This window comes from Deltaproteobacteria bacterium (assembly GCA_016210045.1).
Classification (GTDB): domain Bacteria; phylum UBA10199; class UBA10199.
The window spans coordinates 1-57,671 of sequence record JACQUX010000029.1 but is presented as its reverse complement, the minus strand read 5'-3'; the positions used below and the strand labels follow the sequence as shown (position 1 = coordinate 57,671).

The following is a 57,671-nucleotide window of genomic DNA, read 5'->3' as shown; positions in this document are numbered from 1 at the left end:
GTGACCGATGCGCCCACGCCGTGCTGGACGTCTCCTTGAATGTCAAATTTTTCCGGCAACGGCTCGGCCGCGCGTGCCCATTGACGTTGCAGCGCAACCAGTCGCGCGCCGGTGCTTGCGTTGCTGCCGTGTTGAGCGGCGACCTCGGCCCAAAGCGTGAGCGGCGACAGCGGTGGCGTGTGGCCTTTCGCCGTGGCCGCGAGTGTCACGTGCATCCGGTTGGCGCCATCTCCATGCACCCGCGTGATCGGGCCATCGTTCGGTCGATGCCCAGACGCACCGCTGCGTGCTGCAGTCGGGTGGTGCAGTACGACGTTCGGTACTCGGCCGAGCGCGACCAGCGGCTCCAACGCGGTGAGGGCCAGCGGATGGAGCCACGGGGCCGGGATGCCGAGCGCCGCGCGTTCCGCCGCAGGCAGTGCGGCGATCGCCTCGTGCAGGCATTCGCTCGCGGTGGTCGCAGGAAGCCCCGGATCGCGGGTCTGTTGCCGTTCGTATGCCGCGTGCAACACCCGCCACCATTGTTCTGCGGCCTTGAGCCACGCGGCGGACCAGGGGCCGGTTGGCAGGGTGCTGGTCGTGTCCAACTGGGCTACGCGGACCGCGCCGGAAAATTCGAGCCGATTGATATTTGCGATCTGCCGTTCCGGCCACTGGTCGAATCCCGCTGCGCCGTCTCCCCGCAATGCGTAGAGGAGCAGTCCGCGTGCCACCAGCAGCAGCAGATGGTGGCGTTCCACCATCCCGGCGAGTTCAATGCCCACGCGCCAATGGATCAAGAGTCGGTCGTTGTTCACGCCGATCCGGTGCGCGGCCAGCAGTGTCGCGCTCAATTCCCCGCGCGGCTGTATGGCGTCGTCGTCGGCGAGTTCGACGTAGAACTCGATCGGTTGTGCGGCAATGCAGCGGCGTACCGTGGCAATGTCCGGTGCCGTGTAGCCTGCGGCCTGCATTACGCTTGGCAGTTCTCGCGGTATCGTGCCTTCCAGCAATGCGGTTTGGAGCTCCGCGAGTGGGGAAGGCCCCGCCAATTCGGTCGTGGTGGACCCCAGCCGACCGCACCGTTGCAGCAATGCGCCGGTCGTATAGCTTGTGCGGCGCGGCGGTCCGGTGAGGTCCGCCAAGCGGACCGCCGTCTCCGGCGACCCCGCCCCGAAGTGGAGCGCGGCCCACAGCAGATACAGCAGATGTCCGGGACGCAACGAACGCCACAACGCCATCGGATGGCCGCGTTTTTCTTCCAGCGGCGGCATTTCCCGCGCGTCTACCGTGATGGCGACCCGCACGGTTCGCGCGCCGGCGTCGATCGCCACGTGCTCGATGCGGAGACTGTGCGTGGTTGTGGACACTGCCCGCGCCGTCAGCTCCACGGCATACGGCGCCGGGCCACTGAAACACGCGCGCAGCGTCTCGAAGTCGCGACGGAAGTGCGCCGTGCCAGGAAAGTCCCGTGACAGGTCAGGCGTGCAGAGCGTAACGGCCTCAGCCAACAGCGGCAGCAGATACGCGCTCACGGCGCGCTCCGCCGCCGGACTCCGGTCGATCACCGCGCTGCGGGCGCGCGGTGTCGCCCGTGGCTGCGGAATGAGGACCGTCTGTGGCGAGTCCCAGAACGGATTCACTTCCCCACTTCTGAACAAGGCGACACTGAATCGCCCTTCCCCACGCCGTTTCCCGGAGGCATACGCCGCCTGCCCCATCCCCCCACGCCCCCAATGGAATGCACTAACGCCCCCTCTCCCTTTGGGGAGAGGGCAGGGTGAGGGGGAGGCAGGCCTGGGCATTCCATTCGTATTGAGTATGGGTGGAATTTTCATACCGTCCCCCTCTTTGGGGACGGATAGATCGCCAGGATCGCTTGCCAGTGAATTACTAACAGCGCGTTCGTGATATCGGGATTTTCTTGCAGCGCCTGAGCCACGTCCGGCCGCGCCGCATCGTGAAATCGACGCATGACCGCGAAGCGTTTTTTCATGACCGTGGCGCGTGAATCGTCCGGTCGCGGCACATTGGCATCGCCCAGCGCCTGTGTGTGGGCTCGGAGCCATTTCAACGCCGCCTCGTACGCCACCCGTTTTGCTGCTGTTGCCTTCAGGTAATGCGGATTTTTCTTCGGATCGAATTCCAGCGCGCCATGGCCGCGGCGTGGTCCCGAGGTCGTCTGCGTGGCCGCAGCGGTCGTGGCCCCGATGTATGTCTCCCACGCCTGCGTCGCGGTCGCCGTGCAATCCCGCGCGGCCTCGACTTGCAACGTGCGGTCGAGCCAAACGCGCACGCCCTGCGCCTCCGGCAGCCGCGACGCGGTCAGCAGCAGCGGCCCGAACAGTTGCGCCATCGCCTCCGGACGCGTCGCCGGATCTGCATAGACCAGGCACAGCAACGTGTCGGGGGCCACCAACAGCGTCGCTTCGGGCGCCACTTCGCCGTGGGCCGGGACGTATTCCACGAAGACGCGGCGATGCGCGCCGATCCAGCTCTGGAAGGTGTTTCCCATTTCCGTGGGACCGGCTTGGTTGCGCTGCAGCATCGCGCGGAGCGCTTGCCCGAGCAGCTGCGCTGCGGGGCGCGCGGTGTCGTCGCCCGGGACGATGTCGATCCTGGCCTGGGCAGCCCCGTTGTTCTGCTCCCACCGATCGAGCAGCCGGAGCAGCGCGCAGGTGCGTGGCCAGAGCGCGGCGTGGCGTCCGAACGCCTCAGCGGGGAACAGCGTCTCGGCGCGCCCGCGTGCGGCGGCCTGCTGCTCCGGGATGAACACATGGGTGTTCACCGGATCGATCCGCGTGGTTGGCGGTTGCCCGGACTGCGGTGCCGCGGATTCCGTCGGTGATTCGATTTCGACACCGGCCGCAGCTGCCGGTGCGTCCTTCGGACGCCGATGCAACAGCACTGCGCTGGTCGTAGTGCCGAGGATCGTGAGTGGTGTGAACAGCGCGCGGGCGTGATTGGTGCGTAGCCCCGGCGGCAGCCAGTCCGGCGCCGCAGCGTTGCTGCCTGGCTCGGCAGCGGCTTGACGCAACCAACACCCGAGTGCCACGAGTCGTTCCAATCCGACGCGCGTCTCCGCGATCCACGCCGCGTCCCAGCTTCCGATCAGCCGTGGCTCGGTCGGCCATCGCTCTTTCATGAACGCCGCGTCGGCGCCCCCATACGGCATCCAAAAGTGGACGATCGCGTCCGGCCCCGACACCGGCAACGCCATGAACACCTCGGGCCAGCTGGATGCGGCGTGCGCTTGCACGCCGAGCGTGGTGAGCAGAATGGCCTTCGCGGTCAGCAGTCCGAGTTGTTCCGGTGTGAGCGCGTCGTAAGTGGAGGCGCGCAGTCGCCACGTGAAGTGCAACGGTGGCTGCGCGGCATATGCGTTCTCGGCGTGCGCCAGCCGCGCCGTGCCGCGTGGGACGGACGCATCGCGTTCCAAGCTCGTGATGACGCCCCGCCGCGTGATCAGGTCACATACCGTGGCGCGATCGGCGGTCGAAAATCCGCACGCGGTCATGGCGGGATCCAGCCAGCCCGGCACGCGGCGCGCGGCGAGGTCCTCGATCAGGGGTTGTCGCGCGGCCCTCGCCTGCGCAGGCGTCAGCCGCGTATCCGCTGTTGAGAGTTTGGAAGAAGGACTACCGATAAACGTGCTACGTGCCCCGTCGCCGGGACCATTTCGTCGGGATGTTGCACACTGAACGCACCCCGCCCCAAGGGACGGGGCATCCACCTCCCTCTCCCTTTGGGGAGAGGGTTGGGTGAGGGGGAGACCACCAGGAGTAGCACGGTCTAGAATCCTCCCCCTCACCCTAGCCCTCTCCCCAAAGGGAGAGGGAATAAAAAAAGCGCGGCGAGCCGTGAAGAATTTTACTTGGGAAGATTCAAGTGGGATGGCCGGAGGATGCCCGAGGTCGTTGCGTACCGGTCCCCGCAGTGCTGGACGTGGGCTCGGGAATTTGCCCGTTATGCCTTGTGTGCCCCCCAGCTTCATAGCGATCTCGCGGCATCGTTGCCCCCCCGGGCAGGTTATTGGCTCGCTTCGGTGCTCTGATCTGCACGCTCACTCGTTAGGGCCGAGGCGGGGAGCTGTCTTGTGGTCATGCCGAACTGTCCACGCCAATAATTTTCGACTCCGTCTGCTTGCCGTTCCAATTGGGTTATTTCCGCGGCGCTGAGCTGCCCAAACTCTGGGGCCATCGGTGGCGGATTTTGTCCCCGTCTCCGCGCCGCTTCAATCCGTTGCGCCTCCGCAGCCCGTCGTTCTGCAACTATCCTATCGAATCGATTGCGCAGATCGACGTGCGCTTCCAGTAACTTCTGCGCGAACGCGCGCTCATCCATCCGACGTTTATTCGCGGCTGAGGTCTGCTGTTGATACCAACCAGCCGGATCGTCTTCCGGTAAAAAGCCGAAGACGGCCATGCCTGCGGCCGGCAATCCCGCGCGCAGGACTAATGTCTGAAAAGAGTCCGTCGGTGTCGGCCCGCTCAGCGGGTACTGCCGCTCGAGTTGCGCGATGCTCGGGAGACTATGGAGTGCCGGAAGGACGTGTGATGCGGTGCTCCCATCGCCCAACGCTTGGGCGGTTCCGGCAAAGATCGCGATTAGATATTCGATCCGCGCCCGGACTTGATCGCAGTAGACCGCAAAGAGTCGTCGTAATGTCTGCGGCGATTGGCCCCCCAAGACCGAATAGACGCGCTGCGTGAGCGCGACCCGTTGCGTTGTCACGAGGTGGACGAAGATGCCCGACTCGTCTTGGAGATCGGCGAAGAATATTTCCAACTTGCCGGCCATCTCCGTGCCGCCCAGTTCCCGCAGCCGCGTAATCGTCCCGTCGACCAGTGCTTGCGCCGTGGCGATCTGTTCTTTGGACACGGCCGGCAGTGGCGGATACGGCACGCCGCGCGAATCGAGTGCGGTCCCTTCGCTGCGTTCCCGCACCCGTTCCAATGCCAGCTGCAAGCTTTGCATGACGGTACTGACTGCATGTCCTTGTTCCCGCAAATACTGCCTTGACATCGCGGGGAAGACCCCCTCCGCGATCGCATTGCGGAGCCAGCGATTCAGGGCTTTTTGTTCATCCAGCGCCCCATGGGCACTCAAAAGCTCCGAGACCTGCTGTTGCAGTCGCCCCAGTCCATCGACCGGTGTACGGGCGAATGCCTCGCCGTCGATCATGACGGTGGCGTACGAGGTCCCGAAAGTTCCAGCCAGTTGCGTATCGCCGGCTAATTCATTCCAGAGATCGGGACGCATCATGCGGGCGGCCCCGAGCTCCTTCCACGCGGTGTCAAGTCGGGTCCAGGCGTCTTCCGCGCTGTCCGCGGTGCCGGTGTACGCACTGACCCGCGTGCCGGGGAGCGCGGGGCGCTCCGGCGTTTCGTCGACGACGCGGAGCGGCACCGCGCGCGGCATTGGCAGCGCGACCTCTTCCGGATCGAGGATCCGGGACTCGATGAAATTGGCGCGCAACACCGCGATGACATATTCGCGGGCGAAGTTGGGGCCTTTGGCGAGCCGCGCCACCAGGCCGGTCCGCAGCGCGCGTGGCACGCCCTGCATCCGTCCGTCGATCGTCTCCGTCAGGATCGCGGCGATCCAGCGGCGCGTGTCGTCGTCCATTTCAAGGTCGATGCGTTCCGGCGCGGTGTCTAATCCCGTGGCTGGAATCGTGAACGTGACGGTCGTGAGTCCGGCCACGGTTGTGGTCATGTTACGGAGCGCCGTGTTCACGTCGCGGGGGAGGAAGGACACCTCTGCTGCGTCGTCTCCTTGCAGCACGAATCCGTGCCCCACCATTCCGGCTCGCGTGCTATTGGCAACGAGCCAATCTTGTGCCGACGCGATCCCCTGCGCGAGCGCGCAGATGATCGCGAATCGATCGGTGGCGGAAATCGCTCCCACGCCTTGGACTCCGCCACTCGCGCCGTTGACGTCCGTGAGCAGCATGTCCACCAACGCACGCAGCGCCGAGATTTCTGCTGGGGCGAGGGGATGCATTTTCCGCGCGCCGAGAAACGTGAGTTGATCGGCCACTCGGTTCCGTGCGGTGGCGCACTCAATCGGCGTCACCGCCTCCGGCGTGGCTAAGCGGCGATAGAGTCGCGTCACGCCTGGTAGTAGCGCTTCTACAGTCACTGCGTCTGTCGGCTTCTCGCCGGCGATCGTGATGTCAAACGGTGGGACTTCCGGCGCGGCCGCTGGCGGTTGGAACGGCACCAGGTCCGTCATTGGGACGCCTTCGATGGAAATATCGAATGAGGCTGGAGGCGGGGAAGGGGTGGCTGGTGACTCGTGACTCGTGACTGGTTCGGAGCCGGCGGCCAGGCCGCCTTGCAATACCGCTTCGCCGGTCACACGGCCTTCGACCTCGAGCGTGGCCGGCGGCAGAAACGCGCGCATCGCGGTCGGCGTGGCGACATGCGGCGCGGTCGTTTCTTCGAGCGCGGCGAGCAGCGCGTCGGTATAGGGCCGGAGCGCTTCGAAAGTGAGTTCTGCCCTTGGTCTCCTGGTGAGCTCGCGATACACGCCGACTAATGCCGTTGCATGGGGGCCATAGGCTTCTTGGACTCGCAATTCGGTATGAAAGGCGTCCAATGCGTCGCGTGCCATCCCCGAACGCCCAAAAACGACTAGGGCGTTTGGACCTTCCTGCTTGAGGTGATGCAGCGCGGCGGCCGGCGATGGTCGTCCCGGAAAAACGCGTCTATTGTGGTTATGCAGCGCCGTTCGACAGTTCGTCATTAGAGGGGTTGCTGCCCCCGGGCGTCTTTGTACTGGTGACATAATCTGCCTGCCTCCCGTCATCCTGCGCGGAGCGACGGATCTAGTTATTACTGCACCACTGGATTCTTCGCCTGCGGCTCAAAATGACAACAATGACCGCCCTCTACGTCAACTCGCCGCGTCCTTCAACCCCGTTACACGCCCAGCGGAAACTGCCGCTCCAACGCCTGTTGGATCGCTACACTGGCCGTTCGCCAGCTGCGCCCTGGTTTCAATTTTTGCCACTCAGCCCAGATCGCCGCCTCGATCGCGGCCTGCTCCGCGCCACGGGGACCGTATGTTTCCAGATATCTTGTGACCTCCTGATCGACTGCCGCTAGGGGTACGTTGAGTCGCTTGAGCAGTGCTTCCCGTTCCGCATCCGTGACCGGTGAGATTGCCTGGTTGGTGACTGTCGCTGGGGGTGCAGCCGGTTCTTGTGGCCGTCCGGCTTGGATCTCGTCCGGCCCGACTTCGAGGGCATCCCCTGTCTCTGCTGCGGCATCGTCATCTGTCCGACGTGTCGCTTCTTCGTCTTCCAGGGTTCTCCGACGTCGCTCCTGTTGCTGCGTCCACCACCAGGCTGCCTCTGTTGCTTGTCTGGCGTCATCCGCCTCATGCGCCACTTCCGGCGCGGCGACAGTGACCGCGGCCGGCGCTTCCGTTTCGCCATCCGCTGTGGCTCCTGTCTCAGCCTCAACCTCCGCCTCTGCCGCCACAACTGCTGTGCTCGGGGCTTCTATTCCCGCAACGGGGACTGGAGCTGGGATCGGTGTTCCCTCAGCCTGCGTAGCGGCCTCCACGAACGCGCGGAGTACTGGTGCAACGTCTAACAAGCCTTGCAGCACGGCCGCCATCGCCGGACTCTCGGAGGCGGCTCGCATCGTCAACACATCGGGGATTACCGCATCGCGCGAAACGCCGCCCACCAAAATCGGTGTTGTCGCCGTCATCGCTTCCAACAATTGTGCCGCTGGACCCAACAGTGCTGCGGCGACCGGATCGAGTGGCGGGCGTGCATCGGCCCGTGCCTCTGCCGCTGCGCGCGCCGCTTCCGCCGCCTCGCGCGCGGCGACTTGCGCGCGCAGCGTTGTTTCCGTGGCATGCAGTTTTTCCGATGTCGTGCGAAACTGCACATAGCCGGCAAATGTGGTCAGCACATATTTCGCATACGTCGTCGCCATGAAGCCGATAATGGACGCGCCGAGTGCGGCGTCGGACGCGGCCGTCACAATTTCCCGCGTCCAAGTGGCGAGTTGACCGCGATCCGCGTCCGTAGCCGTTCCTGCAAAGAGTCGCGCATGCAATGCCGTGTCATTGTGGACGCGGCGCCATAATCCCTCGCCGAGTTCGTCGAGGGCTGTGGCTGAGGCGCGGATCGCTGCATGCTCGTTGCTGTCGACCACGCGGAGTAGAAATGCGCTGAATGCCATGACCTCGGACGGTGTTGCTTCCGGAGCGGTGTGATCAATGGTGGCCGCGCCCGCAGTGCCCAGCCCGCTGGTCCCGCGCGCACTCCCCGCCACGCCGCTGACATCAATATGTCCCGTCCCATCGGCGCCGCTCAGTCGTGCCGGAAGCCCTCGACTGGCGCGCCCTGCGGCCAGCGCGGCGCTGACGTCGGACGGCGTGATCATCGCCCGTCGGCGGACAAGGCCGGTGCCGATCCGCTCGAACGGCCGCGAAGCGGTGGTTGGGGGTATACCGGAGGTTGCTGTTGGAATACCGCGCGGTCGTGTGAGGTGTCTGGGAAGTCCCGGGAGACCGAGAGTGGGGGGGCTGATTGTCATGTCAGTACCTCTGGTGTTGCGGTCGTCCCGAGTGCCGCCTGCAGCCGCGCGGCAATGGCCTCGACATCGTCTTGCGCGAATGCATCGAAGATCGGCGCGTCGTTTGGTGCGCGGAGCGCCACGACCAGCGCCGGAGCATCGGATGGGTCGATCCCCTCCGTGCCCGTCGGAGGGGAAGAGGGGACCCAGACGTACTGCGATCCTCGTCGCTGCCACGCATCCGCGACCAGTTGTTGTCCTCGGCGTCGCGAAAACGCCGGTCGCCCGTCCAGTCCGAGCAGCAGTTCCACGCCGCGCCAGGTTGGGGTGTCAGCTCCGGCTTCGGTCCGCACGCCGCGGACATTGAATGGCACGGCCTGTGTCGCATCGACGATCTGTTCCAGCGCGGCGCCACAGTCGAAACATCCCAGATCGAGCGGCTGATTGAGTCGGCCACAGAGTGCCATCAGGTCCAGCATGCCCACCGTGTCGCCGGCCTCATCCCGATCGACCGGCACTTCAAATTCCACGCCGATCAGTCCCGGCCGTCGCTCCAGCGCTGCGGCCAGCCCGGCGGCGGAGAACGCGGAGCTGCCAGCCGTGGTGGCTGGGAGTCGCTCGATGTCGAGCGCGAATGCGTACCCGCCCGAGGCCGCGACTGCATCCAGCGGAATCACGCCGAGGTAAAAGTCGTTCCATGCACTGTGCTGTAACGCCGCGTCCGGTCCGGCTGCGGTCAATACGGACCGCAAGTACGTGTCGCCGTTGCCGCTCAAGTTGTAACCGTATGCTGCAGGATCCTCGACAAAGCCGACAGCCGCTTCACTGAGGTCGTGGAGGACCTGTCCTTCGTCGTGCCGTCTATTCAGCGTAACGACGCTTGAATCCCGCCCCCCAACTGCTGCGTAGTGTTTCCCCATCCCGAGCTCGGCGAGGACCTGAACGGCCTCCGCGGCGTCGTGCAGTGGGACCAGCCGCTGTACCCGATACGCGCGTACCCCCCGCGGCGCAGCAGCCGATAACAGCGTCCGATGGCCTAATGGTCGAATCATAGTCTGACTCCCTTTGCTTGTTTATCGGCAGCGCTCCGGAAAAGTTGCTTGAGTAGACCTGACTTCCTTAGCTATCCCTCGCCCCGACGGGGAGAGGGTCCCGCCGCAGGCGGGGGGTGAGGGTCCGAGTCGACCTGACTTCGCTTGCTGCGCTCCCCCTCACCCAGCCCTCTCCCCAAAGGGAGAGGGAGACATTTCCCCTCGCCCCGACGGGGAGAGGGTTCCGCCTGAGGCGGAGGGTGAGGGTCCTATCTAAAGGAGGGACCTGGGGCAAGGGGGGAAAGGGGGGCTAGGATCGGACCACGGGCCACCAGCCCCTAGCCACTGCCATCCGGCGGCAGATAGGCGCGGAAGAAGCCTTCGAGTTGAGTCAGAAAGTTATTGTTGATCGAGAAGTTGATCGAATCGGCGAAGACGTTCAGATTGACGACCGCATTCAAGTTCGCGTCCTCCACGACCATCGTCGTGAGCCGCTCGCAGAAGCTCCGATTGACGATCCGCACATCGTCATAGAGTTGCACCAGCCCTTGCAGCCCCCAATCCGGGGTGCCTCCGTGCTGCGCCACTAAGTATTGGGCGAGCAGATAGGTGGAGAGCGCGCGGTACTCCGTCTCGGCGGTGGAGGCGAACGGGAGATGGAATCCGGCCATCGGGCGCAACTTGGCCATCACCGGGCAGCCACTCGTGGCCATATGGAGGCCGACCAGGGAACTGAGCGCCTTTTGCACCGAGACCTTGGCGCGGTATTCCCGCCCCTGACTGACGACCTCGACCGCGACGGTCTCGAACGAAATGACGCGTTGGAAGGCCTCGAACACATCGATTAAGCTCACGGCGGCCGGACAGTGCGGCGTGGTCTCGGGGCGCAATGGGCAGTGTGGACACTGATGGCAGTCGAGTCGGGTCCAGGCCGGGAGTTGCGTACGAGCGGGGAGTTGAACCTGCAAAGTTTGTCGATCGAGCACGACGGGAAATTCGAGCCGACGGCCTTGGTCGAAGTGAAAGCGGTAACGATACGTGATGGTCTCGGACACCCGGTCCCCCAAGTTTCCAATGGCGCGATGAAATTATACGGCATGCAGCCAGACGGAGCAACGGGCTTGCTGCGGAACGCAACTTCAGCCCCTCGCCGCAGCGAATAACTCGGATGGGGCAGGGGCATACGCCGCACCGATCCGCATGTTCGGAATTCGGACGGTGTTCGGACGCTATGGCGACTCCGTCTGACACGCAACTCCTTGAATTGGCGTGCAGGTCGTCGCGGACCGTGCGTGGCACACGCATTGCTTTCTATGCATCACAACGAGGAGGGAGGTGGGCGATGCAGGGGGCACACCAGAGACCATATTCGCGCATATATATAATGATAGGGCTGCTCGGACTGGGAGCGGCCGGCTGCGGGGGCGAGCTGATGTTTGCCTATCAGCCGAATCCGAAATTTCCGCTCGTGGCGGCGAACCAGTCCGCGCCTGCGTCCGAGACCGGGGACGGCGTCAGTCCGGCGCCGGCGATGAACGATCCGGCCACGCCGGTGGTGCCGCCGGTGAGTACCGGCGCCCCGACGTTGTCGGTCGATCCTGCCACAGGGCCGGTCCCAACCGTGACCGATGCGCCGCTGCCGAGCGACACTAGTGCGAGTGATCCGCCGGCCGACAACGATCCAACGGATCCGCCACCGACCGACGACACTGCTGAGCAGCCGCCCCCCCCAACCGGTGACAAACTCCCGCCGCCCGTGGTCGACCTCGATCCGGACGACCCCGACTCCACTGCCGTCTCGCTGGTCGATCAAGGGCCGGTCTCCGTCCCGTCCACACCGCCGAAGGGGATCGTCAAGTTCGGCGAATACGCGGCGCGTTGGCTCACATTGTACGACTTGACCGGCCACGCCCTGCAATCCGCAGCCGGCTACGCGCCTGCGGCGTGGCAACTGAACACCACGGAACAACCCGATGGCGGCGTCACGCTCACCATCGCTTACCAAGCGATCGGGCACGCGACCGGCAATCAGCCAGGCGGCACGTTGCACGTGCAGCAACACGTCGTGCAATACCTCACGGACGACGCCCTGACCTTTGCCGACGACACGCTCACGTACAGTTTCGGCAATTACGCGTACCAACACCCGTGCATGGGGCCGTTGCGGATCACGGGCGTCGTCACGTGCAGCGGCGCGGTCACATTGACGGCCGCGACACAGCAGTGGGACGGGGCCTATGCTTGCCAGACCGGTGTCGGTGGGGTGACCGTGATCGCGGTCGGGAGTCCGCATGCTATCGCGTTCCAACTGACGAAGGAGATCGGCGGCCAAACCGTTGCGCCGCAGGCCTTCACGTTCAGCGGGACCTACAGCGACAACGGCGTCGCGTATCCGTTCCCGAAGGGTGTGCCGGCGAGTTCCGCGTGGTGTGCGGCGAATTGACTCTCCAGGTGAAATTCCTCGCGGCAGGCCGCGTTTCTTTTTTATTCCCTCTCCCTTTGGGGAGAGGGCCAGGGTGAGGGGGAGGCTGCAAGCCAGCGATGGCCGTGGTGCTCTCCCCCTCACCCACCCCTCTCCCCAAAGGGAGAGGGAGGTGGATGCCCCGCCCCTTAGGGCGGGGAACATTCATTGAAATAAAGTGCAGGGGGAGAACGGACCGTTTGTGATACGGCGGAGTCTGTTAGTCAGTGTGCTCTTTCTCATTGTTGCGTTCCATATGTCCGGGCTCAGTGCGGGCCCCGGGGCGGTGCTGACGCCCGAGCTGGCCGAGCAACTGGGACGCACCTATCAACTGGCCGAAGTGCGGCCGTTTCTGACCGCGCTGGCGACGCAATCGGTCGCGGCCAGCCTGGCACGCGGCGCGTCCGACGCGAGTGCGGCGCGGATTGCGGCTGCGCTGTTGCCAGGCCGGGCCGCAAATACGTTGGATCGCGCCGCGACCACTCCGTGGGCCGTGGTACAGACGCGGCTGGAGGTGCGCGGGGGCCTGCTGCGCACCGATCCGCAGCTGCGCGCCGACGTCGAGGCCGCGCTGAAGATGCGCTTGCAGTCGCTGCTGCCCGAATTGTCGCGCCGCTATCTCTACGATCAAATGTTGAATGGGGCATTCGGCGCGGCACAACCGGAAGTCGAGGCGTTGGCCGCTGAGGTGTCGCGCCGCGCCACCACCACACTCAACGCGCAACTCGATGCATTGGCCGCGCAAGGCTACGATGCGCTGCTGGGGCAATTGCGCCACTGCTTCGCGGACGCCGCGGAACCGGCGCTTTGCCCCATTCCCGCCGGACAATTCCTGACCGACCCAAAGGCCGCAATCGAACACCTGTTGCGCGGCGAAACGTTGCGCCGCGTGATCGAACGCCCGTTTGCCGAGGCGTTAGGCGATGGCACCGTTGCCTCGATCCGCGGCCGGATCGAGACGGCGCTGGCTGGCCAATTGCCACCGGAATTGGTGCGCGCGTTGCGCGACGGGCCGGAACAGTTCCGTGCGCTCAGCCAGCGCGTGCGCGCCCATCTCCCCGGCGCCACGCTCGACCGCGCGCTCCACAAGGTCCGCGACTTTCCGGTGCTGACGCTTCCCAACCCCGTCTATGGCGCGATCTTGCTCGCCTCCGCCGGTCGCCATTTCGCGAACGCCTTTTGCGGGCCTACCTGTTTCAATCCATACGAATTCAAACGCGCCACTGAAGTGCTCGACGTGTTGCAATGGCAGCTCAGCAACCGCGAGGCGATCGTCCTCAATCTCACGCAGCTGCTCGATGTGGCCAAACAAGTCGGCGCGTTTGCCGGGCTCCCACCAGTCGCGGAGTGGGGACGTTTCGGACGCGACCTGACGGCCGTACGCGATCGGGTGCGTCACGTGCGCGCCGAGATCCAACGCTTAGAAGGCGTCGTGACCGGCAAGCTGGATATGGTCCAAGGAAAACTGGACGAGGCCGTGCGCGTGGCGGAAGCCGAGCTGCAGGATTTACAACAAACGTTACTGACTCCGGTGCGCGACGCGGTCACGATGACCAACGATGGCATGGCCGACTTAGCACGTCGGGCCACGTCGATCTTTCCGCAAGAAGCGGGGCTCCCGCGCAGTTGGGAAGAGTTCAAACGACGCGCCCAGCTGCGTGGTCAGTGGCTTGGCCGTTGGGGTGACCAAACGCCGCTCGAAGTGTTGGGGTTGGAAGAGGTTCCAGGACAAGTCCGCTCCGAACTCGCCCGCTGGAATGAGGAAATCAGTGGTGGTCTGGCGCACGCAGCGGGCGGCGTGTTGGAGGCCACGGGAGTGTTGCCGCTCACGGCCCAAATCCTTCCGGAGACCCGCATCCCGGCACAACACCCGAGCCTCAGTAACGCCTTCGATCCGGTGCTGCTCCATAACGGCGAATTCCTCCACCGCGTCGTCGATCTGACGATTCCGGCGCGTGGACCCGACCTGCGCTTCGAACGCGTCTACCGCAGCCGCCACGATTTTAGCGGACCACTGGGACGAAACTGGACGCACTCCTATAATGAGCATCTGCTGCCGTCCGCCGATGGCAGCGTCACGTGGTTCGACGCCGCAGGGCGCAAGTGGCGTTTCCTCCGCGCTGCCGACGGCACCTATCAATCCCCGCGCGGCGTATTTTCGCTGCTTTGTCGAGCGGATATCGCCGCTGTATCGGAGTGCAGCGCTGCGCCGTTCACGCTGCGGCATCCGAACGGCGCGCAGACGCACTTCTCAGCGGCCGGCCGTTGGGCGGCCACCCGCGACCGTTTCGGCAATACAGTGCATGCCGTGTATGATGCCGCCGACCGCCTGACCTCCGTGCGCGCCGCCGTCGGACGGTCGTTGCAGTTCGACTACGACCGAGCGGATCGCATCGTCGCAGTGCGCGATTGGACCGGTCGCGTCTGGCGTTACGTGTACGATACGCAGGGTGACTTGATCGCGGTCACGACGCCTGCCGTGCGTGACTTTCCACACGGCAAGACGACGCAATATGCCTACACCGCGCATGAACCCGATCCACCGCTCAATCACAACTTAGTGCAGATCACCGACCCGAACGGACAGGTGTATTTGCGGAACACGTACGGACGTAGTGGCCTGGAGCGCGATCGCGTGATTGCGCAATATTACGGCGACGCGACACGGCCTATTCAAGCGCATTACTTGTTGGCGCGTCCCGGATGGTGGGGCGGTCCCAACGCGGCCGTCGATGAGGTCACGGTGACCGATCGGCGCGGGCTGATGCGTCGCTATCGGCACAATGCGTGGGGCGAATTGCTGCGCGAGGAGACTGTCGGCGCGCGGGCGGCGGACACAGACGTCGTTGCAATCTCCGCATACGACGCCGAGGGACGCCGCACCACAGAGCAATTGTCCGACGGAGGCGCGTGGCATGCTACGTATCCCGATACGGCGCGTGATCGGCGCGAACACGGGAACATATTGCGGCAGGAGCAGCGCGGTCGTGACGGCCGCGTGCGAGCGTGGACGCTGGCGTATCGCCCCACCAGCAGCGATGTGCAACAGGTGCGTGATCCACTCGATCAGCAGGCAATACTCCATTACGATGGAGTGGCCTTGCAGGCGGTCACGTTGCCCGACGGGAGTCGCCGGCAGTGGGAGCGCGATCCGTTCGGCCAACCGATTCGTGCGCGCGACGCCGCCGGCACCGTGACGGCGTACCAATATTCCGCCGCCGGAGATCTCGCCGCCGTCGTGCGCGACGCCGAGCACGCGGCCGGAACAATCCGCTATCGGACTGACGCGGTCGGCAATGTGACGGCCGTGACCGATCCGACCGGTGCCGTCACGCAGTTCCTCGTGAATGCGCGCAATCAAGTCGAACGGGAGATCGGACCGGCGCCGTTCCGCTATGAACGCCGCTACAGCTACGACGCAAACGATAATTTGGTGCGTGTCGCCGTGGACAATCGCCCGCAAGGGTTTGTCGCCGTCGAGATGGCGTATGACTCGCTCGACTATTTGATTCAGCGACGCGAACAAGTGGATGCCGCGCACTGGATCGAGACGCGATTCGAGTACGACGCGAATCACAATTTGGCGCGGATCGTGCGTCCGGAGGGGAATTGGATCGCGTTGGTCTACGATGCGCGTGATCGGGTGGTGGCGCGGCAGGCCGGGGACGATACCGTCGGCGCGCTCGCCGCATGGCAATGGGCGTACGACGCAAGCGGCGCGCTCGCGGCGACGATCGATCCCGTCGGTGCGCGGACGGCGTATCAATATGACGGCTTCGGTCAGTTGCGCGCGGTGCGCGATCCGCTCGGCAACGGGCCGCAGCTGGTGCGTGACGCACTCGGCCGGGTGACGCACGCCGAATGGTTTGACGCTGCTGGCACCCGACTCCAAGCCACTCGCTGGCACTACGACCCGCTCGGGCGCGTCGTCGCCCGCCAACGGGCCCGGTGGCGCAACCCAGCTGACTCGATCGAGTGGGTGACGGAGGCCTGGCAACGCGATTCACGCGGTCAGGTGCGCGCGTTCACCGACGCCTCCGGCGCGCGTTGGGACATAGAGCACGATCGTCTTGGACACCTCGCCGCAGTGCGCGATCCGGTCGGAATCGAACGCCATTACACGTATGACCTGGCGGGGCGATTGGTGCAGGCGGATGTCGGTCCGCCGCTCACCACGACGCAATTCCACTACGATGCGCTCGGACGTCTGATCGCGCAGACCGATCCGGTCGGTGCACAGTGGCGCTACTCGTACGACGCGCGTTCCAATCTGGTCGCGCTCCAGCCGCCGAGTGGCGGCGCGACGCACTTTGCATACGACGCATTGGGACGGTTGCGCGCGCGGCATCGGGACGCGGAGGCCGTCGGCCGCAATCCGTGGAATCCTGACGGCCGACTCACGACGCGCTGGACGTGGGACGCCAACCATCGATTGCGCAGTCTGCACGACGACGCCGACACGCCACTGCAGTACGCCTACGATCCACTCGACCAGCCGATCGGTGTCCAATTCGCCGACGGCACGACCACACGGTATCAGCGCCGTCGCGATGGCCGTGTCGCGGCGCGATGGGACGCGAGCGGACGGGACGTCCAGTACGAGTACGACGCCACCGGCCGTGTCGCGGCGCTGACGGCGAATGACCGCACCGCTGCTGCGGAATCGATCAGCGCCGGCTATCGGTACGATCCGCTCGGCCGCCTGATCGCGGCGCGCGTTGGCACAGAAGTCAGCACATTCGCATACGACGCGCTCTCTCATTTGGTGCAAGAAACTCAAGGCGAATTCAGGATCGACACATCCGTCGATGCACTGGGGCAGGTCGTGGAACGACGGATGCCCGACGGGGAACGCGAAACGCGCCGCTACGACGCCATCGGTCGGTTGATCGGCGCTGTGCACGGCGATGCGCAAGTGGCCATCGAGCACCACGGTTGGCAGCGTGCCGTCCACACGCATTTCGGCGCGCACCTCGAACGGGAACGGGACTACGATTCCGCAGGACGTATCCGTCGTGAGTCGTATCGCCATGACACCGGGGCATCGTGGGCCATCACATACGCGTACGACGCGGCGGGGAACACGCGCGCGGCGACGGAAACGGACGGTCCGCGCTGGACGTATCAATACGATGCGGCGCAGCGCTTAGTCGCTGCGGAGCGCGTTGCCGGCCTCGCGCGCGAGTCCTGGCGGTGGCAATTGGACGGCAACGACAATTGGCGCACGGTCACGACACCGGCCGGGACGTGGCGTTACGCAGTCGACCCGCTGCATCGCGTGACCACGATGAGCGGGCCGGACGCCGTGCCTCGCACCGCACTGCACTACGACGCCGCTGGTCGACTGTTGCATGACGGCCGCGTTGCATATGACTACGATGCGCTCGGCCGACTGCAGCGAGTCGCACGCGGCGGCTGGTGGCAACGTCCGATCCGCTACACCTACGATGCGCTCGCGCGGCGCGTTGGTCGGCAGGAACAACGAATCGTCTACAGCGGTTGGCACGAACTCGGCTGGCAGCAGCGCGACGGCGCTTGGATAACGCTGCTGCGCGGCGGGAGTTGGGATGAATTGCTGGCGCAGCGCCCGGCGAGCGCTGCACCGCGCTACATCGCCCAGGATCGACTCGGTTCGGTGCGCCGTTGGTGGACTGAGCAGGGCGCCGTGAATGCGGCCCGCGAATATACGCCATACGGTGTGGCGCGGGAGCCGGTTGCGGACCGCACCGGACTCGTCTTCGGATTCGCCGGTCGGCCGCAGGAGCCGGACAGCGCGCTGGTGCATTTGCGCTATCGTGACTACGCCCCGGCGTTGGGCCGCTTCCTGACGCGCGATCCGCTGGGCTCCAAATCGCCGCTGCGGAGCGCTACGACAACAGCGGCCGATGGCTCACGCTACCACAGTGTCGATCATCCGGGAATGGGCCCGGGCCGCCATTTCAGCGGTGGGGCGTGGTGGCAAGCGGCGCCGTCGCGTGGCGACTTGTTGACGGAGCCGAACCCGTATACTTACGCCCAGGCCAATCCGCAGCGTTTTCTCGACCCGTTCGGGCTGCGGATCACCGTCACGCCGAATGGTCCTCACGTGACGATCGAGATCACCGCCGAGGTCTTGGAGTCACCGGACCTGCCTCCGAACTTTCCGGCACTGTTCGAGGCCGGCGTCGAGCGGATCTGGAACGGCACCTTCCCGAATCATCACGACGCAGGCGCGCCGCCGTGGGAAGTCGAGACGCATGTCACGATTACTCCGGTGCCGCGTTGGCAGCAGCGCGGGGAACATCGCATCTATTTATGGCAATTGAACGAAAAGGATCGGGTCATGGCCGAAGTGAATCGGCTCGGCGGTCGAGTGATGCGGATCGATCCCGATTTGTTTACCACGCTGACGACTTTTGAGCGGGAGCGGGAAGTCGTGTATGCCCATGAAGTGGGACATTGGCTGAAGCTAGGGCATTTCGAGCCCGGAGATGAGCCGCGCGACTCGGATGCGATTGTGAATTTGATGCGGGGTGATGCCTGGAAAAACGGGCAGCTCAACGAAGAAGGGGTGGACAACATCTGCGATCTTTTGCAATGTCGGGTCGTGCCGAAGGAGGATCTGCCGCCGTCCGAGCGCTCCCACTGGATTCGGCGCCCGGATTATAAAGGATAGCGATGACGATCACGCTCTACACCACGGACTACTGCGGCTACTGTCGCGCGGCGAAGCGGTTGTTGGCCGAACGGGGATTGGCGTTTACCGAGATCGACGTAACAAATAACGCCGCCGAACGCGCCGCCGTGTCCGCCCGCGCCGATGGCTGGCGGACCGTGCCGATGGTCTTCATCGACGAGCGTTTCATCGGCGGCTACCAAGAACTGCTGGCGTTGGACCAAGCGGGACAGTTGTTGCCGGGCCGTGGCTGATTAAAAAGTCAATTGAATGTCCGTGGTCCGTGCCAGGAATTCCAATCCTGCCGCCATGACTCCCACCCGCGAGTGCCCGAGTTCTGGGTCCTCACTGGAGGCCAGCAGTCTCACCTGGAGGTTGGCCCAGTTCCGTGTGATGAAGAGACGTGGATGATCCGGATGCGGTTCTTCAGGCAACAATCGCATCGGGCTGCGCCGCACTGTGGGTTCAGCCCCCAGTGTGACTTCAACTTGTTCATAGATGCCCGGGAGGAGCGCGCGGCCGACCTCGCGAGGGAGGTCGAGATTGGCGCAAAGCCCGGCTGCCGCCAATTCCCACCGCCATGCATCGAGCCGCTCATCATCGCCGTCGAACTGGAGCGTCAGGCCGCCTTGGGTGGCCGCAGGGAGGTGTCGCAATCCGCCCTGGATGGCCGCGGAGCCGGCCATCATCAGCACGTCGGCGGCGGGGGAGATGGTAAGGGCGCGCTCGGCGGATGCGATGTGGGGGTCGATCTCAGCAATGCCCTCACGTCGCAAAGCGCGTAATTCACCCAAGATCGTGCTGTTGGTTACCGTCCCCGGAAAGCGATAGGCCGCAGACGTTTGTACCCCGACCGTTCCCACGGTCAATCTCCTGGCGAGTGGCATCCCTTCGTCGTGAATGCGTCGGACGCCGCTCTCCCTGCGCGCCACGCCACCGATTACCCCTTCAAGGTGCCGCGTAATGCCAGCCGCCGCAGTGCGCAGTCGCCCAGCCTCTCCTGGTGTATATAAACGAATCATATATCGTACCTTTCGACCTTCCTGGACTCCCAATCCCCTACTGATAGTATCGACCGTTTGACAAAAAAGTTGCCCCGGCCCACGGGGTCCATTCCGCCGGTCGAGGGATTGCAATTGTTTTCGGGTAGTTACGCGCGCCTACTTCTCACTAAACTTGTCTGTCGTGCTATGCGCCATCGTGAGGCCTCGGGCTGATCCCGCTCAGTTCCCGAGACGCGTGCCGAACCGGAAACTCGCATGCTTCAATGGTTTCCGAGCGACGTGCGCTATTAGCCACAACCGTGCGCCAGATGCAAGCGCCGCAAAAAATATTCTGCGCCGTTGGTCAGGCTAGAAAAAGATCACATGGAGCAGCGCGTAGAGTGGGAACAAGATGGCGAGGCTGTAGAGGCAGTAGCCGAAGAACGACGGGGTGCGGAAGCCGGCGTGGTCGGCGATCGCCTTGACCATGAAGTTGGGGCCGTTGCCGATGTATGTGTTGGCGCCCATCAGGACTGCGCCGGTGCTGATCGCCGTCAGCAGCGTGGTCGGGACGCCGGCGACTTCGGCCGGGAGGCCGAGCCCTTGGCCGAGCGAGAGGAACGTCAAATAAGTCGGGGCATTGTCGAGGACACCCGAGAGCAATCCGGTGGCCCAGAAGAATTGCCCCGGCGTCGTGACGCCGAACGACGGGCCGTGTTCCCGCAACAGCATCAACGCCGGGACCATCGTGACGAAGATCCCGGCGAAGAGGATCGCGACTTCCAGGATCGGCCCCCAGGTAAAGACGTTCTGTCGCCGCGCGACTTGGGGACTCAGCCGCAGCGACACCAGCGCCATACCGAGCATGATCAGTTCGCGCCACGGCGTCGGGAGGAAGACGGCGCCGACGACTCCCGCCAGCGGCAAGAAATTGATCCCGCCTTGGATGCGGAGCGGACGCACCAGCGCCACATCGCGGGCCAAGTCGCTGCTGGTTTCCCGCCGATACGCCAGTGCATCCCAGACGTAGAAGATCAGCAGCAGCGCGCCGACGATACAGAGCCAATGGGGGAGGAGTTGCAACGTCCAGAAGAACGGGACGCCGCGCAGATAGCCGAGGAAGAGCGGCGGGTCGCCGAGGGGCGTGAGCAGTCCGCCGCAGTTGCTGACGATAAAGATGAAAAAGACCGGGAGATGGTGGACATGGCGGCGTTCGGAATTGGTGCGCAGAAACGCGCGGATCAGGACCATGCTGGCGCCGGTGGTGCCGATGAAGTTCGCTAGCACAGCCCCCACGGCGAGAAATGCGGTGTTGACGCGTGGCGTGGCGCGCAAGTCGCCGGTCACCAGAATATCGCCGGCGATGGTGTAGAGCGAGCCGAGCAGACAGATGAATGAAAAATATTCCAGTGCAGTGTGCTGGAGTGCAAGCGGATCGTGTTGCAGTAGCCAGACCAATGTAGGCGTGGCGAGCGCGGCGGCAATCAGCGCGCGATTCCGATTGCGTTCCCAAAAATGCGGCACGGCCAGCGGCAAGACCGCGATGCAACATAGCAGCGCGGCGAATGGGACGATGGTCCAAAGTGGAATCATCCGCTGGTGTCTGCCGTGGAACGCATATTCGTACAAGCAAAATCAGGGCGTGGCGCGAGACCGGGCGTACGTGATGTACGGGTCCAAAAAGCGCAAGTCGAGCTGTGGGGCGAGCTGCTGTGCTTGGATAAAGTGGTCCGCGGAGGCGCCAAAGTCCCCGTCGATCAATGCGCCGATCCCGAGCTGCTGCGCAATGATCGTATCCGGCGGCGTATGCGGCGCAATCGCACGAATGATCCGGATGGTGTCGGCATTCGATTGGAGCAGCCACAGCGCCGTGGTGCGGAGTGGTGATGCGGTGAGCAATGCGTCGAGGTCGCGCAATACAGCGCTGTGATTGGTCGACGGGACGAGGTGTTCGAGCAGCATCCCTTGCCAGGCAAAATACGGGAGGCTGGCGGTACGGAGTTCCCCAGGCCACAGCGCGGCAATCAACGAGCTGGCGGCGAAACGGTCCCGCGCGCTGTCGGCGTCGGCCCATGGCCGGTACAATGGCAAGATGCTGAAAAACGGTGCGGGCACCGCCGTGATGCGATACGGGAAGTTGTCGGTGAGCGGCGGTGTGGTGGCGGTCCAGGTCGCGAGCTGCGCGGCGTCGGCAATGAACAACGCGCCCAGCTGTTCCGGACGCTCCATCCCGAGCGCGCGCAGTTCAGACGCGACGGCTGGATCGTGCCACTGGGCCGTAAAGTGTTCCGCCGCGACTGGCCCGTGGGCCCCGCGAGTGCCGAACAGCATCCATTCCAAATTGCTCCCGTGCCACAGCGAGCAATCCGCGAACACGTTACAAAATCCGCGGATGATGCTGTGTGACTCCGTCGGGTGGAGCTGCGAGACCGGCAGCCAGTACGTGACCATGCCACCCGCAGCGAGTCGGTCATGCAATAGTTGAAAATATTCCTGGCTGTAGAGGTTCGTGATGCCTGCGTTTTTTGGAGGGGGCGGTTCGGCCGTGATCAGATCGTACCGATTCGTGGTCGTGAGCAGGAACTGGCGCCCGTCTTCGATATGCACGCGGACGCGCGGGTCGTCGAGCGGGAAGCCGCCCGTGGCGTATGGAATTCGGCCTAGATCGAGGATGTCCCGCGAGATGTCGACGACGTCGATGCTGCGTAACGCGCGCGTATCGGTTAGCGCCTTCGCGGTGGAGCCGACGCCGTAACTGATCAGCAAGGCCCGCTCGAGTTGGGGGTGGAGCGCCGCAGGGAGATAGACATAGAGCTTCATATAACGGCGCGCCGCGGGTTCGGTCGAGGACATCGGGTGACTGTTGGTAACTAATTGATAGCGATACGGCACGCCGTATAAATCCTCCCGCAGATACAGCGCCGTTTCCGTCAGCCCTTCGTGCACAGCGGCAACTTGGAACCCCCGCGCAAGGTACCCGCCGATCGGGTAGTGCAGATAATGCTGTTCCATGCGCCCAAACGGAAAGGCGACGAGGACGATCGCGAAGGCACCCAGTGGTGCCCAGCGGCGCCACCCCGCCGACGGAGCAACATCCGCTGCCGACGAACGTGCCGCAGACGGAGAACGTGCCGCAGACGGAGTAATCGCAGACGGAGCAACATCAGACCTTACATCCGACGGAGCAACGTTCGCGACCGTGGTGGGCCGGAGCAATAATAGCAGCGCTACGACGCCGTAACCGCATGCGAGTAGAAAGAGGCCGCGTTCCATGCCAAGCCGTGGGAGGAGGAGGAAGCCGCCGGCCAGCGCCCCGCACATTCCGCCGACCGTGTTGGCGAACGTCAGCAGGCCGACCGGCCGCGCGTCGCCGCGGACCACGTGTTGGAGTGCGGCGCCGATCAGCGTGAATAGCAGGCCGGATCCGAGTGAGGTTGCTAACGCGATCGCGATGGTGAGCGGGAGTGCCGCGAGAAACTGCTGTGGCGCAGTTGCGCTGTACCGGGCTATTCCTAAGTCCAACCAGCGGTAACTGAGGACGATGGCGATGCCACACCCTGCGGCCACGGACGCGGCGTGCCGGAAGGCGGTGGTTTGGTGCCGTAGCCAAGTGCCGCCGAGCAGTCCTCCGAACGCGATGCCACTTAATACGACGCAGAGTATCGCCGCGAACGCGGCATGAGTGCCGTAGACGAATAGCAGCATCAGACGGGTCCAAATGACTTCCGCTGACAACAGCAGTGCGCCACAGAGGAAGGCTGCCGCCAACCACGGCCAGACGGAGCAAAGATTGCGTGCCGATTGACTCCGTCTGGTTGGTGGGTGGTTGGTGGGGATGGGATTGGGGGGCGGTGCCGAGGCCCACGAAACGGTGGCGTGCCTGGTCATTCCCCACGCCAGACCGGCTGCCAGCAAATTTGCTCCGGCTGCGACGACACCGGTCAGACGGACTCCGAGGGCTTGGATGAGCAGCAACTCCGCCGCGGCGACGCCGGCCACTGCACCGAGGGTGTTCCATCCGTAGAGCCGGCCGAGTACACTTCCAAACGCCGGTTCCACGGTGGCGAGCGTTCGGACCAGGAGCGGTAACGTGGCTCCCATCGCGGTCGTGGGGAATAATAGCAATGCGAACGCGAATCCCAGACGGAGTCCATTCAACAGCCATGGCGCCGGTTCGGCCGCGCGGAACAGTGGCACCAAGAGCGACGAAAGATGCGGCAAGCCGACGACGAGCAAGACTCCGGTGACGGCGATTCCCAATTCCAGTCGAACATATAGGCGCAGCGGACGTTGCGTGCGTTCCCCGAGCCGTGCGGCCAGGCCGTTGCCCAGTGCCAGACCGCCCATGAAGCTGGCCAGCACGAGGCTGGCGGCCCAGACGGAGTTGCCAAACACCAGTCCAGCTTGCCGGAACCACAGCGTTTCAAAAATCAACGCGGCGGCGCCGGAGAGAAAAAAGATCAGGCAAATGAAATGGGTCCCCCCCACAAGCGCGGGCGTAGCACAGCGCCATTGAAATGTCTTGTGCCAGCTGTGGGGGATGTGGTGCAGTGCGGTTATGCCAAAGATACAACGAGTGATTGGGGCTCTGCTGGGTGGCTGGATGTTGATGGCCGCTCTCCACCCGCTCCATGCGGAGACGGCGCAATTGGTCTTTTTTGCCGGCGGCAGTATTACCGGTGACGATTATTCCGTCCGCATTGCAGCCGATGGACACGTCCGGTTTCGTCAGGCTGGGCGGGGTGGAAGCCAAGTCGTACGGGAATTCGAGCGAATGCTCACGGTCGCCGAGCAGCGGCAACTCACCGCCACATTGCGGCAGGGGCGCTTGATTCGTCTCCCGTCACAGGACTTTCTGAAGGAACCGCTGTTGCCGGATCAAGGCAGTTATCATATCGAACTCGACTTTCTGGGACTGCATCATGCGGTGAATTGCGGTCTGCCGCGTGGTGATCGCGCGCTCAGCCGCTGCCAGCGTGCCATTGCGCCGCTGCGCAACTTGCTCAATACGCTGCTCGGCGTGCGCATCTATTAGCGTTGCTTGCGTTGCGCACGCTTCTGTGGTTTGCATTCACCGCTCAATCCGTGCGTTTCCGTTCGCAGTGATGGGAGACTCATGCCGCATGTCCTGACCGCCGAGGCCGCTGTTAAAAAAATCCCGAAGGGGTGCCGCATCTTTTTAGGTTCGGGCGCGGCGCACCCGCTCGCGATCTCCGACGCGATGGCGGAACACTATGCTCATTTCTCCGACAACGAACTCATCCATTTAATGACGCTGGGCCACGCGGCCTTCGTCGGTGAAAAATTTCGCGGCCATCTGCGCGATAACAGTTTTTTCATCGGCGATAACGTGCGGACTGCGGTGCAGAGCGGGGAGGCGGATTACACGCCGATTTTTCTCTCCGAGATCCCCGGACTGTTCCGGTCCGGTTCGTTTCCGATCGCCGTCGCCATAATTATGGTGGCGCCTCCGGACCAGCACGGGATGTGTAGTCTCGGTGTGAGTGTGGATGTCGTCCGCGCGGCCGTCGAAGCGGCCGAGTTGGTCATCGCGCAGGTCAATCCGCAGATGCCGCGCACATTCGGCCAAGCGCTGCTGCCGTATGGTGAGATCGACTATGTCGTCGAGGCCGACTTGCCGTTGCCGGAAATCGCGCCTCCGGTGGAAGATGCGGTGATTGCCGCGATCGGAAAAAATGTTGCGAAGTTAATTCCCGACGGCGCAGTGGTGCAAATGGGTATCGGCGGCATCCCGAACGCCGTGCTCGCGAATTTGCGCGACAAAAACGATCTCGGTATCCATACGGAAATGTTTTCGGACGGCGTGATCGATCTGATCCGCGCCGGCAATATCACCAACGCGACGAAAAAAGTGCTCAAGGGTCGCACCGCGACCAGCTTCTGTTTCGGTTCGCGCCGCTTGTACGACTTCGTCCACGAAAATCCGTTGATCGAATTTTATCCTTCCGACTTTATCAACGATCCGTTTTGCATTGCGCAAAACGACGGCATGGTGGCCGTGAATTCGGCGCTGCAGATCGATCTCACCGGGCAGGTCTGTGCCGACTCGATCGGGTACAAGTTTTACAGTGGGATCGGCGGCCAAGTGGATTTTGTCCGCGGCGCCGCGCGTTCAGTTGGTGGAAAACCAATTATTGCGTTGCCCTCGACGGCCAAAGGAGGCGCGGTGTCGCGCATCGTCGGCGAATTGTCGCGCGGCGCAGGCGTGGTCACATCCCGCGGCGATATTCATTATGTCGTGACGGAGTACGGCATCGCGAGCTTGCACGGCAAATCGATTCGGCAACGGGCGACCTCGCTGATCCATATTGCCCATCCTGATTTCCGCGACGAACTGTTGTCGTTCGTGAAGGAGCGGCACTATGTCTACATCGATCAGCGCTGTGAACGGGAAACGACGCGCTTTTCCGGATTTGCAGAGGAACAGCGGGCGTTCGGCGGACACCAGATGCGTGTGCGCTCGCTGAAAATCACCGATGAACGACGCCTCCAAGAGTTTTTCTATTCGCACAGCGAAGACACGATTCGGCAACGCTACTTTCATTTGAAGACCACGATGCCACGTGAGATCGCCGCGCGGTTGGTGCAGCTCGATTACGATCGCAATATGGCGTTGGTCGTGTTGGAGCCGGGGCGTTACGACGACCGGATCGTCGCGATCGCGCGCTATGCCGGGGCGCCGGGTGCGGACACGGTCGAGCTCTCGTTCGTGGTCCATGAGGCGTATCAGCGGCAGGGGATGGGCGGCTATTTGTGCGGCCGCTTAGTCGAATACGCGCGGCGTTGCGGGATTCGCGAACTGCTTGCGAATTGCCTGGCCTCCAACCTCGGGATGCGCGCGATCTTCGACCGCCTCCAACCGCAAGTCTCCGCGTTGACGACGACCACCGAAGGCGACATCCTCCGCTATCGGTTTACATTGTGAAGCCGCTATGAAACGTCGCTATCTCCTTACGGGGCTGTTGTGGGCGAGTGGGGTACTAGTTGGCGTCGGGGCGGTGGGGGCGGCGCGAGAACAGCCTGCGCGCCCGTGCCTGGCGAACTATACTATTACGCGCGAGCGGGGGCCGTTGCCGGCCGGGGTGCTGTCGCCGCGGCCGTTGTTTGCATCGATCACGCCGTGCGGCGTGGCGCGGCAATATCCGGGAGAGCCGCAGGCGTGTGTGGTTGGGGGACTGCGGAGTGCGGCGTTGCGGCGCTACATGCCGCGTCGGATTGTGGAGTCGCTCCTCTATGCCGGCGATATCGAAACGATGTTACATCTGCATGCGACGTTCTGTCTCTCCGAGGAGATGGATTCGGCGGAGCAGTATCGAGCGAATTTTCACGGTTCGCACGCCTATTGTACCAATGAGTGCACGACGGCGCCGCTGGCGTTTACCGTCACGATCGATAAGCGGACTCGCACGGTGACGGTTCAATACTGACCATTGACGATCGCGGGATGCTTCGAGTATCGCACGCCGATGCCGCAACGACCGCGCTTTGGCGAGGGGCTATTCCTCTGGGCGATGGCTCGACCCTGGTGGGTCTTGGCGGTGGCGCTGTTGTTTTCCGTCTTGGCGCTGTTTGGCATTCAGCGTCTGCGCATTGAAGCGAATTTTGCCGATTCGCTCCCCGACGACCAACCGGAAGTGATTGAACTTCGGCATCTGCAACGCGTGGTGGGGGGCGCCAGCTACGTCATTGTCACAATTCGTCCTCCGTCGCCGGAGCTGGTGCCGCCGTTTCTCGATGCGCTGGCTGCGCGGCTCAAAGACCATCCCGATGTGCGGTATGTCGACTATCGGCCACCGAACGATTTCCTGCGCCGTGCCGCATTGCTCTTTATGCCACTGGCGGAGCTGCGCGAGTTCGCCGCCCAAGTGGAGCGACGGCTCGATCAACTGAAGTTGAAGGAGTTCTACGTCGACTTCTCCGGGCCGGAGGAATCGGCCATCAGCCTGCAAGCGCTCGACGCGAAATATCAATTCATAAAAGGGCATGACTGGTACCGCAACGACGCGGGTACATTGTTCGTGATGCTGATCAAGCCGACCGGTCGGGCGACCGATACGGCATTTACTACGCGCTTGCTGCGCGATGTGCGTGCGGCGATTGCTGCGAGTCGGGAGGCGCTCGGTCCAGCTTATGCGGCGCCTGAATTCGACGTGCGGCTGACGGGTCCGTACGTCAAGGCGATGACCCAATTGGCGCGCGTGGTGACGGATGCGAAGCGCGTCGCGTTGGTGTCGTTCGTCAGCATGGTCTTCGTGTTGACGCTCTACTTTCGGCGTAAGCGCGTAGTCGCGATGCTGATGCTGCCGCTCTCCATGGGCATTCTCTGGGCCATGGGGATGGCGTATCTGATGTTCGGCGCGCTCAATTTCTTCACGTCCGTGGCGTGCGCGGTCCTGATGGGTCTGGCGGATGATTTAGGGATCCACTTCTATAGTCACTACGCGGAGGCGCGCCGACGGAGCAAAGCTCCGCTGGCCGCCTTGCAGCACTGCTATCGTGAATTAGCGATGGCGATGTGGTTGGAAACCGTCACCACCGCCGCGGCGTTTTTTGCGCTGGCCTTCAGCGATTTCAAACCGCTCTTTCAATTCGGGATCATCGCTGGGGTTGGAATCTTTTGTACCTTGTTGGCAATGCTCTATGTCTTTCCGGCTCTTACGTTGATTTTTGAGCGGATCCGTCCGCTGCAGATCGAGGGGAGTGAGCCGCCACGCTTGGCGCGGCTGGCGGGGGCCATGTTCCCAGTGCTGACGCGACGTCGCACGTTCGTGTTGTTGTCGCTGTTAGTGGCGGCGTGCGTGGTGCCGGTGGCGATGGGACGGCTGCGACTCGACTACAACTACAGCAACATTATGGGCCTGCAGGCGACGAAGTCGCTCGATCAAGCTGTGGACGAGATCTTCACCTATTCGGTCAATCCGGAAGTGGCCCGTGCCGCGACGCCGGAAGACGCGAAGGCGTTTGCGCGGAGTCTGCGCAGCGCGCGGGACGCACGGCGGGCGCAAGGAGGACGGAGCACGATTCAAAACGCGCTCGCATTGGCGGACTTCGTGCCCGACGACCAGACGGAGAAGATGCAATTGGTGGCGCGGCTGCGCGCGGCTTTTACTCCCACGGTGCTCCGTCTGATGACCGCCGACGAGCGCGCCACGTATGAGCGGCTGGCCCCTGCGTTGGCGCCCACGCCGATTACTTTCCAGGATCTGCCTGCCGCCATTCTGAACAAATTCGAAGATCTGGAAGGTGGCTTCGGTCGCTTCCTGTATATCTTTCCCGATTTCGACCGGCAGGATGGTCGGGCACTCCGTACCTTCGTCCGCGAGGCCACGGAAGTCGCATGTCCCGATTGCCGAGAGCGCGTCGTCGTCTCGGGCGAATCGATCGTGTTCTTCCACGTCGTCGAGCAGCTCCTCTCCGAGGGACGCTGGGTTGTGGTCGCAAGTCTGCTGATGATTTGGGCCGCATTGCTCGTGTCGTTTCGCCGTTTCCGCCACGCCGCGCGGTGTTTTCTCCCGATGGCCGTCGGGATGACCGCGCTTTTTGGCATCATGGCACTCTGCGGTATCCAGTTCACGATTGTGAACCTCGCGGCGATTCCGATCCTGATGGGCATTGGAGTCGATTACGCGATCTATTGCTATCAACACGTTCGCCAACATGGTTGGACAAATTTCCGCAGCGTCTACCGACACGTGATGCCGTCCATTTTAGGGAGTTCGCTGACCACCATGTGCGGGTTCGGCGCGTTGCTTGCCGCCGACAACCACGGCGTCTTTTCGTTCGGGCTCGTCGCCGCGTTGGGCGTCGGCTGCTGTTGCCTGGCGGCGCTTCTTTGGCTGCCGGGACTGTTGGAATGGCAATGGCGTGAGGATGATGGCGAAATCGTTACTTCGTCAGAGTTGGTAATCGGCGAGTCCGTGCCGTCTGTGGCTGAGGGGCGACGCTAAGAACTCGTCGCGCATGAACGTAAAGAATCTACCCTCCGACGGCACGGTGTTTTTTGGCACCGCCTGCGCCGTGGTCGGAGTGACCAATTCCGACCCGCGGTCGATCAATAGCCGGGATGGTTGCCACCGCGTACGTCGAGTCCGCAAAACAGTGCATCCCGCTGGCAGAGATCGACTGTCGCCAGATCTTTCCCCGATGATGTAACAACGTCTCATGGATTGTTCCATTCGACCCCGGCCATTCTTGACAGCGTTGTTAAGGCGGGCAATGTAAAATCATGTCACAACGTTCAACGCGTTCCTTGGCACGGGATGATCGGATTGTTTGGGATCGTTTTGCCGAGACCTGGACTACGCTTGTGCGTGGCAACGATCCGTTTCGCCCGTATGTCATCTATCCCGCATTGCATCGCTTACTTGGTCATGTGGCCCACCGGCGCGTGTTGGATCTCGGTTGCGGTGAAGGGCAAGTTGCGCGGTGGATGGCGGCGCGCGGAGCGCACGTGACCGCGCTCGATCACTCGATGGCGTTGCTGCGGCACGCGCAAACTACAGAGGCTCGTGGCGACATTACGTATGTTCATGGGACGGCGTCGAACCTGTCGCGGTTCGCGAGTGGCCACTTCGATGTCGTGGTTGCTTCGATGAGTCTCATGGATATCTATTGTGTACGCCGGACTATTCGTGAGGTTGCGCGCGTGCTGGCGCCTGGTGGGCATTTTGTCTTCGCAATATTGCACCCCTGCTTTAATCCGAATCTTGGTGGCTGGTGGCCGCGCCGCGCGAAACAACCACGTTTTTTCACAATGGATGAATATTTTGGCGAACGACGGTTGCTGCAACGGTGGCCGCTCAGACATTTGAATGCGTATAATGTCGCCATGTATCATCGGCCGCTCAGCTATTACACTGAGGTATTGCATGCGGTGGGTTTGGGCATCCGCCGGCTTGTCGAACCACGCCCAACTATCGCAGCCGTCAAACGGTTTCCGATCCTCGCCCCGGCTGCCCGCGTCCCGTACTTTATCGTGATGGATGTGGCGCAGGTATGAGGGCAACCCTCCGACGGAGGGCAACTTTCCGCCGGAGCAAGCGTGACCACTTTGAACACGACCCTCCGACGCACAGCCCTCCGACGCACAGCCCTCCGACGGAGCACAACCTTCCGACGCACAACCTTCCGACGGAGCAACTGCCGTTCCCGGCAGAAAATCTTGGGGGGATACGGAACAGCCATAATGCAATCTTGAGATTGCTGCAGCAATCGCCCCTATTGTAGGCGAGGTGGAGCTATTCGGGGCATCGCAGGATGGTACGCAGTCAGTAAGGGGGTAAATCACGACGTGTTTCTATCACAACCAGCTCCGCACAGGACGTTGAGGGCGATACTCAAGAGCTTTGAGTCTGATTCAATTACTGCGGTTGTGGATTGCGCGCAGCTGTCTAGGGCGGTGCGAGCTGATAAGCCGTTTTGTGGGCCTGTCGCTGGACACGAGCGCATTTGGCCGCGCGGTAGGATTGGAGTGCTGCGTATCGATCATGTACCCAGTGTGGATCGCCGAGAAACGCTTGCTGGGTATAACCTGATGCTGGCCAGGCGTCTTCTGCTGCCACTAACTCATCGATCATCGCACGGTACGCCTGTTGGCGTGCGCCGTCCGTAGTCCCAAGGGCGAGGTAAGCAGGGGCTGGTGTAATGAGAGGATCAGGCCGTCCATTGGCGTAGTAATGGTACGACGTCCATTGATAGTCTTTGATATGAGGCACCATGCGGGCGCGGACCGGGTTGAGGTTGCCATAGGCCATGACATGCAGGTGCGTGGCATCATCTTGGATGAGCGGCGACTTGAAACGATCCATCACTACTTGTCCTTCACGCTGTAGTCGACGGTTCAATTGGCGAGCGAACACCCCATTCACGGTCCGCATGAAGGCGGAGAGTTCCTCTTTGGTGCCGAGAATCGTCCCGGTCAGGTGGGGGTGATTGTCCATTAAGTCGTAGGAATGGATGGCAATGTGGTATCGGTCTTTGTAACGGCAGAGCAGATCGTAGTAGGCCTGCTTTGCCCAGGGTTCCTGCAGCAGCCAGGCACGATTATGACACCGCCATGTTAGGTGAAAGGTGCAGCCGTCAGCAATCAACACATAGCGAGGATACGTCGCCATGCGGTTACGTCACAGCAAAACATGGGCCATGAAAATGATATTACAGCGCGGAGCATTCTGATTCGACAGTGATCGGCCGGTGCTCTATTTACGAACAGCACTGCCTAATTTCTTCATTCTTCTTTCTTGACTCCGTCTGACAGTACTCGGACAGTGTTATCAGGCCACAGATGATATGTTCCCGTGCCTGTGGCTGCATTGTTAGGTGTAATCTGCCGCTCGACATCCATCGCGGGTTAGATGGTGATGGAATTGGGCACGCGTGGTCAGGCGCAGTTGCAGCGCCAGTGCTGAGTCGGACTGTTTGAGTGACTGCACATCTCCGGGGATAGTAATGGTGCGAGTGGGGACCACCGACGTGGACGGGGCGCGCTCCCGCGACACAGTGGCATGACACTCCGAAACGACCTTGAGTCGATCTTGCGGCAAGTTCGCACGGAGGCCCGCCGTCTTGATGGGATAGTAGCCATCGAAATACGCCGTCGCAACGGCGCCCAACTTGTGCAGATACAGATAGGCATTCACCGATTCGAGCGGGTCGTAGGTCCATTCTAATGTTGTATGCCCAGCGGCACTTGCTTGCTCCGCGGCCGCGAGCAGCAGCCGCCGTCCAAACAAGAGTCCGCCGTGTCCGTGTGGTCCGACCAACGCGGCGAAGAGATGGGTGGGCACGACTTCGCTTTCATCGAAACTCCAGACCTGCCGCTGCACCCGTTGGCAATCGTCAAAATCCGCAAATGTGGTCAGTGGGCGAATCGACATAGGCGTTCCTTTTTTGTTGCGAGAGGAGTCATCCACCCTCCGCATCCTACGCCCACGCGACGGCGGCCTCGCAGTGGATCCGCACCGTATCGAACAATGGCACGGCGCTCTGCTCGGGGCGCAAGATGTGGGGAATTTCAGTGCAGCCGAGGATTACTCCGTCGGCGCCCTGTTGTTGAAATCGCTCGACCAGCTCGCGATACCGTTGCTGCGTGGCCGACGTCACTGTTCCATGGCACAATTCGCCATAGATCGAATCGTGAACGAATTGTTGCTCCGTCGCATCCGGCACGAGCGTCTCGATCGCGTAGCGCTCACGCAGCCGATCGCGATAGAAGCCGTCTTCCATCGTGTAGCGCGTGCCCAACAAGCCCACCTGCCGGCAGCCGCGCGCCTGAATCGCCGCAGCGGTGACATCGACCAGATGTATGAGGGGGATTGTTACCGCTGCCGCCACGTCATCGGCCCAGCGATGCATCGTATTGGCGCCGATCAATAGACACGCCGCGCCGGCACGTTCGACCGCTTGGGCGGCAGCCACGAGCTCCCGCGAGAGCCCAGCCCAATCGCTGCGCTGCCCCATCTCGACATGGTGTCCAAAATCGACCGAGTAGAGGACGAGCGGCGCCGAATGCAATCCGCCGAGTCGCGCCCGCACGAGGTGATTGAGTGTTTGATAATAAACCACAGTGGATTCCGGACTCAATCCACCTATGAGGCCGATCGTGCGCATGGGGGATCTGTAGCAGACGGTGGCCGAGAGGCAAGCGCAACCGGGAATCGGATGGTGTGTCGCATGCTCGCACATGCATCGCTGTGTGCGCCAAAGTACGCCAAAATACCAAAATAGTGCTGACTCCGTCGGATGCCAAACTTCTTGAGATGTTTGCAGTGTCCGGGCGGCTGGTCAATCTGGTTCCACTCGCCATGGCTCGCCGATGCGGATCTGACCCCCGGTTATGACTGCAGCGCGGATGCCGAGGTAGCGGTGCCCCAGCCGGCTCGCCATCTGATCGAACAATGGCTGGCGATGCACGCCAGTTTCCGAATCGACATCGATATTGGGGCAGCGACCAATCGGTTTAGTGAGCTGAAGTGTGACGGCGCCGATCGTGAGCCGCCGACCGCTCCATTGCAATTCGTTCCAGGCCGTGCCGCCCCCAGCCACACATTAATACGAAAACGCCGCAGGTCGATCGAGTGCTGATAGCGCTGTTCCATATCTGCGAGCGACGCGCGTAGTGCCACGGACACTGGGCCTTGGTTCGCATCGGTATAGCGCGTCTGCGGCCGTGCCGCATCGCCCAGGAGCTGTACGTGTTCCATCGTCGGATGATACGCCCGTTCGAATGCTGCACCGTGCGCAAGGTATTCCTCCACGACGGACGCCAGTCGTTGCCGACCGGCCAATGTCGAACAATCGGCCGCAATGAGGCAATGATCTTCCAGCCACAAAGACAGCGTCCGCTGTGCGGCGTCCCAGTGCGGACGGAGTCGTGCGAGTTGTGGAAAATCGTGTTGCGTGAGGAGCCGCTTCTTCGAGATCCATGGATGCGCGGTCGTTGCTATCAGGTCCGCGCTCAGCGTCGACACATGTTGCAACGCAAAATTGCGATCCCATTCCAGGCCAGCGTTGGGGAGCAATGCCGCCACTGCAACGGATTCCGTCTGTAGTCCTTTCACGATATGTCGATAGAGACGAAAGAGCTGCTGCATACTCAGCCGCTAGCATGGGACCGTTCGATAGTCCCGTTTGTTGTTTGAACGGAAGTGTTTGAAAATCGAACGCTCTGCTGACTCCGTCTGGATATTCCTTCACTCCGTCTGGTCCAGAGACATTCACTGACTCCGTCTGGATACGCAACGCACTTGAGATGCCGCCGTGCATGACTTGGCACACGGGCTGCAAGCTTGTGGTGGCCATGAGCCGGGGGCAATCGAGTGTGGAATATCTGTTGGGTGTGGCGGTGATCGTGTTGGGCGTTGTCGCCGCCATGCTCACGCCGCGGCTGTGGCACGCGTTGCGGCATTTCCATCACGACATCACCGCGCGAGTTGGCACGGATGCGGTGCAATGAACCGAACAATAGAGGGAGGCGCAATGATGCAACGACAACGGAGACGGTTTGGTAATCAACGCGGTCAGACGGCGACGGAATACGTGCTGATTATTTCAGTCATCGTACTCGGTCTCTTGGCCGCGGCGTCGTTTCTGATCCCCAACATGCAACAAGGGACGCAGACGCTGACACAGAGTCTCACGCAGCGATTCCAAAACAATCCGCTGACGCAGTGCGGACCGAATGGACAGTGCTAATGACCAGCCGACGGCACACAACCCGCGGCAGCACCCTCGTCGAATTGGTGTTGGCGTTGCCGCTGTTCCTGGCGGGACTCCTCTCGGTTGTTTGGTTCGCGGTGCGCGGCGTGGAAAAATTGGTCAGCGTCTATGCCATGTTTATCGGGATTCGTGCGGCGAGTGTCCAAGTGGCGGATGGCGATCTGGTGGCGTCGTGGCAAATGGATGCAATCGACTCGCGGGCGCGGCGTTGGCAACAATTGGCGCCGCCGTGGCGACTCGGCCACGTCCCGCAACCGGTCGGGCATGCCGCCCCGCAGGGAGATAATCCGTTGCCATGAGCACGCACCGCCACATGCATCAGACAGCCATGCGAGCAGCACGGACTCGCGGCCAAGTGGCGATCCTCGCGTTGTTGTTGCTCCCGCTGCTGATCGTGCTGCTCGTAGTGCTGGCCGACGTGGCGCTCACGGTCGTCACGAAGGTGCGATTACAAGTCGTGGCGGATCGTGCCGCGTTGGCCGCAGCGGATTCATTGGCCACGACATTGAACCAACTGGGGCAGCAGAATTGGCGGATCCATCGCGAATTCGTCGAGCATGAACGGCACGTGCAGCAGCACCAACATAAAGACGAGGCGGAGGCGAAATCCCAATTTGCGGCCCGCCAGGCCACTATCGACGCGATTCGTGGCGAGATGGACACCGCCGTGGCCGACGGCTACACACGGGCCTGCGACGCAGCGTTGGCCGTCGTGGAGGCGCAGGCCCCGTGGGCCGAGCTGCTGCCGTTAGTCGGCGGCACGCGGGTCGTCCCCACAAGTGAAGGCCGGCGCTGCATTGCAGACGAGCCGCTGTTCGATTTCGGTGGCGACCAAGTCCGCGCCGACCAGTGGCCCGAATTGACGGCGAGCTACACCGACGGCGGCGACGGTTTCGAAGACCCCGCGCGGGTGCAAGAAGTCACAGAACGCCTGCTGTCGTATCGCTTGAAGCCCCCCGGAGAGGGGCAGCAAGTCGCGTTCGCGGTGCGTCTTCGCAGTCGTCCGCCACTCAGCTACTTTCCCGACACCTTCGACGACAGCGACCTGTGGCTCCAGGGCTCGGCCGCGGCACAGCCGTATGGGGGCTCGGTGGAACGAACCGCGTTTCTGGAAACCGACGACGAGGCCGAGGCACGAGCGAGTGCCGAAGATGCCGGTTGGACCTACGAGGCCACATTGATGCCGCTCGCCACGCTTCAGCAGCCGGCGTTGGGTTATCGCGGATTGCGTTATTTCGACGAAGTGGAGGGATGGACCGATGATGTCGAGACGTATCTGCACTAGTCGCGGGGCCGCGCTGACGGAACTGCTGTGGGTGACCACGTTGCTCGGCATTGTCGTGTACACGTACGCGACCGTGGCGCATCGTGGGTTGCAGGCATTCGGCCGCGTCGTCGGATGGGTGGCGGAAGGGGGCTGAGCGAAATGCAAAGTGCAAATAGCAATATGCACAATGAGCCAGAGCGCGGGTCGTTACATCTTTTGGATCGCCTTAATCGGTATCGAGGTCCCGTCTCAGTGGTCTGCGGCGCGATCGCGGCCTTGATTAGTCTCGTCTACTTTAGCGGCCGCGATGCCTGGCTGCGAGCGCAGGGGCGGTCGGTGCCGGTGCTGACGGCGGCGACCGATCTCCCTGCGGGCGTGGCCCTGGCGCCGACGCATCTGCGGATCGTTGCCATCCCACGGCAGTTTATCCCCGCCGGCGTGCTGACGCGCGCGGAAGATGCCGTGGGGCTGGTCACGCTCACTGGGCTGCGTGCCGGCGAGCCGATCACTGATACGCGGATCGCGCCCGCCACGCAGGCGGCGCAGGTCGCGGCTGCGGTCCCGGCGGGGCGCCGTGCCGTGAGTGTGCCGTATCAAGCCGCGCGCGCCGCGGGCGGACTGGTGCGTCCCCACGACCGCGTGGACCTGTTGGTTAGTTTCGATTTCGGCGCGCGCGACGCCGCGGAGACTTCGGTCTTCACGGTGCTGCGCAATTTGGAAGTGCTGGCGGTGAATCGGGAGATCAGCGGCACGGCGCCGCTGCGCGATCTAAAACTCGACGCGGCGTCCACGCTCGCGGCGCGGCGTGAGGCCGCGAGCGAGGGCACGGTCACATTGGCCGTGACGCCGGAAGAGGCCCAGCGCGTGGTGTTTGCGGTCGAAAACGGCGTCGTGCATTTAACGCTGCGTGGGAACGGCGAACACGAGGAGGCTGCGCCGATCTTGGCCCCGGCTACGGCCGCAAACGTCACCGGGCTCTCCAGCCTGATTCGCAGGAGGGAATATCGTGGACGCTAACGACTGCCATGCCGTGCGTAGGTGGGTGCGTGCGTTTCTCATCTGCTGGCCCGTGCTGTTCGTCGCGCTGCCGCTCTGGGCCGTAGAACAGCGCGCGCAGCAGCTGGTGAAAGGACAATCGTCGACGCTCACCACCGATTACGAAATCGGCGACGCCGCGATCACCGATCCCTCGGTCTGCGACTTCGTAGTGCGGGACAGTCGCCGCGAAGTGTATTTGAACGCGCGCGCCCCCGGCGCGGTGACACTCACGTTGTGGGATCAGCAAGGCGTGCAGCGCGATGTCATTCCGGTCCAAGTGACGAGCGCCGACTTGGCCGCGATCCAGGCCAAGGCCTCCACGGCCATTGGGACTGCCGGGCTCCGGTTCGTACGGCGCGGCGATGAGATCGTGCTCGAAGGCGAAGTCGATTCTGCAGCGGCCTTGGCGCGAGCCGACGCGCTCGCCGCCAGCGAGCCGCATGTCCGCAATGCGGTGCGATTGGGCGCGAAGGCCCTCGACCGTTTGAGTGCGGACATCGCACGTGCCGTGGGGCGTCCCGGCATCACTGTGCGGCGGGTGCAAGACCAACTGTTGCTCGAAGGGATCGCATACAGCCCCGAAGCGGCCAAACGGGCGGAGCAGATTGCACGTATTTATCACAGTGCCGTGGTGAATTTACTCGAAGTGCGGAACACCACGCGCGCCCCGGGCGAACGCCCAATGGTGCACTTGGATGTCTACTTCATGGAATTGAAGAAGAGCGCGTTGCGCGGATTCGGCGTGCGGTGGACGCCGGGCGCCACGGCGCGGAGTCACGGCGAGGGACTCGGTGGGTTGCTCGGCTCCGCTGTCGGCGTGGTCTTCAATCTGTTGCCGAAAGTCCATTTGGCGCGCGAACGCGGCGAAGCGAAGATCCTCGAACATCCGAATCTCGTGGTGAAGAGCGGCGAGAACGCCGTGTTCTTCAGCGGAAGCGAAGTCCCGTATCAAAGCGGCCAAGGTGTGCAATTCAAAGAGGTCGGTGTAAAGATCGAAGCCGAACCGATCGCGTACGGCGACGACGTCGATCTGAAAATCAACGCGACGATCTCCGCGTTAGGGAGCGGCGAAAATCGCGCGATCGATCGACGCACCATTGCCACCAGCGCATATTGCAAGAGCGGTGAGAGCATTATCCTCGGCGGTCTGTGGAATCACGGCGCGGCCACGAGTTGGAATAAAATTCCGGACGGTGTCGACACCTCGTCGGCGCTGTTCACGTTGGCCCTCTCGAAGGATTTCCAGTCGCGCCAATCCGATTTCGTGATCTTCGTGACGCCGCGGACCACGACGCATGCGACCCGCGCGGAACAAGCGCTGCAGGACTGGGAGGCGTTGCGTCAGGAGCTGGAACGGCCACCGACCAAACGCATCCGGACGCGCGATGCGTCGCGTTGGTCGCGGCCCGAGTTTGCCCGATCACCGCGCCGCGATCACGAAGACGTAACCACGAATGCCACGGCAATCACGGAGACACCGGTGCCGCGCACCCCCGCAGCGTCTCCAGCCCATCCCGCGCGCGTGATCCAACTCCCGGAGGCATTACAATGACCCGCGTCGTTTGCGTGATGGGCGCTAAAGATGGTGTCGGCTGCACGACGCTGGCAGTCAATCTCGGGATTGTCTGGTCCGAAGATCCCACGGAACGCGTGCTGTTGATCGACGCCGACCGCGATCACGCCGGCGACGTGGCCAGCCAACTCGGTGTGGCCCAGCTGCGCAGCTGGACCGCTGCACGCGACGCGTGGACGCGCTGGCGCGGGGCCGCGCTGGAGGGATTTCTGGCCGTGCCGAGTCGCCCGCTGAGCGCTGTGGCGTGCGACACCGCGCTGCCGACTGCGGCGCTGACCACGCAGCTGTCCAGCGCGATGGCGGCGTTGCGCGCACAATATTCCACGGTCGTGCTGGATGCCGGGAGTCGTCTGACGCCCGACATCGCGGCGTGGTGGCCGTGGGTTACGCACTGGGCCTGCGTCGTCACGCCGGATCCGGGCGCGCTGCATGCCGCCGTGCGCCTGCTTGCGGCCTGGCAACGCGCGTTTATTGCGGCGCCGCACCGATTGGTGTGTGGGAATCGATGGGGCGACCAAGCCCCAATCTCCGTCGTGACCGCAGCGGAACGGCTCGGCCATCCTCTCGTGTTCGCGCTCCCTGACGAGCCATTGGCCGCTGCGGCCACCGCCGAAGGACTGCCACTGGCGATGCGTCGACCATCGCCCGGATGGGTGTACGCATTGCGCGAAGGTTGCGATCGCTGGGTCGCCGTGGCGCCGTTGGCCCCCGACGTCGTCCGTCCGGAACAGCTGTTCCCGCAACTGCGCACCGAACGGACTGCGACGCCTGTCTCGACGGAAGCGGCCCCGCCGTCGCTTGATGGGCTCAAGGATCGTTTGCTCGATCAATTTTTTTCAGAAGCGGACGCCGCTACCTTGCCCGCAGCAGCAACACCGTGCATGTCCACGCCCAACGAGGACCCACGGCGCATCGCCGCGGAGGCCGTGATGGTCCGCGTGCTCGACGCCCATGCCGCAGCGCTCCCGGCCACCGTGGATCGCACGCAGTTGCTGATTGAACTCCTCGATGAAGCCTTACTGCTCGGTCCATTAGAGGTCTTGCTCGCCGATCCCGATGTCACGGAGGTGATGGTCAATGGACCGAACGAAGTCTACGTGGAGCGGCAAGGCCGACTCACGCGGACGGCGGTGCATTTCCGGCACCGAGGACAGTTACAACGCGTGATCGAGCGGATCGTCAGCGGCGCGGGACGTCGTGTGGATGAGAGCTCGCCAATCGTCGATGCGCGGCTGTCGGATGGAGCGCGTGTGAATATTGTCCTGGCGCCGCTCGCATTGAATGGCCCGATCCTAACCATTCGTCGCTTTGGAACAACGGCGTGGACATTGGCGCGGCTTCAGGAACGCGGCGCCGTTACGGCGCAGCGTGCGGAACAGTTGGCGGCGTTGGTGCGGGCGCGGAAAAACATCCTCGTGGTCGGCGGCACGGGGAGCGGCAAGACGACGCTGCTGAATGCCCTCTCCGGTTGTATCTCCGCGACCGAACGAATCATCACGATCGAAGACGCGGCGGAATTGCAGTTGCAACAGCCGCATGTCGTGCGTCTCGAGGCACGGCCGGCCAATTTGGAAGGGGCGGGCGCGATCACGATCCGCGACTTGGTGCGCACCGCGCTGCGGATGCGTCCGGACCGGATTATTGTCGGCGAATGTCGCGGCGGCGAGGCGCTCGATATGTTGCAAGCGATGAATACCGGACACGATGGGTCTCTCACCACACTCCACGCGAACAGTCCGCGCGAGGCAATCGCGCGCTTAGCGACGCTCGTCTGTTTCGCCGGCGTCGATCTGCCGCTGCGCGCCATTTACGAACAAGTTGTCGGCGCACTCGATGTCGTCGTGCAAGTGGTGCGGCGGGCGACCGGGGAGCGGGCGGTTGCGGACGTGATGGCCGTCGTCGGTTTGGCGGGCGATACCGTCGAACTGCAGGAGGTCGCCGATGCGCCGACTGCGTAATAATCTGCGAGATGTCCTCCCCCTCACCCAACCCTCTCCCCAAAGGGAGAGGGAGGCGGCTGCCCCGCGGACTGCTGCGGGGCGCATCTATCGCCAGCGGCGTGCGGCCCAACGCGAGATGCCGGAGGCCGTGACGCTGCTCGCAAACGCGCTCGGCGCCGGATTGCCGTTGTCGCACGCGGTGCAGTTTGTGGCTGCGCAGGGGGCGCCGGTTGTGCGCCCCGCCTTTGCCCGAGTCGCTGCTGAATTGGAACTCGGGATGCCGCTCGCCGGTGCGCTGCGCACTTTACGCGACGACATCGGTGGCGACGACGTGGAGCAACTCCTCTTCGCCCTCGGCGCGCTACACGCGGCGGGCGGCAATCTGATCGCCGTGTTGCAGCAGCTCGCTGCAACGATGCGGGAGCGAGCCCGCGTGCGGGGGCGGGTGCGCGTGATGGTCACGCAAGGGATGGTCAGCGGCCTCATCATTGCCGGACTGCCGCTGCTGCTACTCGCCGTGTTAGCGCGCTTTGCGCCGCAATTCGTGACGCCGCTTTGGACCACGGCGTTGGGGCGACTGTTTTTCGGTGCCGGGCTGGTGTTGGAAATGTTGGGGCTGTTGTGGATTTCACGCATCGTGCGTGTGGAGATTTCATGATGGCGTCCATTGGCACCGTGGTGGTGGCCCTACTCTTTTGTGGCGCGCTGGGCGTGGGCGTCGCCGTCCTTGTGGCATGGGGCGCGGACCAGCAGGCGCGGCAGGCCGCGCGCGTGCGCTTGCAGATGACGACGTCCGGCGCAGCCTGGATGGCCGTGCTGATCGGGCCGCTGGCGGTGCAGTTGCGCCCGTGGTTACAGCGGCCGTGGTGCGACGTGTATCGCCAACAACTGGATCAAGTCTTCGTCGGCCTTGGGCTGCGGGCGTGGCGGAGTGAACATCTGGTTGCAGGCGTCGGCGTGCTGGTCGTGTTGTTCGGAAGCCTCTTCACCGTCTGCACGTCGCTCGGCGCGCGCAGCATTCTCCCGGCCCTCTGTTGCGGTGTGACGTTGCCGGGCGTGTGGTTGCGCTGTGCCTGGTTGGCGCGGTGTCACTCCATCGAGCGTGTACTTCCAATGGTCATGGAACTCTTGGCGACGGCCGTGGCGGCCGGTCTCGATCTGACGTCGGCCACCGCGCGTGTCGCCGAGGCGCTGCCCGATTCGCCGCTGCGTCGATTGCTCGACCAACTGCGTGCCGATCTGGTGGTTGGCGTCGGCCAGGCAGCTGCCTGGCGCGGCTTCGCGGTTCGCGCGGCGGTGCCCGCCGTAGAGCGTTTTGTGGCGTTGCTTGCGCAAGCGCAACGCCTCGGCACGCCGATTGCGGAGTTGCTGCAGGCGCAGGCCGTCGCGTTGCGCACCGAACGCTTCCAACATGCGGAACGCCGCGGGGCCGTGGCGAGTCAACTGTTGCTGCTCCCGACCATCATTTGCATCCTCCCGGCGTATTTCTGCCTCGTGCTCGGCGGGCTGATCGCCGGTTTCGTAACATACGGGTGGGAGGGGATGTTTTAGGGAAAGGCAAAATGCAAATATCAAAATGCAAAATCCAAAATGGACGACGTGGACTCCGAAAGATTTTGCATTTTGCATTTTGTAATGTGCACTTTGCATTGCTTCTCCTGCTCTTCGTGACCAGCGGCCTCGTCCCTTGGGCGCTCGACGCGTGGTCGAGCGCGCGGGCCACAGAAGCGGCGGAGAGTGCGGCACGATATCATTTTCAAGCGATGGTCGCCGAGGTCGCGACGGCGCAATCACAACGTCTCCTCGATCAACTGCCGCTCGTGTCGTGGCTCGCGGAGCCAGCCGTCGCAGCCGCTGTGCTCGTCGACGCGCGTGGTACTTCCGTGCGCCAAGTGACACGCACGGGCCCGCACGATGCGCGGCTCTGGGATGCGCTCTGGTCGGCGAACCGTCCGACTCCCGATGGATATGAGCTCCACAAGAGTCGTGCACCGCTTTGTCTCGGTCGCGATCTCCGCAGTACACGACTCGGAATCTGTTACGATCTGCGCGCTGCCGTGCGCGCCGTGCGTGGCGATCGTGGAATTTCGGTCGTGCGTATCCTGAATTTGTTGCTCGCCGTGGGCGCCGGCAGTTGGTGGTACGGCCGCCGAGCCCCTGCAGTCCATGCGAATGTTGCGCGTGGTGCATCGCAGCAGTCCCATTTGGCGCCCACGCCGGACCACTGGCACTGGGCGTTGCACGCCGCCGACATCGTGCCGCACGGCGTGCTGGTGTTCGATGTCGGACTCCGCCTCACTACGCTGAACGCCGAAGCGCGCGCGTGGTTTAATGCTGCGGCCGACGGACCTCGTTTACAATTACACGCCGTGGATGTCGCCGCGGCCCTCCCGTGGGGCGAATTGCTGCTCGTTGGCCTGGAGCAAGTGGTCTCACCGGGACCGGTGAGTCTGCATCAACCGCGCGACGCGATCTCCGGCCTCGCGCTCTCGATCGCACGCCTCGAAGGGGAGGGGACGGTGTACGGCTATTGGGTGATGGGCGTGACGAGTGCGTAAGTGGCGGAGTGGGATGGGTGTTGCATGGCTGCGGACACAATAACCGTGCGTGGGTTGCAATATCGCGTGGTGGTGCGGTGCGTGGGTGGCGTGGGCTATCGACTGGCCGTGGCGCATTCGTGGCGCCAGCGGATGCGCGGATTAGCCGGCACGAGTTTGGCGACATGGTCAAACATCGATGGCATGTTGTTTATTTTTCCCTTCGCGTGGCGTTGGCCGCTCTGGATGCGCGGGATGCAATTCCCAATCACTCTGCAATGGCTCCGCGCCGATGTCCCGATCGGCTCGCTCCATCAGATGACCCCGGCCCATCCCTGGCACTGCGATCGTCCGCTGCATCCTGCGGATGCAGTCATTGAATACCTGCCTGGCCATTTCGTGTGACCACGCTCGGGAATTTTTCCTCACGGCTCCTACTCACCAGTCGGCAATGGTTCGAAGAGCTCGTTGGTTGCACATCTCGCGTTCTTCCCATCGAGTTTGGCAATCGCACCGCGCAGATCGTCGACCAGGTCCGAGTTGCTCCGGCCGAACCAATCGGTCCGGTCGCCGATCGCCTGTTCGATGAGATCGCGGAAGCTCTCGTGAGGAGAGAGACACAGCGCGCGGGCCACGGTGGCGCGATAGTAGCTGTCACCTCGCTTTTGAACGATCATCATGGCGAGTGCTTGTCCAATCTGTATGCGTGTTGTGGACCAGTGGTCCCGGTCGATTCGCGCCAGTCGACGAAACCCGATCGTATAGCCCTTCATCAGCGCATAGTCGCGATACCCGTTGGACTCGACGTTTGCACTGTTGAGGAAAGGCGCTGTGTACTGTACTGCCGTGGCGGGGTCTAAACGGAACATCACGTCAAGGGCGCTGATGGCGATACTAGTGAGTGAACGATCATACGCAAAATCGAGCTCAAAGATGTGCGCCAATTCCTTGGCTACTGCGGTGCGCGTGGCTTCGGTCCAGGATTCTGGATCGCGGCAGCGCTGCACGACGGTCTCGATGGCTATCATGAGCGGAGCCATTTGATTGGTCAGGCCCTTCGCCCGAGTGGAGTAGCGGGTGATCCCTTGGGTCATGAACAGACTGAGGGCCTTTGACGGATCGAGCGGCGCGAGCTCCGCGAGGGCACGAGCGGCAATGTACGGGTGAGGATCGACCGCGCGGGCCGCGAGGACTGCCTTCCAGGTCTCCGGTGCCGTTTGCTGCAATGCTGCGAGCGCCTCCTCCGCGAGTGGATCGGTCCCTTGGCGCGCCGTTTGTTCAAAGAGACTGATCGTTGCTGTGGCCCCAGTTCCTTTCTGACGAAGGAGCCGCAAGAGCGTCCGACGTTGTGGATCTTGGCCGGACACCCGTTCATAGTAGGCGCGCAGAGCCCCTTCGGCCGCTTCAGTTAAGCACTGCGGTGTTTGTTCGATCGCCAGGAAAATGTCTTGCAGTCGTATGTCATTGGAGTCCGTCAGCAGCAATGCCTGGCCCAGTTGGTTCATCACCTCCGGATCGGCACTGTAGGGGGCCACCCATTGTGCTACGGCCAGCCGTACAGATTGATTTTCGTGCAACAGATACGGCAACGCGGCATCCAGCGCGTGCTGTTGGAGTGCCGGTGTCAGCGAATCCCAGGTGTCTCGCAATTCCTCCAACACGCCGATCCGTACGGAGGCCGGGCAGTCCGGATCTTCCAGCCGCCCAATGCGCTGCTCTGTCTTCATGGCGCTCAGTTGTGCGGTGACTTGGTGCCAGGGTCCGGTGAGCGGCCAGAGCCCGAGTGGTTCGAGATAGGCTTGGGCCCGATCGGCACAGAGATATTCGGTCTTGCCGTTCGCCGCTTGCACAATCACGAGATCGTCCGTATCGCCCGGACGTCCACTGGGACACAGCGCAAAGTCTGAGTTGTCGGCGTCGATGTGATTGTGGAGCGTAATCTGTGGATTCCCCGGGACTGCGACGTTGAGAGAATAGCGACCCATCGTAACCTCCGTGCCCCCCAGGGTGGATAGTGGGCCGTCTCTCCATCATCCGGTGCCGCTCTGTCAAGCGGTTGTCGTATAGTGTCCCTATCGGCTGGTCACTCATCCATAGATCCCCCAGTTTCCCCCAGCCAGACGGAGTCAATTCCGCAGACAATTCTGCAGACGGAGTAACCCATTCTTCAGGCACGGAGCATCGGAAGTCCCTGAATTGAAGTCGGATTAGGTTTGCTCCGTCTGGTTTTCGGGGATCTACTCATGACCGTTTTGGGTGGTGTCGGTTGTGTGAAGTGTCGACAACTCCCGGAAATTCTTGGTGCGTTCGGCTTGGAGGAAAAGTCGCGTGACAAGACGTGGAGCCATGTCCTATGCTGAACCCATTCTCCGATAATTTAATCTGCGCAACGAAACCCAGCAGGGTGGTCTGGATCTGTCGTCTGGGCGGGGGTTCCGTGTATGGTTTGGCAGCGGATGAAAGATCTGGCGTTGTTGCTTGCCATTTGCCTGGTCTATTTTGCCGCCGGAAAGCTCGGACTGTATTTTGCCCATATCCATCCCAGCGCCACGGCGATCTGGCCGCCCACCGGCATTGCACTGGCGGCGGTGCTGTTGAAGGGACCGCGGGTGTGGCCGGCCATTTTTATCGGAGCGCTTTGTGTCAATGTGACGACGGCCGGTACGCTCTGGACGTCGCTCGGGATCGCAATCGGGAATACGCTGGAGGCGTTGATCGGCGCGTGGCTGGTCCGTCGCTACGCGCATGCGCAATACGCCTTTGATCATTTGGCCTCGACTGTTCGTTTTTTCCTGTTCGCCGCGCTCCTCTGCACCATGATCAGTGCGACGCGCGGCGTGTTGTCCTTAATCCTCGGCGGTGTGGCGGTGTGGGCCGATTTGGGGCCCATTTGGATGACGTGGTGGTTGGGCGATGCGACCGGTGCGCTGATCGTTGCGCCATTCATTCTTTATTGGGCGCGCCGGCCCGACATCCGCTGGGGTCGTGCCAGTTCGCTGGAGGGGGCGATCATGTTTCTCCTCCTCTTTGTCGTCAGTGCGTATGTGTTTGGCCTGCGGATTATTCGCCCTCCCTATGTACCGTATTTGCAACCGTATCTCTGCATGCCGATTTTTCTCTGGGCGTTGTTTCGTTTCGGGCGCCGCGCCGCCACCCTCGCGTTGATCGCCGTGATGCTTTTTGCAGTCGATGCGGCAACGCTTGAGTTGGGGTCGTTTCAGGCCGGTGACCACAACGCCTCCTTTGGTGGCGTCGGCCATCATGAATGAGCAGCACGGATTACGACAAGATCTGACGCGCGATCGAGCGTTGCTCCGCGCTGCGTTGGAGGAAAAGGAACTCTTGCTTCGCGAAGTGCATCATCGGGTGAAAAATAATCTGCAGATCATCAGCAGCCTGCTCAATCTTCCGGCGGATGCGGCCGATCCGAAATTGGCGCGGGTCTTGATGGAGAGCCAAAATCGCATCCAATCGATTGCGTTTGTGCATGAACAATTAATCAATGCCGCCAGTGCGGGCGTGATTAATTTGGGAGCCTATGTGCAAAAACTGTGTGCGCATTTGATGCATACGTATGGCGCGGCGGAACGGCATATTGAGCTGCGAATCAGTGCGGGGCAACACTATGTCGATATGGATACCGGGGTGTCGGTGAGTATTATTCTCAATGAATTGATTACCAATGCCCTGACGCATGCCTTTCCGGAGGGGCGTTGGGGGACGATCCAGGTTCGAGTGGAGGACGATGCGTATGACTATCACCTGACCGTCCGCGACGACGGCGTGGGAAACGACCATGTTGCGGATGGGAGCGCGACATCGGTCGGCTGGCAATTAGTCGAAGCCCTGGTCATGCAGTTGGCCGGGCGTGTGGAACGACGGAGCTACGAGGGGACTACGGTCCTTGTGTCCGTGCCCAAACAAGCGGGGCGACGACGAGAGGCGGAATTCGCAACGGAATCCGCCGCGTAGCACCACAACACAACGGAGGTGTCATGCACACTCAACACGCACGGGTATTAGTGGTCGAAGACGAGGCGGTGGTAGCGCTCGATATCAAGAATCGACTCCGGCGATCCGGGTATACGGTTGTCGGCACTGCAGCCACGCAGGCTGAGGCGATGGAACAAGCGGCCGTACAATCGCCAGACGTCGTGTTGATGGATATTATGTTGCGAGACCGCGGCGATGGCATCACGACCGCACAGGTCTTGCGAGATGTCTACGATGTCCCGGCTATTTACTGAAACCATTTCAAGAAAAAGGCCTCCACGTGTCGATCGAGTTGGCGCTCTATAAACACGAGATGGCGCGCGTGTTACGAGAGAAAAATGTGGAGTTAGAACGGCTGAGTCGCGCCAAGTCGCAATTCGCCACCATGGTGGCGCATGACTTGCGCACCCCGCTGGCCATTTTGAAAAGTGATATGGAGTTGTTGCAACAAGGCGCGACCGGCCCGCTGAGTGTCGCCCAACGTGAGTGTCTGACAGTTGCGCTGTATAACATCGGGCGGTTGGATCGGCTCATCTCGAACATCCTCCACTCTTCATCATTCGAGGCGGGACAATTGCAACTGCATCGGGCTCGGGTCGATCTGGGCGCCATGTTGCACAGTGTTTATGACACTCTGCGACCCTATCTGCAACGGCGTGGCTTGACGTTACAACTCTATCTCCCCGAGGAACCGGTGGTCGTCCAGTGTGATGCGGAGCGACTGCAGCAAGTCGTGATCAATCTCGTCGAGAATGCCATGAAATATGCCCGCGATCAGGGGACGGTGCAGCTTGCGTTAGCGCGCCATGCGGAGCACGTGGAGTTTAGTGTGACCGATGACGGGCCGGGAATCGTGTCCGAAGAATTCGCGACCCTCTTCGAGATGTTTCAACGGGGACGACCGGTTGATCTCTTTAATACGCCGGGGTTTGGCGTGGGCCTTGCCGTCTGTCGATGCATCGTCGAGGCTCATGGGGGTGAGGTCATCCCAGAAAATCGGCCGGGCACCGGGGCGCGGTTTACGGTGCGATTGCCTCTGCAATCGCCCAGCGCGGGCGCCAACGCAGCACCGCCTGCGCAGACCGTCGCGCAGTAATTGTTGGCGCTCGCTCTTGTCGCCAGGCGGCAATCGCGGTAGCGTAAGTCCCATGACCCTTGCGGAATTTGAAGCCGTAGTCACAGCCGCTGTGGCCGAGCTTCCGCCGCCGATCCGCGCAGCGCTTCAGAATATCGCCATCGTGATCGAGGATCGGTCATGCGATGATGCCGACTTGCTGGGTCTCTATGAAGGGACGCCGTTACCGGAGCGAACATCAACGGATCTTCCCGACATGCCCGATAAGATCACGCTGTTTCGGCGCAACTTGGAGGCCATGTGTAGCAGCGTAGCGGACTTGCGTGCCGAAATCCGCACCACGCTCTTCCATGAAATTGGCCACTATTTCGGTCTCACGGAAGAGCAGCTCGCAGCGCTGGGGTACGAGTAAGATCTGCTCTCCCGTCGCCGTAGAAACTTGCAGACCCTCAGACGGAGTCAATGAGTCGCGCCCCGAGGTCTGCGAGGGTGCGGGGGGCCTTGGCGAGGAGGGTGCGGCCGATCTCGGCGGTCAGAAGGCGTTTGAGGCTGCCGGGTCCGGTTGCGGGGGCATAGTGTTCGCTTGCGAGGATCAAGAGGGCGAGCAATGCGCCGGCGCCGAAGCGGAGCTCCAGACGGAGTCCCGATGTCTCGACGGCATTGGCTATCGCGACCATCGTGTCGAAGACCGTGCTGGTCTGCGCCATCGCGGTCGTGATGGCAGGGACGAGTCCTGGATACTGTTCCGGCGTAGCGGTTGGCGTAGTGCTCAGACGGAGTGCCGCGCGGGTGAGGGCGCGCGGATCACGGCGGGCACAGGCTACGAGCCACTGGGCCAAGTGATAATGGTCATCGGCCTCAAGTGGACTCGCACGCGATTGGAGTTCCTCGACCTCTCCCCAGTCGATGACGCCGACTTGGCGTCGGACGGAGTCAATGAGATAGTTGCCGGCATGGGGATCGACGTTGATCAACCGTTGATGAAAGAGCGCATGCACGAGGGCTCGGCCGATGGCCTCACCCGCTGTATCGCGATCCGCCGAGTCCGGGAGGCGATGAAAGGCGACGCCCGGCAGGTATTCGATAAAGAGCAGCGAATCGCGGACGACAAATCCTGGGACCAGTTGTGGCACGACAAAACGCCAGCCGGCGAGGTGGGGGCGCAGGCGTTCGTTGATGGCGGCATATTGGGCCGCGGCCGTGCGGAGATGGTGTGCCTCGGTGGACATCGCCAGTTCTCGTTGTAAATGGATTTCTGTAGCGTCTAACAAGCCGCCAAAGAAGCGCGTGGTATCGGCAAAGCCCCGCCGTTCCAGGGCGTGCAAGAATGCGCGGCCGCGGCGCAGATTCGTGGCGACTTGGATATGGGCGTGCGCCGGCTGCGCGAGCATCACAACGTGGCGACCATCGTGGAGCTCTACCAGCACGGCGGTGCGGGTACTGGCGCTCCCCAAGATCCGCACGGGACGGCGGATGCGGCGGCGTTCTTCTGGAGTTAAAGTCTCGGCCATGCGGCGATAAATTTCGGCCAGGGTGAGCGGTTGAGCGCGGTCTTTGAGGTCGGCCAGTTCCGCCCGCGTGGCAGCGGGGGCCGCAGTCCAAAACATCGCGGCGCGCTGCCCAGTTTTTCGGCCTGGTGCGGCGAACACTTCGAAGATCGCCTTGATCCCGCGTCGTCCCTCGTTCTGGATGCTGAGCAGGTACGCCAGGCTCACCGATCGTTCATGCGGTGGGATAATCTCCAAGAAGGCGCATAACGCCTGCTCCTCGACTCCGTCTGGCGCGTAGTGGAGCAGTTCGCGCGTGATCGTGCGGGGAAATTCCGGTGTGTCCAGCAGCGAGGGGCGGCCGGCGTGGAGCAGCAGGTCGATGAGCGGGACGCGCTCTTCGGCGCGGAGATGTTGGACTTGGGTCACGAACAAATGGATCGCCGTCTCGCGGTCATTTTTGAACATGGCCCCGTCCGAGGGGCGGACTGCGGCGTCGACCAGTGGAGGAAGTCCGCGTCCGTCGGGGTCTTGCAGATAGGCGATCATCGCGCGCCGCACGTCCGGAGCCCATTGTTGGACGTAGGTGCTGATGAAGGAGAGCATATTGACCAGCAGGGGATTGAGCTTTCGCCAATCGATCTGCTTGGCCGCTTCGATGCGGCTGATCAGTTCTGGCGGGCACGCGAGTCGCCACGCCAGGTCTTCGAGATATTGGTCACGGTCCATCGAATGCGTCGCGACGAGCGTGTCAAGCCGTTGGATTAGGGCATTGAGTGGTTCCGCGCACAACGGAGTGGTGGCCAGCGCGGCAATCTCCGGTTCCATCACCCGGCGCGCGAGTATGACTTGGAGCCGCCGATCGGCCACGCGTTTCTCGCGCAGCAGGCGTTCAATCGTGGCGCGCTGCGTGGCGGTTTCCACGGCCAACTGTGGGAGCAAGACCGTCGTCAAGAAACGATCGGTGTCTTTGGTCGCGCCGGTGGCACTGATGGCATCAAAGAATGTGCTGGCCTCTTCGGGCGTGAACTGAGCCGTCAAGCCGAGTTCGACGACGCGAGACTTCAAACGATGATGCCCTTCGTCTGGATGGCCATGTGGGTAGTGCATCTGGGGTGGAGCGAGCACGTGCTGGGCAAAGGCGCACAGCTGTGCGCAGCGGGCTGTTCTGTCAGGTTCGGCGGCGAGTGTGTCCAATTCCTGCTGGAGGTAAGCATTGAGGGTCGTCACCCAACCGAGGAAGAAGGGGTAAGTGCGGGCATTCGAATTCCGCGTGGGGGACTGGTAGGTACGGACCAGTTGCGCGAGTAAGTCGCTTGGGCCGCTGATGGCCCCGCTTGCGAGGAGGGCGTCATAGATCAATACGGTCGTGGCGACTGGCTGTCGATCATGCAACCAATGTGGTGCGAACGTCGTGTCTTCTATTCGGCCGAACTCTCTAATGAAGATCGATCGGAGCAATTTGCGTCGTTGGTCGGCGGTCAGTGGGAGCGCGGCAATGCCCTCCGCGATCGCGTCAGTCAGCGCGAGATGTTGACCATGTCCGACACTCCACGAATCGACGTGGAATGCTTGCTGCAGCAGGAGGTTGTGGACGGCCAAAAAACCCGCGGCATCGCGGGGCGAACCGGATTCCGCCACGTGTCGCGCCAAGGCGGCGCAATAGTGTTTGGCCAACCATGCCGGATGGGCCGCCAAGTACGTGCCGGCGACAGTCCGTCGCGCCAACGGCCGGAGCGGGGAATCGGGCGCGAGATGCGGATTGTCGTTGCCCGCCAGCGCGGCGGTCAGATCGCTGCGCGCCCAGCGGCTCGGTTGACCGCCGATGCTGGTCCGTCGACGCTCGGCGGGACCTTGGTGGAGCGTTTCCAAAAAACGGACATAGCCCTGCGAGCGAGTGAAGCGGCGTACGGCGGGTTCTAGCGCGTTCCATCCTACGGTCGGGTCGATCGCCAACAGATGAAACACGAGTTCCCAATCGAACGGCCATCCGCTGCCGGCGGCAAGCTCCTGCACCGCATATTCGCCGCGATGGCGCCACACGTGGTGTGCCCACCGGGTCATTCCGGCACGGCGTGTGGGATAGCGCCGCGCATCGAATAGTGCCAATACACGGGTCCATGGAAATGGGCGGCGGCGGGACTCCGTCTCGGTGGGCCACCAGACAAGGCGCGGGAATAAGAAACGATAGTATTGCGAACCGCCATCCTGACCTTTCGCGAACCACTGCCGTTCGCGCTGACTGAGTGTGGGGAAGACCTGGGCATGAAATCGGGCGGCCAGCTCGGCCTCGAATTCGTCGTCCAAACCTTTGAGGAAATTGGTTTGGTACGGATACAAATGCATATGGTGCTTTGTCTGCCGAGGCCAGTGCCGCATATCGCGCAGGATTGTGGGGCCGACGATATCCAACAAGATGTCGGGCGGGGCGATGCGCCGGAAGCAGCGGGCTGCCCCATAGCAGAGCTCTTCCCGCGAGGGCATACGCAGGAAGTGATCGTGACGCTGGGCAGCGCGAACCCGTTGGATGTCCTGGGCGATTCCCTGCGCGATCGTTCGGCGCAGCCAGCGGCGGAAGGCGGTAGAGCGATAAAACGGGGCCTGGCTGATCGCGGCATAATGTTGTCGGTCGCTCCCATACTTCGCGGCCTGTTGGTCAGCCGGCTCGTCCTCGTATTGATGCTGCAGTGGGGGATAGTGGCGTGTCGGATTGGTCCAGTCGCGGTAAAACGTGAAGAGGTGGCGGCGTTGGGCGGCCGTGATGGTATCGCCCGCAGCCAGGACGAAGCGATCGAGACAGGTGACCAGAAAGGTAAAACGGCGTTGTTGTTGCGAGGAGAAAAAATAGTCACGTTTGTTGGAACGTCGCCTGCCACACGCTTGCAGCGCCTCAATTGCGGCCTCAATCGTCGGCGGGGTGACCAGTCGAAACCATTTACGGGGTGGAGGCACGAACCGCGCCAATTCGGCGCGCAACGCGGCGATGTCCGCGATATGCAGCGGTTCAATGTCCGGATCGCCTTCGGCATATTGTAATTGAGTGAGGTAATTGCGCAGCGTGCACTGGCGCAACCCTTCGGCCGGATGCGTGCCCGTCGTGTTGGCGACTATCCCCGTGGCCCGCCGCTCCCCGGCGACCATAGCCTGGAGCGCCTCATAGAGGCCGGTCGGTGACAGATGGGCCGCGCGGCAGAGCTGGATCCCCTCGATGTCAGCGCGCATTTCACAGGCTTGGTAAGAAACCGTCTCGCCCCATCGTTTGCTCAGCCCCAACTGGTCCAAGTCGTCGAGTGGGTGAGCGAGTTCGTGGGCTAACGCGCCGGCCAGGCCTGCTACAGCGGCGTCAACGTTGGCGGGCAATGCGGGGTCCGTTGTCAGGACGTCAGCAAAGAGGCATGCGAATAGTCCCGTCGTGAGGCTGATGAGGTGGACGCGTTCCTTGCCGTACCGTTCTTCCACGACCGTGACTCCCGCATTGAGTTTCGCGGAGTCATAGATTTGGAGCTGATACTGGATATGCTGGGTCGTGCCGCTCAAAGTCGCGAATGCCGTAGCGAGTCGGGCGATCAGGTCGCAGCCGATGGCGTGCAGCTGTGGAGTCGCTGTGGCATCGAGCGGTGGTCCGAACACCTTGGCGATCTGTTGAATGACCTGGTGCGGCGGGATGGTCAGTGGCCGCATGGTGTGCAGCGTCAACGTGCCGAACGATTCTGTTTCCCGCGTAGTGTGTGGCGGCGGAGTGGTGTGTGTGGCAGGCGGCTGGTGTTGCAGAGCTGCGGCGTGGGTCGTGCGCAGTGAACGGCTCCCTGCGCGTGCGACTGAATACGCAGTTGTGGAGGCGGGTGCATAGGGCGCGCGGTGGCTGGCATGGGTCGGCGCGGTGATCGTTTGCCCCCGCGCGGTCGCCGCCGGATCCCTCGCTTGTGCTCGCCGGCCGCGCCCTCGGATTGCCACCCGCATACTGTCTATATCGGCGCGGCAACAGATTAGTTGCGAGTTATCCGACAAATCTTGATTTTTCCACTGCGGGGATGGCCCTGAGACGCGCGGAAACGCGATTCTCATGGGGCAAAAACGGGGGCGATCTTAAGGGGCGGGGGCTGTCGAAAAAAAACATAAATGATAATCGCAAGTCACTGAATTGGCGTTTGATTCAGTTTGCTCCGTCTGGTTTTTTTTCTTTGGTCTGGTTTTTTTTCATCGGCTTTCCCCACGCATCCACAAACTACATCCACCAGAGGCAGGCGCGGCCGGTTGTGCGGGCACTTGGATAATCGTGGGAGGTGTTGCCTCCTCTGTGTTCTGCGCGGTGTCATCCTCAGACGGGGCCTCCACTTTTGCGGTCGTCGTTGTCTCTGCAGCGGCAGCGGCTTGGGCCGCTTCCAGCACTGCGATCTTTTCCTCCAGTGCTGTGGTGCTCGAGGTTTCCACTTTCGTGGATGCGGCAGCTTGGGCCGCTTCCAGTGCCGCGATCTTTTCTTCCAGTGCCGTCGTGGTCGCGGAAGAATCCGCTTTCAAGGTCTCGAGCGCCGCCTTCGCATTTGCCAGTTCGGTGGCCAGGTTGCCATCTTCGGCATGGGTATCGTTATCTTGAATCGTTAACGTGGTGAACATGGTGTTGCCCAGTCCGCCGTTGGTCACGTTGGTCAGCATGAAGGTGATGGTCTCGTCCGATTCGGCGAGGATGTCGTCGATAATGGTGACCGGAATGACCGCACTCAATTTCCCTGCGGGGATGACGGCCTGGGATGCGGGCGGCTCATAATCGAGCGTGTGCGATGCCGTTGACGTGCTGCGTATGATTTCCAGAATCACCGATTCATTCGTCGCCTGGGAAATCGTGACGGCAAGGTTTGCTGTTTTTGCATCTTCGGCGACGGTGAACGCCGGTGCGGCAAAGGCGGCGACCGGTTGATCGGCGGGCGGTGGTGTGAAGGCGAGCGCGATCCCCTCGAGGCTCCCGAATGCGCCGTCGTCTGCGGTTTGAAGAAACGCGCGGAAAAAGAAACTCCCCGCGTGGTGTTGCGCAACGAACTGGGAGATGGCGAGATGCACCTCTTGCGCCGTATTGGTTTGCGCGACCATTGTTTCCGCCACAGCGTCTGCGATGGGCACTTCCAGAGTGCTGAGTTGCCACGCGGACCCGGTATAGAAATACCAATCCTTGCCGTTGGGAGAGATTTGATAGCGGTGATTCCCCACCGGTTTGATTTCCTGGAACCCGCTCAATCCAACAAAGGGTTGGCCGGATTTGTTCTGCAGCATCGTCCAACTTCCCGGCGCCGCGCCGGACGCGACAATCGCCACTCGCTTAAGGCCAGGGATGAACGGGGGAACCGCGTCAAAATGCACGCGGTATTGCAGATATCTCCCCTGGGGAAATCCCTGAAGTTGAAAGTGGGGTAGTGTGTCGATGTCCGCACGGAGCGGATGCGCGATGTCTGTGAATGCTCCGGTCTGGTGATAGGGCCCCTGGAAATCTTGATCATCGCAATTTGCGGTCTCGCAAATGCGCACTCCTAGTTGCAGATTGGCTAACGAACGATCATACAGCTGCTTGATTTGCAGTTCCGAGAGTTCCCGATCAAAGATGGCGAGCTCGTCGAAGTGTCCCGAAAAATCCTGGTTTTTATCGAAGCCGGTGCCCAGCCCATCCTGCTCCTGTCCCAGCACCATGGTGCCATTTTGCGGCAGTGGGACGCCCGCTGGGTTGAACGCTGACCCGATGGCGATTCCATTGCGGTACATACGTATCGTTTTGTTTGTGAGTTGCCAGGTGACAGCGAAATGTTGCCATTCGTCCTCCTTCACCGCAAAAGGGAACCCGCCCCATCCGTTGTCGAAAATGGCGAGTCTGGTGTTCGATGACGTGTGCGTGATGTACAGAACGTTTTCCTTGCCTGGTGCATTGTATGAAAATGCTGTGTTCAGGACAGCCTGACTGTCTATGGTCCCTTTGATCCAGTAACTGATCGTGAAGGCGTCGGTTGGAAAATTGGCGATCGACTGGGCAATGACATAGTCTCTTGGGCCATTAACGTCGTTGGGCAAATGCAATCCCTGACCGAGCGGCGCGCCGTCGCCGAGTGCCGCATTATTGCCGAGCGAGCCATGATGTTCGTACCCGGAGTAATCTTGAATGAAGCTGCCCGTCTCCTGCGTGGGCTCATCGAAATGATACAATGAGGATATTCCCTGACATATCCAGGTTTCCCGAGACGTATCCGGATTCGTGGACGCCCAGTGCAGGCAATGCCTTGCCATAGGGGGCCGAGGGATTCCACGCAATCGTGTCCCACCGCACCGGCGCTCCCGCGTCGAAAATGTGCGAGGTGAATTCTCCGGTGGACTTGCCAAGGACCAACTCCAAACGCCCGCGCAACACATCCCACAGGGAATCTGTCATAGCCCCCGACTCGAAGTGCGCGGGGGTATCGTCGACAAATTGTGCGGGAAGCATGGTGGCGCGGCCGTTGTTGAAATGCAGGTGTTGCGGATCAAAGAGATATTCATCGGCCATATTGCAAGGTCCATGTGGCCGTTGCAGCGCGCCCCGTAGCGGGGAGGAGGAAGAGCATCAACAGTGAGAACGTCAACAGAGGTCTCATGCGGCCCAATGATTGCAACTCATGGGCCAGCAGGGTTTGTCAGTCATCGAGTTAGATTATTAGAGACCTTTGCATAAAGGCATGATTGTTGCGGCAAAGGGGATGTGATCCGTGTAGTTTTCTGGGATGAGCCAAACAACGACGAGTCAGTTGAGTTTCAGTGACGGGATGATCCGGGATCACCATGCACTGCACAGCTTGGATGGAGTCACTGCCGTGCTGGACTGGAGTGCGATCGAAGGACTTCTCTCCCCCATCTATAGTAGTCGCTCCGGGCGACCCAGTTATCCGCTGGTGACGTTATTCCGGAGCTTACTGCTCGGCTGCTGGTATCGGTTGAGCGATGTACAGCTGGAAGCACAGCTTGCCCGTGACCTGGTGTTTCGGAAGTTTGTGTTGTTGGGATTGAATGAAGGGACACCGGACCACAGTACGCTGTCCCGCTTTCGCCAACAACTTGAAGCTCATGCGCTCTGGGAAAAGCTGTTGGCAGAAGTGAATCGGCAGCTGACAGCGCAGCACATCATCATGCAATGGGGGCAGGTGAGTATTATTGATGCCAGTGTGATCGAAGCGCATCAGAGCGGACCGGGGAAGCGCAAAGATGGGAGCGCAACACGAGATCCGGAAGCGGGGTGGAACGTCAAACAGAATACACGGGGGAAGAAGACAAGTACGTACGGTTATAGCTTCCATTCCAATGTCGACGAGGACGGGTTCATTCTCGGCTATGACATGACTCCTGGGAATGTTCATGACAGCCAGCGTTTTGAAGAGCTGTTCACGGGAGAAGAGGCAGCGGTGTACGCCGATAGCGCTTATGCCTCGCGAGCCACGGAGAAGAAGCTTGCTGCGCGAGGCATTCGGAATCACGTTCAACGCAAGGGGTATCGGAACCATCCGATCAGCGACACCGATCGAGAGCGCAACAAGGAGATTGGCGTGACACGCAGTGTTGTCGAGCGGGTGTTTGGGACCCTCAAGCGACATTACGGCATGGGTCGAACCCGTTTTTTGGGATTACTGCGCAACACGGTTCATTGCGGACTGCTGGCCATCGCGTACAACGTCCGCAAGGGCGCTCATTTTGTGCAGCAGTATGGCGTGGTCGGGGCATAAGTGTGTCCAGAGGAGACGAAGGACAGGAGAAAAACGGAGTCTGCAACCAACAGCGCTCTCGTAAAACGGTGTCGTGATCTTTTTCTGCTGAAAATGTTGTGTTCGATGAGAAAAACTTATCTCTGATGTGGCTTATGCAAAGGTCTCT

The 57,671-nt window shown here is 62.2% G+C and carries 42 protein-coding genes and 2 pseudogenes (1 of these 44 running past the window's edge); 27 read left to right on the top strand and 17 right to left on the bottom strand.

Going from position 1 to position 57,671, the window contains the following annotated elements; genetic code table 11:
• From HY696_09470 to HY696_09445, 6 genes are all read right to left on the bottom strand, one after another.
• Window positions 1-1,700, bottom strand: partial view of a hypothetical protein gene (locus HY696_09470; protein MBI4238626.1) — the 5' portion only. 673 nt of this gene lie to the left of the window's left edge; only the first 1,700 of its 2,373 coding nucleotides appear in the window; its start codon is at window positions 1,698-1,700; its stop codon lies beyond the left edge, outside the window.
• A gap of 113 nt (window positions 1,701-1,813) precedes the next feature.
• Entirely contained in the window at window positions 1,814-3,520 is a 1,707-nt protein-coding gene (locus HY696_09465; protein MBI4238625.1) for a hypothetical protein, read from the bottom strand.
• A 488-nt stretch (window positions 3,521-4,008) separates the two neighbouring features.
• Window positions 4,009-6,597, bottom strand: coding sequence for a hypothetical protein (locus HY696_09460; GenBank protein MBI4238624.1), 2,589 nt, complete (start codon window positions 6,595-6,597; stop codon window positions 4,009-4,011).
• 308 nt (window positions 6,598-6,905) lie between these two features.
• Window positions 6,906-8,387 (bottom strand): hypothetical protein, encoded by a 1,482-nt coding sequence (locus HY696_09455; GenBank protein MBI4238623.1) that lies wholly within the window; start codon window positions 8,385-8,387, stop codon window positions 6,906-6,908.
• Between the two features lie 149 nt (window positions 8,388-8,536).
• Window positions 8,537-9,571, bottom strand: a complete 1,035-nt coding sequence (locus HY696_09450) for a hypothetical protein (protein ID MBI4238622.1) — start codon at window positions 9,569-9,571, stop codon at window positions 8,537-8,539.
• 317 nt (window positions 9,572-9,888) lie between these two features.
• Window positions 9,889-10,605, bottom strand: a complete 717-nt coding sequence (locus tag HY696_09445) for a hypothetical protein (protein ID MBI4238621.1) — start codon at window positions 10,603-10,605, stop codon at window positions 9,889-9,891.
• Window positions 10,606-10,982: 377 nt separating this feature from the next.
• On the opposite strand from HY696_09445, the gene HY696_09440 reads away from it, so the two are divergent.
• The 3 genes from HY696_09440 to grxC all read left to right on the top strand — a co-directional run bounded on the left by HY696_09440 (window position 10,983) and on the right by grxC (window position 18,920).
• Complete coding sequence (locus tag HY696_09440; GenBank protein ID MBI4238620.1) at window positions 10,983-11,993, top strand: hypothetical protein; 1,011 nt, start codon at window positions 10,983-10,985, stop codon at window positions 11,991-11,993.
• 274 nt (window positions 11,994-12,267) lie between these two features.
• A complete protein-coding gene (locus tag HY696_09435; protein MBI4238619.1) occupies window positions 12,268-18,666 on the top strand; it encodes an RHS repeat-associated core domain-containing protein in 6,399 nt (2,132 codons plus the stop codon).
• Window positions 18,667-18,668: 2 nt separating this feature from the next.
• Window positions 18,669-18,920 carry a glutaredoxin 3 gene (gene grxC / locus HY696_09430; protein ID MBI4238618.1) on the top strand — a complete coding sequence of 84 codons (252 nt, stop codon included), beginning with the start codon at window positions 18,669-18,671 and terminating at the stop codon, window positions 18,918-18,920.
• On the opposite strand, the gene HY696_09425 is transcribed toward grxC, so the two are convergent.
• The 3 genes from HY696_09425 to HY696_09415 form a co-directional block, all read right to left on the bottom strand.
• Window positions 18,921-19,688, bottom strand: coding sequence for a hypothetical protein (locus HY696_09425; protein ID MBI4238617.1), 768 nt, complete (start codon window positions 19,686-19,688; stop codon window positions 18,921-18,923).
• Between the two features lie 330 nt (window positions 19,689-20,018).
• Window positions 20,019-21,242, bottom strand: a complete 1,224-nt coding sequence (locus tag HY696_09420) for a sodium:proton antiporter (GenBank protein ID MBI4238616.1) — start codon at window positions 21,240-21,242, stop codon at window positions 20,019-20,021.
• Between the two features lie 42 nt (window positions 21,243-21,284).
• Entirely contained in the window at window positions 21,285-24,137 is a 2,853-nt protein-coding gene (locus HY696_09415; protein ID MBI4238615.1) for a spermidine synthase, read from the bottom strand.
• Between the two features lie 115 nt (window positions 24,138-24,252).
• Between HY696_09415 and HY696_09410 the strand changes: the two genes are divergently transcribed.
• From HY696_09410 to HY696_09390, 5 genes are all read left to right on the top strand, one after another.
• The gene (locus HY696_09410) at window positions 24,253-24,684 is read left to right on the top strand and encodes a hypothetical protein (GenBank protein MBI4238614.1); all 432 of its coding nucleotides are present in this window, start codon (window positions 24,253-24,255) and stop codon (window positions 24,682-24,684) included.
• 81 nt (window positions 24,685-24,765) lie between these two features.
• On the top strand, window positions 24,766-26,595 hold the full coding sequence (locus tag HY696_09405) for a GNAT family N-acetyltransferase (protein MBI4238613.1): 1,830 nt from the start codon (window positions 24,766-24,768) through the stop codon (window positions 26,593-26,595).
• A gap of 7 nt (window positions 26,596-26,602) precedes the next feature.
• Window positions 26,603-27,097 (top strand): hypothetical protein, encoded by a 495-nt coding sequence (locus HY696_09400; GenBank protein MBI4238612.1) that lies wholly within the window; start codon window positions 26,603-26,605, stop codon window positions 27,095-27,097.
• Between the two features lie 39 nt (window positions 27,098-27,136).
• Window positions 27,137-29,617, top strand: a complete 2,481-nt coding sequence (locus tag HY696_09395) for an MMPL family transporter (GenBank protein ID MBI4238611.1) — start codon at window positions 27,137-27,139, stop codon at window positions 29,615-29,617.
• Between the two features lie 278 nt (window positions 29,618-29,895).
• A complete protein-coding gene (locus HY696_09390) occupies window positions 29,896-30,669 on the top strand; it encodes a class I SAM-dependent methyltransferase (protein ID MBI4238610.1) in 774 nt (257 codons plus the stop codon).
• Between the two features lie 391 nt (window positions 30,670-31,060).
• Here the strand turns inward: HY696_09390 and HY696_09385 are convergent, their stop codons facing one another.
• The 4 genes from HY696_09385 to HY696_09370 form a co-directional block, all read right to left on the bottom strand.
• On the bottom strand, window positions 31,061-31,783 hold the full coding sequence (locus HY696_09385; GenBank protein ID MBI4238609.1) for a transposase: 723 nt from the start codon (window positions 31,781-31,783) through the stop codon (window positions 31,061-31,063).
• Between the two features lie 201 nt (window positions 31,784-31,984).
• Complete coding sequence (locus tag HY696_09380; GenBank protein MBI4238608.1) at window positions 31,985-32,545, bottom strand: hypothetical protein; 561 nt, start codon at window positions 32,543-32,545, stop codon at window positions 31,985-31,987.
• Window positions 32,546-32,591: 46 nt separating this feature from the next.
• The gene (locus HY696_09375; protein ID MBI4238607.1) at window positions 32,592-33,278 is read right to left on the bottom strand and encodes an aspartate/glutamate racemase family protein; all 687 of its coding nucleotides are present in this window, start codon (window positions 33,276-33,278) and stop codon (window positions 32,592-32,594) included.
• A 224-nt stretch (window positions 33,279-33,502) separates the two neighbouring features.
• A complete protein-coding gene (locus tag HY696_09370; GenBank protein ID MBI4238606.1) occupies window positions 33,503-34,261 on the bottom strand; it encodes an MOSC N-terminal beta barrel domain-containing protein in 759 nt (252 codons plus the stop codon).
• Window positions 34,262-34,467: 206 nt separating this feature from the next.
• Here HY696_09370 and HY696_09365 point away from each other — a divergent pair, with 206 nt between their 5' ends.
• The 12 genes from HY696_09365 to HY696_09310 all read left to right on the top strand — a co-directional run bounded on the left by HY696_09365 (window position 34,468) and on the right by HY696_09310 (window position 43,646).
• Window positions 34,468-34,623, top strand: a complete 156-nt coding sequence (locus HY696_09365; GenBank protein ID MBI4238605.1) for a hypothetical protein — start codon at window positions 34,468-34,470, stop codon at window positions 34,621-34,623.
• 23 nt (window positions 34,624-34,646) lie between these two features.
• Entirely contained in the window at window positions 34,647-34,862 is a 216-nt protein-coding gene (locus HY696_09360) for a hypothetical protein (protein ID MBI4238604.1), read from the top strand.
• Window positions 34,862-35,185 (top strand): hypothetical protein, encoded by a 324-nt coding sequence (locus HY696_09355; GenBank protein MBI4238603.1) that lies wholly within the window; start codon window positions 34,862-34,864, stop codon window positions 35,183-35,185. Before HY696_09360 ends, HY696_09355 begins: the two co-directional genes overlap by 1 nt.
• 29 nt (window positions 35,186-35,214) lie before the next feature.
• Window positions 35,215-36,171, top strand: a complete 957-nt coding sequence (locus tag HY696_09350) for a hypothetical protein (protein ID MBI4238602.1) — start codon at window positions 35,215-35,217, stop codon at window positions 36,169-36,171.
• On the top strand, window positions 36,149-36,307 hold the full coding sequence (locus HY696_09345) for a hypothetical protein (GenBank protein MBI4238601.1): 159 nt from the start codon (window positions 36,149-36,151) through the stop codon (window positions 36,305-36,307). The genes HY696_09350 and HY696_09345 overlap by 23 nt, the downstream gene beginning before the upstream one ends.
• A 26-nt stretch (window positions 36,308-36,333) precedes the next feature.
• Window positions 36,334-37,170: a Flp pilus assembly protein CpaB gene (gene cpaB / locus HY696_09340; GenBank protein ID MBI4238600.1), complete on the top strand. Its 837-nt coding sequence runs from the start codon at window positions 36,334-36,336 to the stop codon at window positions 37,168-37,170.
• Window positions 37,160-38,743, top strand: a complete 1,584-nt coding sequence (locus tag HY696_09335; GenBank protein MBI4238599.1) for a pilus assembly protein N-terminal domain-containing protein — start codon at window positions 37,160-37,162, stop codon at window positions 38,741-38,743. Before cpaB ends, HY696_09335 begins: the two co-directional genes overlap by 11 nt.
• Window positions 38,740-40,722, top strand: a complete 1,983-nt coding sequence (gene tadA / locus HY696_09330) for a Flp pilus assembly complex ATPase component TadA (protein MBI4238598.1) — start codon at window positions 38,740-38,742, stop codon at window positions 40,720-40,722. Before HY696_09335 ends, tadA begins: the two co-directional genes overlap by 4 nt.
• Window positions 40,706-41,362, top strand: coding sequence for a type II secretion system F family protein (locus HY696_09325; protein ID MBI4238597.1), 657 nt, complete (start codon window positions 40,706-40,708; stop codon window positions 41,360-41,362). Before tadA ends, HY696_09325 begins: the two co-directional genes overlap by 17 nt.
• Entirely contained in the window at window positions 41,359-42,255 is an 897-nt protein-coding gene (locus tag HY696_09320; protein ID MBI4238596.1) for a type II secretion system F family protein, read from the top strand. Before HY696_09325 ends, HY696_09320 begins: the two co-directional genes overlap by 4 nt.
• Window positions 42,256-42,341: 86 nt before the next feature.
• Complete coding sequence (locus tag HY696_09315; GenBank protein MBI4238595.1) at window positions 42,342-43,262, top strand: hypothetical protein; 921 nt, start codon at window positions 42,342-42,344, stop codon at window positions 43,260-43,262.
• Between the two features lie 24 nt (window positions 43,263-43,286).
• Complete coding sequence (locus tag HY696_09310; GenBank protein ID MBI4238594.1) at window positions 43,287-43,646, top strand: DUF192 domain-containing protein; 360 nt, start codon at window positions 43,287-43,289, stop codon at window positions 43,644-43,646.
• 29 nt (window positions 43,647-43,675) lie between these two features.
• On the opposite strand, the gene HY696_09305 is transcribed toward HY696_09310, so the two are convergent.
• Complete coding sequence (locus tag HY696_09305; protein ID MBI4238593.1) at window positions 43,676-45,226, bottom strand: hypothetical protein; 1,551 nt, start codon at window positions 45,224-45,226, stop codon at window positions 43,676-43,678.
• A 456-nt stretch (window positions 45,227-45,682) separates the two neighbouring features.
• Between HY696_09305 and HY696_09300 the strand changes: the two genes are divergently transcribed.
• The 6 genes and pseudogenes from HY696_09300 (at window position 45,683) to HY696_09275 (ending at window position 48,721) form a co-directional block, all read left to right on the top strand.
• A complete protein-coding gene (locus tag HY696_09300; GenBank protein MBI4238592.1) occupies window positions 45,683-46,510 on the top strand; it encodes an MASE1 domain-containing protein in 828 nt (275 codons plus the stop codon).
• Complete coding sequence (locus tag HY696_09295; GenBank protein MBI4238591.1) at window positions 46,503-47,213, top strand: sensor histidine kinase; 711 nt, start codon at window positions 46,503-46,505, stop codon at window positions 47,211-47,213. The genes HY696_09300 and HY696_09295 overlap by 8 nt, the downstream gene beginning before the upstream one ends.
• A gap of 23 nt (window positions 47,214-47,236) precedes the next feature.
• Window positions 47,237-47,550: pseudogene (locus HY696_09290) on the top strand (response regulator).
• Window positions 47,548-47,805: pseudogene (locus HY696_09285) on the top strand (sensor histidine kinase). Before HY696_09290 ends, HY696_09285 begins: the two co-directional pseudogenes overlap by 3 nt.
• 39 nt (window positions 47,806-47,844) lie before the next feature.
• Window positions 47,845-48,330 (top strand): ATP-binding protein, encoded by a 486-nt coding sequence (locus tag HY696_09280; GenBank protein ID MBI4238590.1) that lies wholly within the window; start codon window positions 47,845-47,847, stop codon window positions 48,328-48,330.
• Between the two features lie 52 nt (window positions 48,331-48,382).
• Complete coding sequence (locus HY696_09275; GenBank protein ID MBI4238589.1) at window positions 48,383-48,721, top strand: metallopeptidase family protein; 339 nt, start codon at window positions 48,383-48,385, stop codon at window positions 48,719-48,721.
• A 37-nt stretch (window positions 48,722-48,758) separates the two neighbouring features.
• Here HY696_09275 and HY696_09270 read toward each other — a convergent pair whose 3' ends face one another.
• The 3 genes from HY696_09270 to HY696_09260 form a co-directional block, all read right to left on the bottom strand.
• On the bottom strand, window positions 48,759-53,756 hold the full coding sequence (locus HY696_09270; protein MBI4238588.1) for a hypothetical protein: 4,998 nt from the start codon (window positions 53,754-53,756) through the stop codon (window positions 48,759-48,761).
• A gap of 237 nt (window positions 53,757-53,993) precedes the next feature.
• The gene (locus HY696_09265) at window positions 53,994-55,979 is read right to left on the bottom strand and encodes a hypothetical protein (GenBank protein ID MBI4238587.1); all 1,986 of its coding nucleotides are present in this window, start codon (window positions 55,977-55,979) and stop codon (window positions 53,994-53,996) included.
• Window positions 55,963-56,316 (bottom strand): hypothetical protein, encoded by a 354-nt coding sequence (locus HY696_09260; GenBank protein ID MBI4238586.1) that lies wholly within the window; start codon window positions 56,314-56,316, stop codon window positions 55,963-55,965. The genes HY696_09265 and HY696_09260 overlap by 17 nt, the downstream gene beginning before the upstream one ends.
• A 214-nt stretch (window positions 56,317-56,530) precedes the next feature.
• On the opposite strand from HY696_09260, the gene HY696_09255 reads away from it, so the two are divergent.
• A complete protein-coding gene (locus tag HY696_09255; protein ID MBI4238585.1) occupies window positions 56,531-57,523 on the top strand; it encodes an IS5 family transposase in 993 nt (330 codons plus the stop codon).
• Window positions 57,524-57,671: the final 148 nt, after the last annotated feature.

Bases quoted from the DNA above. Each gene is read 5' to 3' on its own strand.
- HY696_09355 (MBI4238603.1), top strand. From the start codon at position 34,862: ATGACCAGCCGACGGCACACAACCCGCGGCAGCACCCTCGTCGAATTG.
- tadA (MBI4238598.1), top strand. From the start codon at position 38,740: ATGACCCGCGTCGTTTGCGTGATGGGCGCTAAAGATGGTGTCGGCTGC.
- HY696_09390 (MBI4238610.1), top strand. From the start codon at position 29,896: ATGTCACAACGTTCAACGCGTTCCTTGGCACGGGATGATCGGATTGTT.
- HY696_09350 (MBI4238602.1), top strand. From the start codon at position 35,215: ATGCGAGCAGCACGGACTCGCGGCCAAGTGGCGATCCTCGCGTTGTTG.
- HY696_09255 (MBI4238585.1), top strand. From the start codon at position 56,531: ATGAGCCAAACAACGACGAGTCAGTTGAGTTTCAGTGACGGGATGATC.
- HY696_09295 (MBI4238591.1), top strand. From the start codon at position 46,503: ATGAATGAGCAGCACGGATTACGACAAGATCTGACGCGCGATCGAGCG.
- HY696_09405 (MBI4238613.1), top strand. From the start codon at position 24,766: ATGCCGCATGTCCTGACCGCCGAGGCCGCTGTTAAAAAAATCCCGAAG.
- HY696_09365 (MBI4238605.1), top strand. From the start codon at position 34,468: ATGAGCCGGGGGCAATCGAGTGTGGAATATCTGTTGGGTGTGGCGGTG.
- HY696_09435 (MBI4238619.1), top strand. From the start codon at position 12,268: ATGTCCGGGCTCAGTGCGGGCCCCGGGGCGGTGCTGACGCCCGAGCTG.
- HY696_09360 (MBI4238604.1), top strand. From the start codon at position 34,647: ATGATGCAACGACAACGGAGACGGTTTGGTAATCAACGCGGTCAGACG.
- HY696_09420 (MBI4238616.1), bottom strand. From the start codon at position 21,242: ATGATTCCACTTTGGACCATCGTCCCATTCGCCGCGCTGCTATGTTGC.
- HY696_09375 (MBI4238607.1), bottom strand. From the start codon at position 33,278: ATGCGCACGATCGGCCTCATAGGTGGATTGAGTCCGGAATCCACTGTG.
- HY696_09345 (MBI4238601.1), top strand. From the start codon at position 36,149: ATGTCGAGACGTATCTGCACTAGTCGCGGGGCCGCGCTGACGGAACTG.
- HY696_09325 (MBI4238597.1), top strand. From the start codon at position 40,706: ATGCGCCGACTGCGTAATAATCTGCGAGATGTCCTCCCCCTCACCCAA.
- HY696_09370 (MBI4238606.1), bottom strand. From the start codon at position 34,261: ATGCAGCAGCTCTTTCGTCTCTATCGACATATCGTGAAAGGACTACAG.
- grxC (MBI4238618.1), top strand. From the start codon at position 18,669: ATGACGATCACGCTCTACACCACGGACTACTGCGGCTACTGTCGCGCG.
- HY696_09385 (MBI4238609.1), bottom strand. From the start codon at position 31,783: ATGGCGACGTATCCTCGCTATGTGTTGATTGCTGACGGCTGCACCTTT.
- HY696_09270 (MBI4238588.1), bottom strand. From the start codon at position 53,756: ATGCGGGTGGCAATCCGAGGGCGCGGCCGGCGAGCACAAGCGAGGGAT.
- HY696_09410 (MBI4238614.1), top strand. From the start codon at position 24,253: ATGTTGATGGCCGCTCTCCACCCGCTCCATGCGGAGACGGCGCAATTG.
- HY696_09455 (MBI4238623.1), bottom strand. From the start codon at position 8,387: ATGATCACGCCGTCCGACGTCAGCGCCGCGCTGGCCGCAGGGCGCGCC.
- HY696_09395 (MBI4238611.1), top strand. From the start codon at position 27,137: ATGCCGCAACGACCGCGCTTTGGCGAGGGGCTATTCCTCTGGGCGATG.
- HY696_09300 (MBI4238592.1), top strand. From the start codon at position 45,683: ATGGTTTGGCAGCGGATGAAAGATCTGGCGTTGTTGCTTGCCATTTGC.
- HY696_09450 (MBI4238622.1), bottom strand. From the start codon at position 9,571: ATGATTCGACCATTAGGCCATCGGACGCTGTTATCGGCTGCTGCGCCG.
- HY696_09310 (MBI4238594.1), top strand. From the start codon at position 43,287: ATGGCTGCGGACACAATAACCGTGCGTGGGTTGCAATATCGCGTGGTG.
- HY696_09275 (MBI4238589.1), top strand. From the start codon at position 48,383: ATGACCCTTGCGGAATTTGAAGCCGTAGTCACAGCCGCTGTGGCCGAG.
- cpaB (MBI4238600.1), top strand. From the start codon at position 36,334: ATGCACAATGAGCCAGAGCGCGGGTCGTTACATCTTTTGGATCGCCTT.
- HY696_09425 (MBI4238617.1), bottom strand. From the start codon at position 19,688: ATGATTCGTTTATATACACCAGGAGAGGCTGGGCGACTGCGCACTGCG.
- HY696_09320 (MBI4238596.1), top strand. From the start codon at position 41,359: ATGATGGCGTCCATTGGCACCGTGGTGGTGGCCCTACTCTTTTGTGGC.
- HY696_09260 (MBI4238586.1), bottom strand. From the start codon at position 56,316: ATGGCCGATGAATATCTCTTTGATCCGCAACACCTGCATTTCAACAAC.
- HY696_09460 (MBI4238624.1), bottom strand. From the start codon at position 6,597: ATGGCACGCGACGCATTGGACGCCTTTCATACCGAATTGCGAGTCCAA.
- HY696_09380 (MBI4238608.1), bottom strand. From the start codon at position 32,545: ATGTCGATTCGCCCACTGACCACATTTGCGGATTTTGACGATTGCCAA.
- HY696_09440 (MBI4238620.1), top strand. From the start codon at position 10,983: ATGTTTGCCTATCAGCCGAATCCGAAATTTCCGCTCGTGGCGGCGAAC.
- HY696_09400 (MBI4238612.1), top strand. From the start codon at position 26,603: ATGAAACGTCGCTATCTCCTTACGGGGCTGTTGTGGGCGAGTGGGGTA.
- HY696_09280 (MBI4238590.1), top strand. From the start codon at position 47,845: ATGTTGCACAGTGTTTATGACACTCTGCGACCCTATCTGCAACGGCGT.
- HY696_09305 (MBI4238593.1), bottom strand. From the start codon at position 45,226: ATGGGTCGCTATTCTCTCAACGTCGCAGTCCCGGGGAATCCACAGATT.